This is a genomic window from Thalassovita autumnalis (assembly GCF_001458255.1).
Classification (GTDB): domain Bacteria; phylum Pseudomonadota; class Alphaproteobacteria; order Rhodobacterales; family Rhodobacteraceae; genus Thalassobius; species Thalassobius autumnalis.
Map to the genome: position 1 here is coordinate 168,373 of NZ_CYSB01000026.1, position 57,671 is coordinate 226,043.

Here is a 57,671-nt window from a genome sequence, read left to right on the forward strand (position 1 = left end):
TCAGCCCCATGTCACGCACCAGTCCGCGCAAAAGGTCCAGCAGACGCGCCTGCACCGAAACATCCAGACCCCCCGTGGGTTCATCCATGAAGACCAGCCGTGGACCTGTGACCAGATTGCGGGCGATTTGCAGACGCTGCTGCATGCCGCCGGAAAAAGCGCTGGGGCGGTCATCGATACGGTCGCCGGAAATTTCCACCCGGTCCAGCCAGTCCAGCGCCTGTTCGCGAATGTCGCCATAGTGACATGCGCCAACCGCCATCAGCCGTTCACCAACGTTACCACCGGCGCTGACCCCCATGCGCAGCCCGTCGCGGGCATGCTGATGCACAAAGGCCCAGTCGGTGCGGCCCAGCATCCGGCGCTCAGGCTCGGACATGGTGACCGTATCGCGCGGTCCGTCGGCGCGGGTGTCAAACAGGACCTCACCCTGATCCGGGGGCAGATGACCCGCCAGACAGTTCAGCAGGGTGGATTTGCCCGACCCGGATTCGCCGACGATGCCCAGCACTTCACCGGGGTAGAGGTCGAAGGATACGTCGGTGCAACCAATCCGGCCGCCGTAGAATTTTGCGATGTCACGCACTTGCAGAAGCGGGGTCATAGCGAAGCCTCCTCAAACGGCACACCCTCGGTGCCCACATGCCCGGCCATACGGCGCGACTGGCAGTAATCGGTGTCCGAGCAGACGAACATCCGCCGCCCGCTGTCATCCATGATGACCTCATCCAGATAGCTGTCCTCACTGCCGCAGAGCGCGCAGGGATGATCGGCCTTGGAGGGATCAAAGGGGTGATCTTCAAAGTCTAGGCTGACCACCTGCGTGTAAGGCGGCAGCGCATAGATCCGCTGTTCGCGACCGGCGCCAAACAGCTGCACGGCGGCCATTTCCAGCTTGGGATTGTCGAATTTGGGGATCGGTGAGGGATCCATCACATAGCGCCCCTCCACCTTCACCGGATAGGCATAGGCCGTCGCAATGGCACCGTTGCGCGCGATGTCTTCGTAAAGTTTCACATGCATCAGCCCGTATTCTTCCAGCGCATGCATCTTACGGGTTTCCACCTCACTCGGCTCAAGGAAGCGCAACGGTTCCGGGATCGGCACCTGATAGACCAGGATCTGATCCTCGCGCAGGTCCTGCTCGGGGATGCGGTGGCGGGTCTGGATGACATCCGCCTCCTCGGTGGCCTCGGTGGTGGCAACCTCAGCGGTGTTTTCAAAAAACTTGCGGATGGAGACCGCATTGGTCGTGTCATCGGCGCCCTGATCGATCACTTTCATTGTGTCTTCGGGGCAAAGCACCGCCGCAGAAACCTGCACGCCACCGGTGCCCCAGCCATAGGGCATCGGCATTTCGCGGCTGGCAAATGGCACCTGATAGCCCGGCACCGCCAGCCCTTTCAGGATGGCGCGGCGGATCATGCGCTTGGTTTGTTCATCAAGATAGGCGAAGTTATAGTCGGACATAGCCAACCCTTTCTGCCAAAGGTGTCTCAGCGCGGAGGCCGAGATGACATTTGAAGATCTGTTTGCTTACGCAGTGGCGGGGCTGATTATCATTGCCGTCGCCGCTGTTGTTCTGATTGCCGCCAATGCCGGCGCCCCGAAGGCCAAGAAAACCCGAAGTCGCACAACCTACACCCATGGGATCGATGATGTATCGGTTGACGGGGACGGTTCTGGCGATTGAGGATGGGCGCAACGTCCCAACCTGAAGGCGCAATGGACGATGGCTGATATTCTTGCTCAATCGATCACGGTGCTGCTGTTTGGCGGTCTGGTGTGGATTGCGATCCGCTGGGCGAACCGCCCCGTTAAGCCGGGTAAACCGGGCCACGCCGAAACGGGTCGCGGCATGGAGCGGACCCATCTGGCGCAGACCGCCGCCTTTGACGCCGAAGTGCGCAGCGACAGCCCGCCTGCGGGCGCCGGGTCGCTGGGCGGTGAGGCCTCCAGCGTATCCTCTGGCGGATCCGGGGGTGGGGGCGACTAGGCTCATTCCGCCGCCTCCGGCACGGTGTTTGCCGCGGCGCTTGCCAAGTTCTCCTCGGCCTCAGCCCGCAGTTTGCGCACCAGCTCCAGCTCCGATTGGAAATCGACGTAATGCGGCAGCTTGATATGCTCAAGGAAGCCCGTCGCCTGAATGTTATCCGCATGGTAGAGGACAAATTCTGCGTCCCGCGCCGGCGCGCCCATATTGTCTTCGCCCAGTTCTTCCCAACGCAATGCACGGTCCACCAGCGCCATTGAGATTGACTTGCGCTCAGATTGCCCGAAAACCAGACCGTAACCGCGGGTGAACTGCGGCGGCTCGGTTTTGGATCCGGTGAACTGGTTCACGGTTTCACATTCTGTCAGCTCCAACTCACCAACTTCGATGGCAAAGCCCAGTTCGGGGATCTCCATCTCAACGGCGCAGGTACCGATGCGCAGCTCGCCGACAAAGGCGTGGTTGCGCGCGTAACCGCGCTGGGTCGAATAGGCCATGCCGAGGACAAAACCCTCATCCCCGCGGGTCAGCGATTGCAGACGCAGCGCCCGGTCGGCCGGCAGTTCTAGCGGTTCGCGGGTCAGATCGCGCGGGGTGTCCCCCTGATCGACCTCGGTCTGGATCACGCCCTCTTGTTTCAGGAAGGTGGTGATATGCGGCGTGGCTTCTTGACTGGCCTCACGGGTGGGGGCGACGGGGGCCTCCCCTTCTGCGGCCAATTTGAAGTCCAGCAGGCGGTGGGTGTAGTCAAAGGTCGGGCCCAGCACCTGACCGCCCGGGGCATCCTTAAAGGTGGCGCTGATCCGGCGATCGCAGGCCATCTCAGCCGTTTCCACAGGCAGGGTCGCGCCAAAGCGGGGCAGGGTGGTGCGATAGGCCCGGATGAGGAAGATCGCCTCGATCAAATCTCCGCGGGCCTGTTTGATGGCAAGGGCTGCCAGATCAGGATCATAGAGCGAGCCTTCGGCCATCACCCGGTTCACGGCCAGAGCCAATTGTTCGCGGATCTGGGCGATGGAAAGTTCAGCAACAGAGGTATCACCACGGCGTTCCTCGGCCAGCCAGGCGTGGGCGGCATCAATGGCCTTTTCGCCCCCTTTTACAGCGACATACATCAGGCAGTCCTCACTTTGGTGGAACGGGGCAGGGCGGCCAGCTGGTCACCCGCGCTGAAAAACAGATCAAACCCCAACGGGAACAAAGCGGCATTGGCCTGCAGGGCTGGGATATCCGGCAGGTTCAGCTGGGCACTGTCCTTGATGCCGGGGCCGGTCAGGGTGGCGCCGGTGTTGGTCAGCGTAGGCATCTCTACCACCAGCGTGGCGCTGCGGTCAGGGTATTCCGGCGTGCCAATGCGATAGGCGCTGAGCGGCTGCAGCGCGGCCCAGTCGCCAAAGGCAAAATCGGCATCCTCAGCTGATGCAAAGGGGGCGCTGGTGTGGAAGGTGATCCATTCACGCACCGCGGGGCAGTCCCAATCGCCCGCCAGATACACCGGCGTATTGTGATCCAGCAGCACCAGCGCCAGTGCGCCGGCGGCTTGTGACATGGGGGCGGGCGGCTGGGCCTCGGCCAGGGTTTCAATGCTGCCAGGGCGGGCCATTGCGTTCATGATCGCACGGAAAGCGCGGGCGGATTGCTGCGGCGCTTGGGAAAACCCACCGCCAAGGCTGTGTGTGTGCAGGGTGCTCTCCATCAGTCTTCGCCTCGTGCCATGGTGAAGAAGTCAACTTTGGTTGCGGCGGCTTTTGCTGCGCGGGCGGCCTTGTCAGCCTGTTGCGTGGCGGCCAGCGGTGACAGGATCTCGGCGCGGATCTCATCTTCGGCGTCGGTCTGCATCAGGGCATCAACCAGCGCCGCGATCCGGGCTTTTTCCTTGCTGCGGCCCTGCACATAGGCGTGGCCGACGGCACCGCCTGACAGCTGGACTGAGCAGCGGGTTAGCGTCATCTCTCCCAGGTTAAAGGCATTGCCGGTGGCGCCGATACGGCCCCGGACCATGGTGCTGCCCAATTCAGGTGCGCGCAGCACCTCATGTTCGGGATCGGGGCGTTCCCCCCAAAGCGCGATCAGCTGCGCCTCCGGGGCTTTGGCAAGCAGACCCATCCACGCTTTGCGCTGGGCCTCCTGCGGTGAAAGTTGCGGGATGTTTTGGCTCATCTAGACACCTTGCAGATTTGTCTAATGTTCTATACAACTAGACAAATCATAGGGGCGACTCGCTTGTCCCGACAAGATGCATTTTTGTGAAATCTTGGTGACACCATGGCCAAAACACCGATCTGGAAATCCATCGCAGCCACGCTCAGCAATGAAATTGCGGTGGGCCATTACAGCCCTGGGGACAAACTGCCGACCGAGGCGCAGCTGGCCTCGCGCTTTAGTGTGAACCGCCACACCGTGCGCCGCGCATTGCAGGATATGCAGGAACAGGGGCTGACCCAATCGCGCCGCGGCGCCGGGGTCTTTGTGATGGCAGAGCCCACGGAATACCCCATCGGCCGCCGGGTGCGGTTTCACCAGAATATCGCGGCGGCGGGGCGGTCGGCGGACAAGCGGCTGCTGTCCCTGCAAACCCGCCCCTGCGACAGCGAGGAGGCTGAGGCGCTGGATCTGACCAAAGGCGATCCGGTTCATGTGTATGAAGGGGTCTCCTTGGCTGATACCGTGCCAATTGCGGTGTCGCGCTCAGTCTTTCCCGGGGCCCGGTTTCCGCATCTGATTGAGGGGCTGGAACAGCATGCCTCAGTGACCAAGGCGCTGGCCGCAGCCGGGGTGCGGGACTACACGCGATCGGTCACCCGGATGACCGCCGTTCTGGCGACGGCCACGCAGGCCACGCAGCTGAACATCTCAGAAGGGGCGCCGATCCTGCGTACCATCAGCGTCAATGTCGATCTTGAGGGTCTGCCGGTTGAGTTTGGCTACACATGGTGGGTCGGGGACCGGATGACGCTGGTGCTGGAAGATTAGAGCAACGTTAGAAAACGCGCATTTTTTCTGCCAACTGCGGGCCTGTCACCTCGCCGACACAGAAGCGGCGTAGGGAAGGGGCAAACCCAGCATGAGGCAGGCAGATGCTTAATCAGCTCCCCCCTTTGCGTCTGACCGGCGCGACCGTTCTGCGGGACGGTGAACTGCAAGACCGTTCCGTTGCCATCGAAAACGGACGGTTTACCAAGGGCCCGCATCCTGCGGTGGACCTGTCGGGCTATTACATCTTGCCGGGGATCATTGACCTGCATGGCGACGCCTTTGAACGCCACATCGCCCCGCGCCCTTCGGCGCCGTTTCCGATTGCCACCGGGCTGCGGATGACCGACCGCGATGCGGCGGCAAACGGGGTGACCACCGCTTGGCTGGCACAAAGCTGGTCCTGGGAGGGTGGCATGCGCAGCCCGGGTTTTACCGAGGAGGTGCTGGACACGCTGGTGCGCTACCGCGCCGAATCATTGACCGACCTGCGCCTGCAAATCCGTTATGAAACCCATATGATCGACAGCGGTGATCAGTTGCTGGCGGCGATCCGGCGCTACGGCGTCGACTATGTGGTGTTCAACAACCACCTGGACGAAGCGCTGATCGGCGCTGAAACCAACCCGGCAATGATTGCGCAATGGGCAGCCCGCAATGGCCGCACCGCACGGGAACATCTGCGCATCGTGGAGGAGGCCAATGCCCGATCCACCGAGGTGCCGCGCCACCTGTGCCGGCTGGCTGAGGCATTTGATACTCTCGGCGTGATCTACGGATCGCACGATGATGAAAGCGCTGAACAGCGCGAACACTACGCAATGATCGGCGCGCGGATCTGTGAATTCCCCACCAAACGGCCACCGGCAGCTGCCGCTTCGGCGATGGGGGATCCGGTTTTGCTAGGGGCGCCGAATGTTGTGCGTGGCGGGTCGCAGGCGGGCAATATTTCAGCAACGCAGCTGATCCGCGAAGGGCTGTGTGATGCGCTGGTTTCTGATTACTTTTACCCGGCGCTGTCTCAGGCCGCTTTTGCGCTTGTGGATCAGGGCGTGCTGACCCTGCCAGCCGCCTGGGCGCTGATTTCAGAACGGCCCGCCGACATTCTGCGGCTGGCAGATCGTGGTGTGATTGCCCCCGGCAAGCGGGCCGATCTGGTGGTGGTGCATAAGGAAAGCCGCGCCGTGGAGGCAACCATCAGCGATGGCCGCTTGTCCTTCCTAGCGGGAGAGGCGGCGCAGCGGTTTGTGAAACTGCAGGCTGGTAATGTGCCCCTCGCGGCAGAGTGATCGGTTAAATCTGACCACAGGGATGAACTGTCATTCAGCGGTCACGCAACTGTCAAAGATCGCTGCTAGGGTCACCTCAAGGGACGTATCAAGCGCCCTTTTTCAATAGGTAACTCTTTTCCATTATCCCCAATTTGAGACCCTGTCTTGCGGCCCCTCCCCCAGGGGCCGCATTTTTTTGAGGTCGCGTATCCGGGTGGCCTTACGCTTCGTATTTTTCCAAAAACGCCTCAGCCGGCATCGCGCGGAAATCGGGCAGGGCGTCCTTCAGGCGGGTATGATCCCAGTCCCACCAGGCCAGGGCGATAATGCGCTCAGCCAGCGCTTCGGGAAACCGGCGGCGCAATGGCTTGGCGGTGACGCCTGCGACGATGGTGTAGGGCGCAACATCCTTGGTCACCACTGTGCCTGAGGCGACAATGGCGCCGTGGCCAATGGCGATCTCAGGCTTAATCTGGGCGTTGTGGCCGATCCAGACATCATGCCCGATCCGCACCCGCCGTGCAGCACGAGCAGCAAAAAATGCCTCATCCACGCCAGCCTCATCCCAATAGTCATCAGAGCGATAGAGGAAATGGTGCATGCTGGCAGTGTGCATCGGATGGTCGGTGGCCCCGATCCGCACATAGCTGGCGATATTGGCAAACTTGCCGACATCGGCATTGGCCACATCCGCGTAACGATCACAGTAGGAATAATCGCCAAAATCCGCGTTCTGTACGCGGCTGCCTTTGCCAACCTCGCAGTAGCGGCCAAAACTGGCGTTTTTCAGTTCAACATCGGGATGCAGGAACGGGGCGTCCGCAGTCAGCCGGGGCATGGTTTTTCCTTTCTTAAAACTAAAGGAGGCCCGCCGGGGGGAGGTATCCGGCGAGCCTCACAATAAGGGGGCGGGAGGCTCCCCTTATCCTTTGATTAGCTTGCGGCGCAGAATGCCCGACAGCCAGTCCATCAGCATCACCATCAGGATGATCAGCACGATGTAATAGGACACCTCTTCCCAGTCTTTCTGGGTGATGATCGCCTGTGTCAGCAGCAGGCCAATCCCACCCCCGGTAATAGCGCCGATGATCGTGGCCGAACGGGTGTTGGATTCCAGGAAATAGAGCACCTGACTGAGCAGCACCGGGGTGATCTGCGGCAGCACGCCGAAACGGTAGCGCTGCAGCGGCTTGGCGCCGGTGGACTGGATGCCTTCGATCTGTTTGTCGTCAACGTTTTCCAGCGCTTCCGAGAACATCTTGCCGAAGCTGCCGGTATCCGTGATCAGGATCGCCAGCGCGCCGGTCAGCGGGCCGGGACCAAAGGCGCGGGACAGGACAATCGTCCAGATCAGCGCGTCTACCCCACGGAAGAAGTCAAACATCCGCCGCATCGCAAAGCGGATCGCCAGCAACGGGGCAAAGTTTTTGGCTGCAAGGAAGGCCAGCGGCAGGGAAACCATCGCCGCCCCGAAAGTGCCGAGGAAGGCCATCAGGATCGTTTCAAAGATCGCCCAGGCCACATCGGCGTGACGCCACATCTTGTTGGTCCAGAAGTCATTGGCAATGGCACCCGCTTCGCCGCTGGTGGCGCGGCTCAGCAGTTCCCCCAGACCCATGCCGTGGTAGGGGCTATCCAGGGTGAAGAAGAACACTTCCCAACCGTAGTTGTATTTGAACACCTCAGAGCGGTTGCGGGTTACCGTCAGGCGGCCCGCATCGGTGTAGATCGCCAGCCGGTTCTTTGAGGCATTGATCCATTCGGGCACGTCGCCTTCGGGCAGCTGCGCCTGCACACCACGACGGCCCGGTTCCGTGACCACGAGGCCATAGCCGGGGATGTCATAGCTGACCTGTTTGGGACCAAAGGTCACGATGTGCCCGTCGCCCAGATCGATCACCGTTTCCTCACCCAGCGCCACCCAGGCAGGGGCTTCGCCGTCCGGATAGGCGCCCTTGCGCTCACCCTCGATGGCGATGCTGACGGCGGCGTTGCGGTTGTCACGGGTGACATGGGTTTTGTAGCTGTAGCTGTCCCGGATCAGGGTTTTGCCATTGTCCAGATTGGCCCGCTCCGACAGGCCGGCCATATCGAAGGCCACAAAGATATAGGTAAAATAGGCCAGGATCAGCGCGGGCAGGCCAAAGGCCAACAGACGTTTACGCAGAAACAGCGTATCGATTTGCGGCTTCAGGGTGGTGGGATCAGATGCCATCGTCATTGCACGGCCTCCTTCTGTTTAGGGGCGGTTTGTGCGCCGTGGGTCAGGCGGTGACGCAGGGCAGAGGACAGCTGATCGACCAGCACGATGGTGCCAAACAGCAAGAGGAAAATCGCAGCGGCTTCATCATATTGGCCCTTGCCCCAGGACATGGCGTTTTTCAGGTCATAGCCAATGCCGCCAGCGCCCACGAAGCCCAGAATGGCCGAGGCGCGAATGTTGATCTCAAACCGAAGCAGCGCGTAGCTGAGGTAGTTTGGCGTGACCTGCGGCATGACGCCCAGAACCATGCGCTGGGTCCAATTGGCCCCCACCGAATGCAGCCCTTCGACGGGTTTGAGCGAAGCATTTTCGTTTACCTCGGAAAACAGTTTTCCGAGCGCCCCGGCCGTGTGCAGCGAAATGGCGATCATCGCCGGCACCGGGCCACCGCCCAGCACAAAGATCAGCACCAAAGCCACCACGATTTCCGGGATCGCGCGGGAGATGTCCATCAGACGGCGGAACAGCGGGATCAGGCGCGGCCAGCGGGCCAGGCCCCGTGTCGAGAGCAGCGACAGCACAATGGCGATCATCGCGCCCAGCAGGGTAGAGGCGCCCGCGATGTTGATCGTCTCAATCAGCGACGGCAGGAAGGTCACGAAATGGGCCGGCATCTCGGCCAGTTTCTGGCTGGCTTCGCCCAGAACCTCGGCGGGGAAATCAAACAGGCGGTGCAGCCCGTCAAAGAAACTGCCAGCGTTGCGGTTATCTGCGGTTTTGAAACCGGCAACCATCAGAGCAACAAAAACCGCCAGCATGACGGCGCTATAGACCCGTTTGCGGCGGGTCATCTCCAGATAATTGGAACGGATGTCCTCAATCGGGGAATGGGCGGTGAGATCGGCCATGGGTACCTCATGTAAAAACAGGCCCCGGCACGGAATGCGGGGCCTGTTTTATGAAAGAGCAAAGCTTAGTTGGACTTCAGCTTGCGTGCTTCGATGATGACTTCGTAGGCGTCGTGGCCGATTGGCATCACGCCTTTGGCTTCGCCGGACAGAACGCCGTAGGCACAGTCAGGGTCGATCGACGGCAGCGAGGCCATCAGCGCGGTGAACTTGACCTTTACGTCTTCGGGCAGGTCTTTACGCAGAACGATCGGGCCTTCAGGGATCGGCTTGGACTGCCAGATTTTGACCAGCTCGTTCATGTCAACCAGACCAGCGTCAACCGCGCGGCGCAGGGCGCCCGAGTTGTAGCCATCTTCCCAGTTGCCCAGACCATCGGCCCAGGTCACGCCGCCGTCAAAGTCACCGTTGTAAACGCCAACGATGGTCTGCTCATGGCCGCCCGAGAACTTCACTTCGCCGAAGTAATCACCCGAGGTCATGGTTGAACCGGTGGCTTCAGGAATTTCGATCGAGGGGATCAGGAAGCCCGAGGTCGAGTTCGGATCGCCAAAACCAAAGGTCTTGCCTTTCATGGCTTCCAGGCTGTCGATGCCGCTGTCTTTGCGCGCAAAACCGATCGAGTAGTAGCCGTAGCCGCCGTCAACGTTCACTTTAACCAGGATCGGCTCAACCGCTTCGGGGTCCGACAGGTAGGTTTTGGCGTAGCCCGAGGCGCCCAGCCAGGCCATGTCGATGGTGCCGCCCAGCAGGCCCTGGATCACACCGTTATAGTCGGCCGGGGCGAAGAGTTTGGTGGGCACGCCCAGCACTTCTTCGGTTTTGGCGCGCAGGCATTCGTTGTTGTTCAAACGGTCCTGTGCGTTTTCGCCGCCCAGGAGGCCGATGCGGAATTCGGTGATGCCTTTGTCCTCGGCAAGAACCGGGGTGGTCAGGGCGGTGGTGGCCAGAACGGCCGCGATCAGTTTTTTCATCTTACTCTCTCCGATGTTGATGCCCCGTGGCCTGTGCCGCGGGAGATGAAAACTTGGTCTTAACGATTAAGCAGGGATGGCTTCCGGGGTGTTCAGCGCCTCAATTGAGGTGCTGGTCGCCGCCTCTGAGAAGCTGGCATCGGCGCCGTAGATGTCGCGGGCCACGCCGGTGGTCAGCTGCGCCGGCGTTCCGTCAAACACGACGCGGCCGTGGCGCATGCCGATCACCCGGTCGCAATAGCGGCGTGCAGTGTCGAGGGTGTGCAGGTTGGCGATGACCAGACGGCCATCTTCGTCATGCAGGCGGCGCAGGTCGTCCATCACGATCTGGGCGTTCATCGGGTCCAGCGAGGCGATGGGTTCATCGGCCAGCACGATCTTGGGGTCCTGCATCACGGCGCGGGCGATTGCCACACGCTGTTGCTGACCACCCGAAAGCGCCTCGGCGCGTTTGGCGGCGTGACCGGCGATGCCCAGACGTTCCAGGATGTCCAAGGCCCGGTGAATGTCAGCGGTCGGATAAAGGTTGAACAGGGTCGCAGCGGTGGAGCGTTTGTTTAGCGTGCCATGCAACACGTTGGACACAACATCCATGCGCGGGACCAGATTGAACTGCTGAAAGATCATCGCGCAGTCGGCCTGCCAGCTGCGTTTGTCCGCGCCGGTCAGGCCGGTGATGTCCTTGCCGTCAAACAGGATGCGGCCGCTGCTGGCATCTTCCAGTCGGTTCAGCATCCGCAGCATGGTGGATTTACCGGCACCCGAGGCGCCAATCACCCCGATCATCATTGGCTTGTCGACTGTGATCGATACGTTATCGACCGCCGTGTTGGCGCCAAAGACCTTGGTGAGATTTTCGATTGTCAGCATGTCATGCCCCCGCTTCTTCAGGGCAGTCTGCTAGAGATGCTCAGAGTCGGGGATTTGACAAATCGATTAAAGTTTTGTGACGCGACACCCGAAGATGCGCCAAAATTCTGTTACATAGCTCTGAATTTTCGCTTCATATCAGTGGATTAGCGTGGTGCCGAGTTTTGTGACCTTCGCCGATCCGCCAAATTGGCATGTCTGGCGGTTAGTCCTGCGTACGCACGACGGAGCGAAACAGGTGGCCGGGCAGCACGATAAAGCTTTTCGAATAGCGCGCCACCATGCGACCGGGATTGGTCACCATGCGCCAGAGCCATTCCATCGCGATCTTACGCACCCACAGCGGCGCCCGTGTCTGATCGCCTGACAGGAAGTCCAAACCCGCCCCAACCGAGGCAAAGGACAGCTTGGGCGCGACCTGACGGCCAAAGGCGGCAAAGACTTCCTGTTTGGGCGCCCCCAGCGCGAGGAAGCACATGCGCGCCCCGGCGGTCTGGGCCGCATTTAACACGGCTGCGGCCTCTGGGCCTGTCGGGTTGAACCCCATCGTGGGGGAATTCTGGTAGACGATTTTCAGATCCGGCAGGGCCTCACGCAGGGCAACCGCCGCTTTGCTCAGGCTTTCGCCACGGCTGCCGATCAGTGCAATTGGAATGCCCATTTCGGCGCAGATCCGGGCGATGGGATAAACAAGATCCGATCCCGGCTGCAGTTCTACCGGGCTGCCCGCCAGTTGCGACATCCAGACAATCGGATTGCCATCCGCGACCACGATATCCTGTTCTGCATAGGCATGCTGAAAGGCCTGATCAGTTTCCAGTTTGACCAGATGATCCATGTTCAACGTTGCCAGTGCAAACCCCTGACCGGCCGCGAAATACTGGGTCAGCTTCGCCTGCAGATGTGGCCAGTCGGGCGTGTTCACGGAAATGGAGTATGCGTTGATCCAGAACTTCACGTTTTGGCCTCGGGTGCGGCGTACTTCATGGGCTACGTTGATCGCTTTTCACATGCATTCTGTCGTTGGGGGATTGAAACCTGTTTGCACAGACAACGGTCCCGGGTCTAGGCTCACTTTACAACAAAATGCTGTCAGATTTACAGAATGACTGTGCATTTGTCTCATAACGGGCGTCGGACATAATGACACAACAGGTGCAAGGTAAAGTGGTGGTGATTGGCTGCGGGTTTGTGGCGGATCTGTATATGCGGTCGTTTGAAACCTTTCCCAATGTGACGGTTATTGGTGCTTACGATGTGATAGCGACCCGTGCTGCGACCTTTTGTAGCCACTGGAACGTCCCTGCGTTCAAAACTCTGGACGCCGCGCTGGATGCCCTGCCCGAAGGCGGCATTGTGCTGAACTTGACCAATCCGTCGGCACATTTTGAAATCAATCAGGCGGTGATTGAGGCCGGGCATCATTGCTATTGCGAAAAACCCTTGGCGATGGACATGACGGACGCGCAGGATCTGCACCGGATGGCGGAGGAGCGCGGCGTGATGCTGGCCTCAGCCCCCTGCAGTGTGCTGGGAGAGGCGGCGCAAACCCTGGCCAAGGCGGTGCGCGATCAGGTGGCGGGCGTGCCCCGGCTGATCTACGCGGAACTGGATGATGGGTTTATCCCGCAGGCTCCGGTTGAGGATTGGCGCAGCGAAAGCGGCGCGCCCTGGCCCTATGAGGATGAATTTCGCGTCGGCTGCACGTTAGAACATGCGGGCTATTACCTCAGCTGGTTGATCGCGATGTTTGGATCGGTGCGCACGGTCGTTGCGGCCTCGGCCGAGGTTTTGCCTGACAAACGCGGTGTGCGCGGTGGCGCGCCAGATGTTTCTGTGGCGACGTTGTTTTTTGAAAACGGCCCGGTGGTGCGGCTGACCTGTTCGATCGTGGCGCCACATGATCACCAGATCCGGGTGATCGGTGACACCGGCGTGCTGGCTTTGCGCAAGGCCTGGGACAACGCGGCGCCCGTGCGGTTTTACAAACGGTTCCGGCTGCGTCGTCGTTTGATTGATAGCCCGTTCGGCAAACGGATCCGGTTGGCGGGACCGACCCACCCCAAGGTCGGGCGTCGCGGGGCTGCGGCGATGAATTTCGCACTGGGACCGGCTGAGATGCTGGCAGCACTGGCCGAAAAACGCCCGTGCCGTCTGTCCAATGATTTCGCGCTTCACCTTAATGAGGTCACATTGGCCATTCAAAACGCCGGCGAAGCGACCGGGGCGCAGGCGATGACGACCACATGCACGCCGATGGACCCAATGGATTGGGCGCTTTAAGATTAGCGGGGGCGAGAGGAATTCTGACGTGCGAGATGAGGCGCCGAACGTGGGCAGCAGTGTGAAACATGAAGGCAAGGGGGCTGACGCGCCCGTGTCGCTGCGTCTGCTGATCACCGGCGCCACGGGCTATCTGGGCCGGGAGCTGGTGCGCCAGTGCCTGATCGCGGGCCATCATCTGACGCTGATCGTGCGCGATGCCGCCGCCTGCCCGATTGAGTGGGAAATCGATCAACGTATTGAGATCATCGAAGGCGACCTGGTGGAATTGAAGGCGGTGCCGCAGTCCGATGTGGTGCTGCATCTTGCGGCCTCTCTTGCCGGGGATGCCGCCACCCAGCAGCGCGATACGGTTGAGGCCAGCCGCAGCCTGCTGATCGCCGCGCTGCGGACAGAAACGCCGCCGGGTTTTGTACTGGCCAGTTCGATGGCGGTCTATGGGGCAATGGGTCTGCGGCCCGGCGATGTGGTTGATGAAACCACCCCGCTGGAAGACGCCGCTCATCTACGTGACACCTATTGCCGCGCCAAGCTGGGGCAGGAGTTGCTGTTCAGCTCCGCCGCCTCAGACGCAGGGCTGCCGCTGCAGGTGTTGCGGATTGGCGCCATCTGGGGCCCGGGCCGGCTGTGGAATGCGCATCTGGGAATTGGTCTGGGGCCAGCATTGCTGCGCCTTGAAGCGGCTGGGGACCTGCCTTTGGCGCATCTGCGGCATGCCGCCCAGGCGCTGCGGCTGGCGGCTGAAGCTGCCGGGCGTGGTGAAAGCGCGGTGGTCAATGTTGTGGACAGTGATCTGCCCAGCCGCGCGCAGTATCTGGCCGCGCATCGCAAAACGGGTTGGCCACGTCTCACCCTGCCATTGCCCTGGCGTTGGCTGGAGATTGTGGCGCGTCTTACCGGATCGCGCCTGCGGCCAGGGTTGCTGAAAACCCCAACCCTACGCTATCGAATGTTGCCGCTGCGCTATGACAACGCCACCCTGCGCCGCATGGGCTGGCAGCCAGAGGCCGGGTTTGACGCCCTGATGGAAGAGGCGCTGCAAGCCACCCCTCCGCAGGAGGCGCCGCGTGGCTGAACCGATCAAAATCGCCTATCTGACCGGGGAATACCCGCGAGCCACGGATACGTTTATCCAGCGCGAAGTGGCGGCGCTGCGGGAACAGGGATTTGAGGTCGCCACCTGCTCAATCCGCCGCACCGGCGCCGAACATCTGGTTGGGGAGGAGCAAAAGGCCGAAGCGGCCCGCACCTTTCACGTGCTGGAAGCCGCCGCACGCCCCTTGATCAGCCTGCGCGCTCATCTGCGCGCCCTGACGGCGCCCGCGCGCTATCTGCGCGCCCTGCGCCTGGCGTGGCAAACCTCACCCGGCGGGGTGAAACCGATGCTGTATCAGCTGTTTTACTTTGCCGAAGCCGTAGTGCTGGCCGATCACCTGCGTCGCCAGGGGGTGCAGCATCTGCACAATCACATTGCCAAGGCCAGTTGCACCGTTGCCATGCTCTGCCAGGAACTGAGCGGTATCCCCTATAGTTTCACACTGCACGGGCCGGATATCTTTTTTGAGCCCATACGTTGGCGTCTGGATGAAAAGATCGCCCGGGCCAGCTTCACCGCCTGTATCAGCGATTTCTGCCGCTCGCAGGGGATGAGCTTTGCCGATCGCACCCATTGGGAGCGGATGCATATCGTCCACTGCGGGGTGGAGCCTGAACGCTATGCGGCGGCATCGCCCACACGGCCGGGCAATCATCTGCTGTTCGTGGGGCGGCTGGCGGCGGTCAAGGGCGTGCCCCTACTGTTGCAGGCGGTGAAAGCGGCGCGCCAGATCAGGCCTGATCTGCGGCTGACCCTGATCGGGGACGGGCCGGAACGCACCTGGTTGCAGACCGAAGCCGAGGCGCTGGGCCTGGCGGAGGCGGTTGATTTCCTCGGCTACAGATCACAGAGCGAGGTGGCAGAACATCTGCAGCAAGTCGATGCATTGGTCCTGCCCAGTTTCGCAGAAGGTGTGCCTGTGGTGCTGATGGAGGCGATGGCGGCTGGCCTGCCTGTGATCACCACACAGATTGCCGGCATACCGGAGCTGGTGGAACAGGGCGTCAGCGGTCAGTTGATCGCCCCAGGCGATGCCAAGGCGCTGGAGCAGGCAATCCTGACCTTGCTGAGCGATCCGGCACACGCGGCCGCAATGGGTGCCGCAGGCCATGCCAAGGTGCGGGCCGAGTTTGACATCCAGCAGGAGGCCGCGCGGTTGGGTCAGCTGATCCGATCCTATCTGGCAGGCCACCCGCCCCCCACCAAACGACCGGACGTGGAAGGGGCCGACGGATGAGTGGCCCTATCGCAGATGCCTCTGTCGCCGCTGTTGCCATTGGTCGCAACGAAGGGGAACGGTTGGTCCGCTGTCTGACCTCCCTGAAGGATCAGGTGGATTGGGTGATCTATGTCGATTCCGGTTCGACCGACGGTTCAGTCGCGGCGGCGCGTGACATGGGGGTTGAGGTGGTCGAACTGGACACCAAGGTGCCCTTCACCGCCGCCCGCGCCCGCAACGCCGGCTTTGCCGCATTGGGCGACAACCCGCCCCCTTTTGTGCAGTTTGTTGATGGCGATTGCGGCGTGGCGCCCGGCTGGATCACCGCCGCCCTTGCGGGCTTTGACGGGCGGGAGGATCTGGCGGTGGTGACCGGCTGGCGGTCCGAAATCCACCCGGAGGCCAGCATTTACAACGCCTTGGTCGAATTTGAATGGCACCGCCCTGCCGGTGAGATCCCGGCCTGCGGCGGTGACATGATGGTGCGCAGCGCGGATTTCATCGCGGTGGGCGGCTTTGATCCAACGGTGATCGCCGCCGAGGACGATGAGTTTTGCACTCGGCTGCGCAAGTCGGGCAAACGGCTGTTGCGGATCCCGGTGGCGATGACGCAGCACGATGCGGCCATGACGCGGTTTGGCCAATGGTGGCAACGCGCGGTCCGCTCGGGCCATGGGTTTGCGCAAGTCGGGGATCTGCACCCGGATTACTTCCGCCCGGAACGCCGGCGGGTGACGATCTTTGGCGCCCTGTTGCCAATGCTGGCCGTGATCGGTTTGCTCGTTTGGATGCCGCTCCTCTGGGGGGCGCTGGCGCTTTACGTACTGTCTTATGTCCGCACCGTTCAGGGGCTGCGACGCGAAGGTCTGCCACCGAGGCCATCACTGTATCAGGCGGTTTTCCTCAGCCTGTCAAAATTTCCCAATCTTCTTGGCATGTTGCGCTACTATCTGCGCAAATCGCGTGGCCGCGCCATGCGGATCATTGAGTATAAGTAAGGAGGCCCGATTTGGCCCAGTCCCCCAAACGCATCGGCATTATCGGCGCTGGCTATATTGCCACATGGCACGCGGATGCGCTGAAGGCCTCGCCCCATGCCGTGGTGACAGCGATCTGTGATCTGTCGCTGGCGGCCGCGCAGGATCTGGCGACGGGCTATGGGGCGACGGCCTATGGATCGGTGGAGGAGATGCTGGCCGCGGGCACCGTGGATGCGGTGCATATCCTGACACCACCCGATCTGCATCGACCTATCGCATTGCAGTGTATTGCGGCGGGGCTGGATGTGCTGGTGGAAAAACCGGTGGCCGAAAGTGCCGCTGAGGTGGCGGAGATTGCGGCGGCAGCCAATGCGGCTGGGGTGCAGTTTGCGGCTGGCCACAACTTCCTCGCGGTACCGGCCTATGACCGTCTGAAGCGGATGGTGCAGGACGGGCGCATCGGGCGGCTATCCGCGCTTGAGGTGCAGTGGAACCTGCCGCTGGCACCGCTGAGATCCGGGCCCTATGGGTTGTGGCTGCTGCGTGATGCCAAGAACCTGCTGCTGGAGCTGGGGCCGCATCCGTTTTCGCTGGCCGTGGATCTGCTGGGGCCGCTGACGATCAAACAGCTGGAGGTCAATCAGCCGATCACCTTGCCCGGCGGCGCGGTGCGCCATCAGGGGTGGCGCATTCTGGCGGAGGCGGGCGAAGTGGCGGTGACCCTCAACCTGTCGCTGGTGGAAACCCACGATGATCGCTCAATGACGCTGCGCGGATCTTCCGGTGTGGCGCGGATGGATTATGCCGCTGATACGCTGGTTGTGTCGTCTGACAATGCTGCGGACTTGGTGCTCAACCCGTTCCTGAAACAGATGTCCCTGGCCGGTCAGCACCTGCGTGAGGGCGTGGTGAATGCGGTGCGTCAGCTGGTGTCGCTGAACCAGAAATCACCTTATGGGCTGAGTTTTCGGGGCATGGTGGATGCCGTCTGGGGGGCTGCGTCCGACAGCCGGTTCGGCCCCGATGCGGCGCTGCAGGTGATGCAGGCGATTGACGATTCTCTGGCCAAACTGCCCACCCCGGTTGAGGCAAAACCGGCCAAAGGCACGCCGAACCCCACCGTAATGGTGATCGGCGGCACCGGGTTTATCGGCCGCAACCTGACCCGTCGGCTGGTGGCGCAGGGCTATGACGTGCGGGTGCTGAGCCGTGGCAGCCATGGGCCCTTTGACGATATTGCAGATCACGTGGAAACCGTGGCCGTCAGCCTGCGCGATCTGGCGGGCCTGACCCAGGCGATGCAGGGCATGGATGCGGTCTTTAATCTGGCCAAGTCGATGGACACCACCTGGGAGGCGGCGCTGGAAAATGACGTGGGCACCGCGCTGCGCGTGGCGGAGGCGGCACAGGCCGCGGGCGTCAAACGGCTGATCTACACCGGCACCATTGCGTCCTATGACATGTCAGACCCCGAACAGGTGATCACTGAACACACCGATTTTGGCGACATGTCCGAACGTAACCTCTACGCCCGTTCCAAGGCGGAATGTGAGGCGCGGCTGTTGGACATGCACCGCAATCAGGGGCTGCCGCTGGTCATTGCCCGTCCAGGCATTGTGATCGGCGAAGGTGGCCCGTTGCAGCACTGGGGCATTGGCCGCTGGCATGGCGCCGGGGCGGTTCGGATCTGGGGCAATGGCCGTAACATCCTGCCTTTCGTGCTGGCCGATGATGTGTCAGACGGGCTGATCCAGATGATGGTTAACGATGCCGCTGTCGGGCAGAGTTTTAACCTTATTGGCGAACCGATGCTGTCCGCGCGCGGGTATTTTGATGCCATCCATCAGTCTCTGGGGGCGCGGATCAAGGTGAAGCCTGGCCATCTGCATGTGTTCTGGGCGGCGGATGCGGTGAAATATGCGCTGAAAACCAAGGTGTTGCGTCGTCACGGTGTGGTGCGCCCTTCGCTTAAAGACTGGCAAAGCCGGGCGCATTTCTCACCCTTTGACAATGCGCATCCCAAGGCGGTTTTGGGCTGGCGTCCTGAGGCGGATCAACAGTGGTTCATTGAACGTGGCATTCGCGATGCCAATCTATTTGGTCTGTAAACCCTGATCGGCGTCGGGCCTTAACCACGATCGCGGCACAATTTTGCCTAGGTTCTGGCGTTACCTGTCAGGGAGGACGTGCGCGATTCGCCCGAGGTTCGGGCATGTGATGTTGAAAATCGTGCCAACAACACTCTGACCTGAGGGGGCGGACACCCCAATGGACAGGGGAAGGTAAAGTATGGTTGAGCAGTCGAAACGATTTCGCCGTGGCATGCGGCAGCGCCCAGCGAAGGCGCCAGAAGAGGCCCCGGTTGACCCACCGGTGGAGGCCTCTGTTGAGGTGCCGGCGGAGGTGACTGATGCTGCGCCCGTTCAACGCCGTGGCCTGTTGTCGGGCAGTGGCCGCTCCGCCGAAGAGATTGCCCGCGAAGACCGTGCCCTGCGCTCCGCCTTCCCATTTCTGGATCTGGATGATGTTGAGGCGGACGCATCGGAACTGGCGGAAGAGGTTGCGCCCGTCGCTGTACCTGAACCGCTGATCCTCAACCCTGAATCGGAAGTGACCCCTGAGCCGGAGACAGAGCAGCCTTCAGAACAGCCGCCGGGGGATGACGGTTGGAATGATCTGGGTCCGATGCCGGTGCAGCGTCAGCAAATGATGCGCAATCTGATCATCACTGCCAGCCGCAAAAACCCGGTGCATGCCGCCTTTGACGTGCTGCGCGCCCGTTTGGTGCAGGCGCTGAGTGACAATGGATGGCGCCGGGTGGCGATCACCTCCCCCACGCGGGATTGTGGCAAAACCTTTGTCTCGGTCAATTTGGCGGTCGCGCTGTCACGGTATGAAAACTGCCGCACGGTTCTGATGGATATGGACATGCGCAACCCCAGTGTCGCCAAAACGCTGGGCCTGCGGGATGTCGGCAGCATGGGCGCTTACCTGCGCGGTGAGATTGAGACCCGCGATCAGTTTTTTAAGTTCGATCAGAACGATATGTCGCTGGGCGACAATCTGGCCATCGCGATGAATGATCGTGTGGAACCCTTCGCCAGCGAGTTGATGCAGCAGCCCGCCACCCGCGATCGTCTGACCCGGATGGAGGCGGAACTGCACCCTGATGTGGTGCTGTTTGATCTGCCGCCAGCGCTGGCCAATGACGATGTGATCACCTTCAAATCCAATTTCGATGGGGTTCTGATCGTAATTGACGGCACCCGCACCAGTGGCGCCGAAGTGCGCGAAGTGATGCGCCGTCTGGGTGAGGATGTGCCGCTTTTGGGGGTGGTGCTGAACAAAGCCGAAGACGCTACAGGTGACGAATACGGCTACTGAGCCGACCCGCCCGCACTCTACATCTTAAATCGTAGACAGGTAATCCAGGATCCGCGCCTTGAAGGTCAGCGGCGCCGCACCCGTGGCCAAGGTTGCTGGCGTTGCCCGCCAGAACCAGCTGCTGCGGCGTGGCTTTTTCAGCTGCGGGATGATGACCACCGGCCGGATATCCAGTTCATTTTCCACATGGCGGCTGGTGCGCAGAACCGGGCTCATCAGTTCCAGCAGGAAGGCCATGCCAAGCGCAACCAGCAGTGAGGCAACGCCGCCCGCCATGGCAATCTTACGTTTGCCTGAGGAAACCGCGTAATCTGGCACAAGGGCTGTTTCAAGCACTTCAAACCGTTCGAACTGATCCTGGCTTTCCAATTGGCGCGCCATGGCCGCTTCGGTCCGGCGGGTGGTGACGGTTTGGTATTCCGCCTGCAACTGTTCCAGCTGCCGCGACATCAGGGAAAACACCCGCTCCACCTCTGGCGCTTTGGCAAGCGCCATCTCAACCACGGCCAACCGTTCGTTCACCAGCGCCACCTGCTGCCGCAGGATATCGGCTTGGCGCGCGCGTTCCTCGGCGCGCAGCCGTTCTGAGCTGGTTTCAATCTGGATCAGTTGGTTTTCCAGCTCCAACTGATTGGTGCGCAGCCGCGCCAGCTGTTCGCGCTGATCGGCAATGGCGCTGGGCAGCGACGGGGCGTTTTGTTCCTTGTAGCGGGCAAACTCAATTTCCAGCGCTTCAATGGCGGCGCTGATCCGGGCCTCTTCGGTTTCAAAGAAGGCCAGGGTTTGGGTTGTCTGGCTTTCGCTGCGTTTCTTGCCCTCAACCAGCACCTGCGCCAGCAGCTCATTGGCCACCTCGGCCGTCTGCACCGCATTGTCCAGCCGCACCGTGATCACCAACCCCGAGGGCTGGACATCTGGCCGCCAGGCCTGGGTGGGATCGATCAGTTCGACAATCTCAACGGATTCGCGCAAAGAGGCGACCTTTTCGCCCTCGGTCAGGCTGCTTTCGCGGCTGAACAGGTCAAACTTGTCGACCACCGCGGCGACGCTGTCGCGCGACATCAGCTTCTGTTCGATCAGTTTCAGCCGGTTGCGGTTGTTGCTGGTGGCAATCGCGGTTGAGCCGGGCAGCGCAGCGGCCACTTGCGGCGCCTCAATCTGGATGACCGCACTGGCCTCATAGGTGGCGGGGCGGTTCAGCGCGTAGAGCACAGACAGGATCGAGCCACAAAGCGCCACGACACAGATGAAGAACGCGCGGCGGCGGATCACCCGGTAGAGGCTGGAGAGAGAGATCAAAGGGCTCATGTTACGTCCTGTTGTGCGATACCGTCGCGAAACCTGCGGGCCAAACACGCCCGCCATGACTGTGTCACAATTTAGCAGCCCCGCCGTATTTCTACCAAGATTTTAAGGCAAATATGGCGGAAACAATCTAATTCCAGATCGTAAATCAGCGCCACATTTGTGCCTTATTTGGTCGGAAATCCGCTGTAAGGCTGGCCTGACACCACGGACCAGACGGTTTCCTGCATCAATGCCGCGGTTTCCGCCGCGATTGTTTGCATATCGCTGCCATCGGCGCGGGTCAGTTGATGCGGCAATCCAACGGGCGAGTGCTGGTAGAGCACGGCAAAATGGGTCAGCGCCACCAGATAGGCCCCCAGATCGTTGATATGGATCGGGTCCAGCTCACCCGATTCGCTGCGTTGGAACAGGCTTTGGCGATCTGTGACATCGGTGACACCACCCACCGCTTCAACCCGGCGGGTAAAGGCGGCCATGACCTGACCAGCCGGGATCAGGTAGATCGGCTGGTGGTCAGGGTCCTGTGCAACCGCTGGCCACAGGATCTGATCCTGCCAATAGCGCGTCAGATCGCGGTCCAACCGGGCCACCCAGCCTTCGGGATCAGTGACCTCATGCCAGGTTTCATAGAGGTAAACACGGGCCTCGGGATTGCCTGCGCGGGCAGCTTCGGCCCAGCGGGCCAGGTAGTCCGCAGTTTCAAAATAGGCGATGGCATCGCGGATTTCGACCATCTCGGTCAGGACAACGGCGTCGTAACTGCCAGTAGCCAGTGCCGCCTTGGCGTCGCGGTAGTTGGGGTGATCGTTTTCGCTGTCAAAACCATTGATCGGCTCGGACGGATCCCAATGGGCGCGCAGCGGGGTGCCCCAGCCCAGTTGCGAATGATGCTGGGCAGCTTTGCCATCCGCGCCAAAATGGGCCGTGACCAGCTGCTGCAGCATCACCGGCATATCGCGGCCTACCAGCGAATGGCCTAGGTGAAACAGCTGCATCGGCTCATCCGGGGCGGGCAACGGAACGCTATATAGGTTGTCGATTTCCTGCGGGCTCAGGCTGGCGGGCGCGCGCAGAAGTGTTGTGCCTGTAACGGCGGCGAGACCGGCCAGCGCCACGCCCGTGGCCATACGCCAGCGCCGTTTGATCCAGGGGAATATGGCGCGGTTCGGCATCTTAGCGAGCCTCTATCATGCAGCAGGAGATGACATAACGATCCACCTCCGCAAAGCCGCCTGTGGCCACAAACCCGGCCTGGAAAGACCCAACATCCTGCATGAACATCGCTTCAAACCGGTTACCCTCAACTTTCACACTCAACGTGTGGAAGTCGCAGATTTCGCCAGTCAGCGGGTATTGCGCCTTGTAGACAGCTTCCTTGATTGAAAACAGTGCTTTGATCCGTCGGGCCCGGCGCCAGCGCGGCACTTTTTTCAGATCCTGTACTTCTTGTTGTGTCAGGATGATCGGCCAGGCTTCTTTCTGCAGCGGGGCGTCGCCTTCGATGTCCAAGCCGATTGAACGCCAGGTTTTGATATGGCAGGCCGCCGCCAGGCACAGGCTGTCACAATGGCTGATCGACCCAACGATACCAGCGGGCCAAACAGGGCTGCGATCACGGGATCTGGGGATGGCGCTGCGGCGAAATCCGATCTCACTCAGCGCTTCGCGTCCCGCGGCACGACCAGCGGAAAATTCGCGCAGGCGCTTGGGCACGGCGCGGGCCACCGCCTCTTTTTCGGAGTCCATCAACAGATAGTTGTCAGACCGCGGGTCTGTGACGCCAATGCCGACCTGAGGTCCGAACAGTTCCTGAAGTGCGAGGCGGACCCTATCTTCTTTCATGGCTTTGCATCAGTGCCTGTTTCTGACCATCCGTCGGGCCCGCATTTCCTTGCGACGGGACATCGCGGTTGCGCGGGCGCCGGTTGTTGTTTCCTGTTCGCTCGATGGTGCGGCACCCGCAGGGGCGATGTCCATCGATTCTCTCACTTTATCACATAGAGCAGACAAAACAGGGAATTGGAATATGTCTGTGATCCCAAGGGTTTTCGCCCCCAGCTTTTCGCGGATTTCCCGATGTGCCTGAACCGCCAGCAGGGAATGACCGCCAAGATCAAAGAAGTTGTCGCGCGCCCCGATGTTTGAAACACCCAAGATGGCAGACCAGATCGCGGCCACTTCTTGCTGCACGGTATCGACTAGCCGGCTGGGGGCAGCCACGGCCCCGGCGCCGGTGGTCTGCGGTGCTGGCAGTGCCTTGCGGTCGATCTTCTTGTTGGGGGTCAGCGGGAATTCTTGCAGCGCAACAAAGGCCGAAGGCACCATGTAGTCCGGCAAAGCCGCGGCCACAGTGCGGCGCAGCGCCGCCTCATTCAGGGGGCTGTCTGTTGTGACATAGCCGACTAAACGCGCGCTGCCGGGGGTGTCTTCGCGGGCGATCACCACGGCCTGTTTGATGCTGGGGTGGGCCGTCATTGCTGCTTCGATCTCCCCCAGTTCAATCCGGTAACCGCGCAGTTTCACCTGATGGTCCGCGCGGCCCAGGAAATCAAGCCGCCCGTCACAACGCCAACGCACCAGATCGCCGGTGCGATAGATGCGGTTTTGCTCCAGGAAGGGATCGCTGAGGAACCTTTCCGCGGTCAGGTCATCGCGCTGCCAGTAGCCACGGGTGACGCCAGCGCCGCCGATATACAACTCGCCCGGAACGCCCAGCGGCACGGGCTGCATCGCGTCATCCAGAACGTAGACCTGCGTGTTGGCAATCGGTGTGCCGATGTTGACCGTCACCTCATCCGTCCGCGCCGTTTCAGTGGTGGACCAGATGGTGGTTTCGGTGGGGCCATACATGTTTTCGATGCTGGCCTGGGTGATCTGGGCATAGTCCGTCACCAGATCGCCGGGCAGGGCCTCGCCCCCGATCATCAGGTGTTTCACCCGCGAGAGCGCCACCCGCGCCTCATCATTCATGGCGATCATCCGCGCCATCGACGGGGTGCATTGCAGATGGGTGACCTCATGCCGCACGATCTGCGCCGCGATGGAGAAGTCATCCGCCGCCACATCGGATCCCATATTGGCGCCTTTCAGCACCTCGGCCAGATGGGTCAGCCCGTTCAGCACGGTTCGTTTTTCGATGCCATAATCGATCAGGCAGGCAATTTCATCCACGCCGATGCGTTTCAGATCCTCGACCCGGTCCAGACAATCCTCAACCGTGCCGAAAAGGCCGGAATCCTCAAAATACCGCAGGAAGGCAAAATCAAGGATCGCCTCCAGCTCTTCGCCCTCCAGCGTGCCTAGGTCCAGTTCAAAGGCGTTGTTCACCCCTTCGGGACGTTTGAAGGCAGGGAAGGCCCAGGCGAATTGTTTGATGAGCCCAGCGGCGGAACGCAGGTAGTCCTTCATCGGGTCGCGGGCAATCTCGCGCGCTTTTTCCCGATCCTCAGCCACAAAAGTGTGCAGCATCAGGGTCACGGTAAACTCCGCCGGATCATGGCCAGCCTCGCGCAACGCTTTGTGGTAAAGCTTGATCTTGTCACCGACCTCCTCAATCGACTGGCCCAGAAGGTGAGTCAGCACATTGGCGCCAATACGGCCCGCCTCTTTCCAGGTGTCCGGATTGCCTGCGGTGGTCACCCAGACCTGCAGCTTCTTCGACACTGGTCGCGGCTGTGTCACCACCCCGTGCATCGATCCATCTGCCATCGGAAACTCAACCTCTTCACCGCGCCACAGGGCGCGCAGCTGTTCGATGGTTTCCAGCATGGCCGGTTTGTTGTTCGGCGGGGTGTTTTCGGGGCGCAGCACAAAGTCATGCGGCTGCCAGCCCGAGGCGATGCCCAAACCGGTGCGTCCGTTGGTCAGGTTGTCGATCACCGCCCATTCCTCGGCCACGCGGGCGGGGTGGTGCAATGGCGCGACGCAGCTGCCTGCGCGCACGGCCAGATTTTTGGTCAGCGCTGCCACCGCCGCGCCCGTGACCGACGGGTTCGGGTAGGGGCCACCAAAGGCGTGGAAGTGGCGTTCCGGCGTCCAGACCGCGCAGAACCCATTGGCATCGGCAAACTTGGCGCCTTCGAACAGCAGTTCATATTTGTCGCGGCCCACACCGTCATCGTTGCCCCAGTAGAACAGCGAAAACTCCATGCCCTTGCCGGTCTGATTGATCCGGCCGGAAGAGACCAGCGCGCGGTTTTCATCCGAGGACAGCACCAGTTTGAAGCCACGGGCAAGGGTGTAGAACAGCTCCAACACCGAAATATCAAAGCTGAGCGAGGTCACCGCCAGCCAGACCGATCCTGCGGCATGGTCGATGCGTTCATCCATACCGGTGAAGAAGTTCGACACGTTGCGATGTTCGACCATCACCCCCTTGGGCCGCCCGGTGGAGCCGGAGGTGTAGATCATATAGGCCATGTCATGGCCTGCGGCCGCGACCTCCAGATTGTCCGTCGGGGCCGACAGGATGCGCGGATCGCTGTCCAATGCCAGCACTTCGGCCTGATGATCCGGTAGGTCGCTCAACATGCCCTGTTGGGTGGCGATCACCTGACAGGCGCTGTCTTCGACATAAAGCGCGATGCGATCGGCGGGGAAAGCCGGATCCAGCGGCACATAGGCGCCACCAGCTTTCAGGATCCCTAAGGCCCCAATCAGCAGGTGCGGCGTGCGTTGCGTGTTAAGGCCCACCAGTGTGCCGGGCCTCACCCCTATATCGCGCAGCACATAGGCCACCTGATTGGCGCGGGCGTTCAGCTCAACATAGCTGAAGCTTTCGCCTTCCACGACCAGCGCCGTCGCATGAGGCGTTTCGGCAACCTGCCGTTCAAACATCTGATGCACACACAGGTCAGCATCAAAATCAACGGCGGTGTTGTTCCAGTCCCGGGTCAGCAGCTGATGTTCAGCCTCGCTCATCAGGTTCAGGTCTTCGATCCGCCCGTCCTGGGCCAAAACATGTGCGATCCGGGCAGCAATGACCTGCAACAGCGCGTCGCTGACCCGTGCCGCATCGGCCTTCAGTACCGGGGCAGGCGTCAGGCAGAGCGTGATTGCCGCGTCGGGATGTGGGGCCTGATCGCTGATCGCCAGCTGCGGCATGGCTGGGTGTTGCGCTCCGGGTAGGCGGGCAGGCAGATCCGCAGCGACAGGGCCCAATTGGCCCGCCGTCTTGAGGGCTTGGACCACCTCAGCGCGGGTGTCTGCGATGGTGCCTGATGTCGTCACCCGCAGGGGGGACCAGTTCAAAAGATAGGCGCCTGCGATGCCTTTGCTGGGCTGGGCAAAGGCCAGATCAACATGATCGCCTTCGGCCAGATGTGCGGCCATCACGGCAAGGGCAACCGTTGCCTCCTCCGCCGTGCAGGACAGCGCCAGCTCGCGCAGCCCCTGTTCACCGGTTGGGGCGCAGGGCAGGTCAGCGGGCAATAGGGTTTCAAACAGCGGGCGTAGCTTGGCTTCGGCCCGAATGGCGGGGTGCAATGCGGCATCGACCTGCGTGGTGAATCCGGCATTGGGGCTGTCCAGCACATCGCCGACCTGCGTTAGGGCGCTGGGGTCGACCACTGCACCGTTGAGGCTGCGCAACCCCGTCAGCTGCAATGCGCCCTCAGCACAGGCCACGGTTATCCCATCAGGATTAATGGCCAGAACCGCGCCTGGTGTGCCGCTGCCGGTGTCTACCTTGGCCTGACCAACCAGCAGGATCTGACCGTTTGCCACAATCTTGGCGCAGCTGATGGGATTCCAATAGGCCCCATGATCCAGCGCCCGCACCAGTGCCTGCTGGCTGGCGGCGGGGCGGGTGAAATCCAGCCGGGCCGCTGCGGCGGGGCGGTGGGTCAGCCCGTAATAGCTGCGCTGGTTCAGATCCTGTGGCTGGCGATCGGGCAGATCGGCCTCCAGCGCATCGATCAGGGCGGGGAAACTGTCAATCGCGGCCTCATAGCAGCGGGTGTTGAGGCTCAGCGCGGTGTCTTCTGGACCGATGTCGAACATCCGCTGCAGCAGAATGTCACCTTCGTCGACCGCTTCGGTCATCAGGTGCCAGGTGATGCCATGACGGGTTTCGCCGTTGGCCAGCGCCCACACCGGCGCGTTGAGCCCTGCATAGGCCGGCAGTGGCCCGTCGTGGAAATTGACCGCACCTTTGGCAGCCATCGCCAGCACCGCAGCCGGGATCATGTCGAGGTTGGCGATGGACAGCAGCCAGTCAAATCCCGGTTGCAGATCGGCGGCCAGATCGGCGCCGGGGGCCAGGACCTGCAGCCCCTGCTGCTTGGCCCAGGCGGCGACCTCAGGATTGCGGGTGACAACGGCCCGGATCAGGTGCCCACGCCCGTGCAGCAGGTCGCCGCATTGCACCAAAAGGGATTCATTGCCGATCAGAACGGTAGAAAACGGGTTCATCTATACCTCCGGGCGGGTTCTGGCACGGGGGGCGTGGCCCCCTGCGGAACGTCTGGCAATTGGGGGATCTGCGGCGCGCTTAAGGGGCGAAACAGCGCGGCAGCATCGTGGCGGATGAGATCGCGCAGGAACATGGGCGGATCCACCGAACGGCGGCCCCGCAGAACGCACCGCAGCCGGTGAAAGCCCCCACCGATCAGATGCAGAACGCTGGCACAGAGGGCATGCAGCCTGCCGTGGTTTTTCACGTGATAATACCAACGTGACTGGAACCAATAACGCGGTGTCCGTGCCCAATCGCCCATCCCGGTTGAGACAGATCCGATGTGCATCACCCGGCTTTCGCGCACAAAATCAATACTATACCCTGCTCGCTGCCCACGTAGGCACAGATCAGTTTCCTCAAAATACAGGAAGTACGCCTCATCAAAGAGGCCGATATCCCGCAGCATTGGCACCCGCATCATCAGGCTGGCCCCGGCCACCCAATCCACCGGCTGGCTGTGCTTGGGCGGCGGCATTGGCACCTGATGGTTTCTCAACAGCCGGGACACCGGTCCAAACCGCATCGCGCCTTCCAACTCCCCCGCCAAGGAAGGAAAGCGGAAGGTTGTCATATGTTCCACGCCGTCTTCGCCATAGATCAGGCTGCCAGCAAATCCGGTCTGCGGATGTGCCAACATATGATCCAACAAGCTCTGGATGGCGTCCGGTTCGGGGAAGGCGTCTGAGTTCAGCACATAGATGAAATCAGGTGCTGATTCTGGATCGGCCAGCCCGGCCAGAATGCCGAAGTTGTTGCCCGCCCCGAAGCCGCCGTTGCGCCCCGCAGCCAGAACCGTGACATCCGCCCATCCCTCCGCCGTGACATGTGCGTTCATCTGTTCAAAGGATCCGTCCTGCGAATCATTGTCGACCACGATGATCGCGCCATCGATGCCCTGCATCGCCTTGCGCGCTGCGGCAACGGCACGCAAAGTCATTTCGGCGGTGCGATAGTTCAGCACGATGGTCAGCACCCGGGCCGATGGGAAAGAGGCGGCAGCGTTCATTTATTCGGCGGCCTTCTTGGTTAATTGGGTGGCGGCGCCGCGGTTGGGCGTACGTTTGCTGTCCTCAATCCGGGTGAGTGCATCGCGCAGCCGCGCCACCAGCACCCGGACATTGGGTTCCAGAACCATCGAATCGTGATCGCCGGGCACTTCGAACACCTCAAGCTGGCGGGCCCATTGCCCCCAATCATTGTCATGAAGCACATAGGCCCGTTCGCTGTTCACCAGACGGTCAGGCGACACCTGCCAGCGGCCCTGCAACGGCGGGCGGTAGAGCTGCAGCGGCCCGTCCCATGGTTCCAGATCATAGCTGGCAACCGCCTCCAGGAAGGCAGCCTCAATCGCGGCGTCATGGAACTGCGCCTCTGGCTCTCCCGGCACGTGTTGTGCCGCCTCAGGTTTACGCCGTTTTTCCCATTCCCACAGCAGCCGGTTCTTGGCCCAGTTCACCACATAGCGCGGGCCTTTGGTTTTCAGCTCCAGCCATTGGATCGCCAGCCGGTCGCTACGGCTGAGCGGCCGGCGCTGCGGCAGGGGTGTGTCCAGCATCACCAGCAGGTCAACCTCTTCACCTGCGGTTTTCAGCTGCTGCGCGATTTCATAGGCGGTGATGCCGCCGCCAGAAAACCCGCCCAGCATATAAGGGCCATTCGGCTGCACCTTGCGCATTTCAGCGATGTAGTCCCGCGCAGCCTCAGGGATTGACTGATGCGGGCGCGCCTCACCAAACAGGCCCCGCGCCTGAAGCCCGTAAAATGGTCTGTCGGTGCCCAGCAAAGCTGCCAGATGGCGCAGGTTCAACACGTTTCCAAACATGCCCGCGACCAAGAAGAACGGGGTGCCCGCGCCGCCTTCGCCCTGATGCATCGGCACCACATGGGTGAACCGCCGCTCAGGCACCAACGGCGCTTCGGTGTCGGCCTTCTGTTCTGACGGGCTGCCCTGATCCGGGATCTGGGCCGCGATTTTGCGGATGGTCGGGGCCTCAAACAGCAGTGAGATTGGGAAATCGCTGCCATAGGCCTTTTTGATCTGGGCAAACAGGCGCACAGCAATCAGGGAATGGCCGCCAAGATCAAAGAAACTGTCATCGATCCCCACCTGATCAACCCCCAGCAGATCCTGGAAGAACCCGGCGAGGCGTTTTTCCACCTCGGATTCTGGCGCAGCATAGTCTTGGTCCAACTCCGGCCGCTGGAAGCTTTGTGCGCTTGATGGCGTATCCTGTGTCTGACCCGCTTGCGCCACCAGTGCGGGCAGATCCAGTGAGGAAATCACCAGCTGTGTCTGCGGCAAACGTAGCGCCCGCAGGAAGGCCGCAGCGCCTTCGGCCGGGCGAATGCCCTGGCTGATGTTGTGTTGTAGCCGTTCCTCGGCCGCGGACAGTGGACGGTCCTCTACCGCGGCGGCGGGTTTGGCCGTGCTGAGGCTCAGGCCGCCGGTCAGTTTGCGCACTGAGAAGCCTTCAATCTCCATCAGGACGGTGCCGTCGGCGGCGGTCAGGGTGATGTCGAAACTGGCGGTCGCATGTTGGGTGCTGTTTTCTTCGGCGCTGCGCACCCAAGAGGTGATCTGCGCTTCCAGTGGGGCATAGACCCGCACCCGGTGATAGCTGACCGGCGCCCAGAGGTGGTGCCCCTGGTATCCGGCGATCAATTCCATCGCCCAGCCGGTTGCGATGTCCAACAGACCGGGGTGCAGGCGGTAGCTCTGCAGATCCGTGACGTAATCCGCAGGCAGGGCCAGATCTGCGATGCCCTCACCGGCGCCAAACGCCGTGCTGTGCAGCACCTTCCAGCGGGGGCCGAAGGACAGGTGTTTTTCCTGTGGGGCCACCAGCGGCCCGTCGCCCCGGCGTGCCTGCCCACAGCGGCGGCGCAGGTGGTCCAAATCCAACGGCGCGGGGCGGGTGAGTGCGCGCAGCGAAATTGCGGCCTCGGCATTGGGGCCAAATCCCGATGCCGCTGATCCAGTGGTTCCCCCGGTGGCGCTTTCGACCATGACGTCATAGCCCAGATCACTGCGCGGCAGGCTGAGCCGCATGTCGGTGGCGCTATCCTCCTGCACGGCAAGCGGTGCCAGGAACAAAAGATCCCGCACCTCATAGGGGCCAGTTTCGCCCTGGGCCTTCAAAGCTTCGTCGATCAGTTCCAGATAGCCGGTGCCGGGCAGCAGAATGTCCCCCGCTTTGGTGCGGTGTTCATCCATCACCCAATCCTTGACCGACAGGCTGCGCTGGAACTGGCGGTTGCCTTTGGCGTCATCCCGCATGTCACCCAGCAATACCTGGCCTGAGGGGCGCCCCGGCAGCGCGGCGGTTGGCTGGCGGCGGGCCTCCATCGCTTCGGCGGCCATGCCGACCTCAGCCCAGACCCCCCAGTTGAGGGCCAAAACCCGGGTCTTGCCCCCGCTGCGGGACTGCGCCCATGCGTTCAGGAAGGCGTTGCCCGCGACATAATCCACCTGACCCGCAGGCGCGGTCACGGTGGAGCTGGAGGCAAAGACCGCCAGCCAGTCCAGACTGCCATCCGGGAACAGTTGATCCAGCACCTCGGTGCCGTGGATTTTTGGTGTGAATACCGCTTCTATATCGCTCAGTGATTTGCCGAGGATCGGCGCGTCTTTGATGACGCCCGCCGCGTGAATGACGCCGTGAATGTCACCAAAGGCATCCCGGGCCATGCGCTGGGCGATCCGCATGTCTTCGACGTTGGAGACATCGGCGGCCAGCACCAGAACCTTGCCGCCTTTCTCCTCCAGCTGTTGCACCGCGCGAATGCGACGGCTGGTGGCATCGGTGGCCGGATGGCTGTGCAGGTGGTCGGCCCAGCTGTCACGGTCGGGCAGGGCATGGCGCGACAGCAGGACCACATTGGCGTGACAGCGCTCGATCAGCGTGCCGGCCAGGGTCAGACCAATGCCGCCAAAGCCACCGGTGATCATATAGGTGCCACCGTCCCGCAGCATGTCCGCATTGGGTTGGGGCGATTCGTCGGGGGTGAAGGGCACATGCGCGTAATCCAGCGCGTAGCGTTTGCCACGGCGCAGGGCGGCAATGGTGTTGCAGGGTATTGCCAGCACCTCCTCCAGCAGCGGGATCAGCAGGGGCGATTCGCTCCGTGCCTTGCCCAGTGCCTTGCCGCGTGATTTCAGCCCTGGTTTTCCCTGCGCGGCCTGCAGATCCAGCACGGCGCAGGTCACGCCTGGGAATTCGCGCGGGATCACCTGCACGGGCCCCAGAACCGTGGCCTTTTCAGGATAGCGCAGGCGTTCATCGCGCTGTTGCATCGCGTCTGAGGTCACCACCGTCATGTGCAGATCGCTCAACCCCTGTTCGCTCATCGCCTGGCTCAGGTACAACAGCGCGTAGAAGCCATATTCCATATTGCGATGAAAGAAGGAGGATCCGGGCCGACAGCGCTCATCCTCGGTCAGCAGCCACAGGTGCACAATGCGGTCGGGCATTCTGTCCTGCGCGGACAGATCCTGCATCAGGCGGTCATAACCGACCCGGCCATGTTCCGGCGCCAGCAGGTAGCCGTCAGACACTTTGGCAAACCCATCGCCGGGGCGTACGGTTATGACCTGTTGCCCGGCCTGTCGCAGCTTGGCCGTCAGCGCGGCGCCATGGCCGTGGGCATCTTCAAAGATCAGCCAGTTCTGTGGCGGTAGTTCGCTCAGATCACCGGCCACATCCAGACTGCAATCGGCGTAGCGCGGGCTCCAGCGCGGGGCATAGGCCCAATCCGCCATATCCTCCTGCCGCATCAACCAGCGTTGCGCAGCATCGGGCTGCGCGCTGGCGTGATCGCTGGCGGGTTCGATGAAATAGTCCTGGTGCTGGAACGCATAGGTCGGCAGCACAACGCGATTGCGCCGTCCCTCGCCCCAGAACTGATCCCAGTCAAAATCAACACCCACGGCCCAGATCCGGCCCAGCATGGCTGCGAAATAGCTGTCATCGGCGATGTCATCTTCGGGATGGCGCAGGCTGGAAATCACCTGATTGGCGCTGACATCAGGATGTTGCGTCGCAAGCGAGCTGAGCGCCTTGCCTGGCCCGACCTCAAGAAAAACACGGGCGCTGGGCGCGGCCAGGGTGCTGATGCAATCGGCAAACAGAACCGTATTGCGCAGATGGGCGACCCAGTATTCGGGATCCTGCGCCTCCTCCGCGGTGATCATCGCCCCGGTTCGGTTGGAGGCAAAGGGGATCTGCGGCGGCTGCAGCGGGATCGTCTGCAGGAAGCTGCGGAAGCGAGCGAGGATCGGGTCCAACATTCGGCTGTGCGCAGCGATATCGATGGCAATGCGCTGGCAATCGATGTCGCGCTCCGCAAGCTCTGCTTGCAGGCGCTCCAGCGCGGCGTCCGGCCCGGTGGCCACCGACAGGCCCGGCGCATTGACGCTGGCCAGATCCAGATCGCGGCCCAGCAGGGGACGCAGCTGATCGGCGGGCAGAGCAACAGACAGCATGCCGCCCGCAGGCACCGTGTCAAACAGCTGCCCGCGCAGGTGCACCAGATCGATACAATCGGTGAAGGACAGGACGCCCGCCAAACAAGCGGCGGTGTTTTCCCCCATCGAATGGCCCACCAGTGCTGCGGGTTTCACCCCCCAGCTGATCCAGAGCTGGGCCAGCGCATATTCGGTGATCATGATCAGCGGTAATTGCACAGAGGGCTGTTTCAGCGCCTCATCCGCTGCGGCCTCAGCACCCAGCTCCGGCAGCCAGAGCGCGCGCAGGTCATAATCAATCTTGCCCTCAAGATGCGCCAGACCCCGGTCCATCCAATCGGCGAAGACCGGTTCCACCTCATAGAGGTCGCGCGCCATGCCAGCATATTGCGCGCCGCCGCCGGGGAACATGAAAACCACCTCTGGTGTCTCAAGGGCGGTATGGGTGAAGACCCGGCGCGGATTGCCTTGCTCCAGCAGATCCGCCGCCTCAGCATGGGTTTCCGCCACAACAACTCGGCGCTGTTCAAAGGCGCGTCGGCCATTCTTCAGCGTCCAGGCGATATCTGCCAGCGGTTGATCGGCGCGCTGTCGCAGATGTTCTGTCAGCCGGGCAGTGTTGCCCTCCAGCGCACCTTTGGTGCGGCCCGACAGCGTGAGGATCTGAAACGGGAAATCACCTGGTTCTGAGGCGGCGCGTTCAGGTGCCTCCTCCAGAACCGCATGGGCGTTGGTGCCGCCCACCCCTAGGGAGTTTACACCTGCCCGGCGCGGCCCATCGCGGCGCTGCCAGTCCCGCAGGCTGTCATTGACGCGGAAAGGGGAGGTTTCAAAATCAATTGCTGGGTTCGGCGCCTCATAGCCCAATGTCGGCGGCATCTGTTTGTGATGCAACGCAAGGCTGGTCTTGATCAGGCTTGCCACACCGGCAGCGGTGTCGAGATGGCCGATGTTTGTTTTCACCGACCCGATGCGGCAGAACCCCTGTGCATCGGTTGTTTCCTGAAAGGCCTGCGTCAGCGCGGCCACTTCGATCGGGTCGCCCAGATAGGTGCCGGTGCCGTGGCATTCGACGTAGTCGATGCTGCCGGCTGTGACCTCGGACAGGGCGTGAGCATCGGCGATCGCTGCCGCCTGACCATCGACAGAAGGGGCCAGATACCCTGCCTTTGCAGATCCATCATTGTTGACCGCGGTGCCCTTGATCACCCCCCAGATGTGATCGCCATCGGCCAGGGCATCCTCCAGCCGACGTAGCACCACCACCCCGGCGCCTGAGCCGAAAACAGTGCCCTGTGCACGGTGATCAAAGGCGTGGCAGTGACCGTCGGGTGACAGAATTTCCCCCTCTTTGAACAGATAACCCCGGTCCTGCGGCAACTCAATCGTGACCCCGCCAGCCAGCGCCATGTCACATTCGCCGTTCAGCAGCGACTGACAGGCGTAATGGGTGGCCACCAGCGAGGTGGAACAGGCGGTCTGCACATTGATCGAGGGGCCTTTGAGGTCCAGCACATGGCTGAGCCGCGTGGTCATGAAATCCTTGTCATTGCCGGTATGGCGCAGCAGGAACATGCCGGTGCCATCGACCAGATCGCGGTTTGAGCAGATGTTGAAATAGAAATAGCTGCCCATGCCACAGCCACCAAAGACGCCAATCGGACCATCGAAACCCTCAGGCATATGGCCGGCGTTTTCCAAGGCCTCCCATGAGGTTTCCAAAAACTGGCGATGCTGCGGATCCAGAATCGCTGCCTCTTTGGGGGAAAATCCGAAAAATTCGGCATCGAAGGCTTTGTAACCGTCCAGCGGGGCCGCGGCGGCAACGTAATCGGGGCGGTCGATCAGATGGGCCGCCTCACCGCTGGCAATCAGCTCATCACGGGTCAGGGGGCGGATCGATTCAATGCCGTTTTTCAGATTGTCCCAATAGGCCTCAATCGACAGCGCACCGGGCAGGCGCGCAGCCATGCCAACGATGGCAATCTCTGCGGCCCTGTCTTCCTCTTCCTGAGTGGGGGAGGGCTGAGAAGGCATTGTTTCCGACATCAAAACAAACTCATTTAAACAGATGGCTTCTGAATAACATACGGGGAAAATGTGGACTCTTTGAGGCGCAGGGGTGTGATTTCGGAGCGAAGTTACCGATTCTCTACCCAAAAGACGTGAAATTTTCGGGGGTTTAGCCGCTGATGGTCTGAATTGTTTCCCAATGTAGCACCAATAGCATTGCCGAGACGCCCAGCCCCAATCCGGTATAGGCAATGTCATGCAACGGGTCCCAAGCACCCTGACGGCGGGCCAGCCAGACCACCGCCGGGTAGGTCAAAAGCGCCGCCAACCCGATGCCCAGAATGGCGCCGATCAGCCCCCAGTAAGACAGGCCAAGCGCCAGCATCAGCAACAGTACCACCGCCCGCACCAGCGACAGGTAGAAGAAATCGCGGCTGTCCCCGCTGGCAAGCGCCGCCCGGTCATAGGTCAGCGTCACCACCATCGGGATCTGCATGCAGGCCAATAGCGTCACCACCGCACCGGCGGCGGCGTAACGCGGATCATATAGCAGATCGACCATCCAGGGCCCCAGCGCCGCAACGATCAGCAGCAAGCTGACCAATAGCCCGGTGGCCGCCATCCTCATTCGGCGCAACGTCAGGAAGTTTTCCCGTGATGCTGCGGGCGGGCTATCGCGATAGATCGGCACCAGCACCTTCTGGATGACCATCCCCCCCATCAACAACGGGAAGGAGGCGAGGAAATATCCGATGTTGTAAACGCCAAAGGCCTCAAGGCTCAGGTATTTGCCGATCAGCAATTTATCCCCTTGAGCGACAAAGAAGCCGCAGATCGTCGAAAGAAAGACCCACTTGCCAAAAAGGATCAGCTCATGCGCCGCCTCTTTTTCCCAGCGCAGGTGGTTTCTCGGGCCGGGCAGGAACCGGTTCAGCAGGACCAAATGGGTCAATGCGGCAGCCAGACCGCTGATCACCAGCGCCCAGACAGATTGCAGCGCCCAGGCGGCGGTGATCGCGATGATCAGGCCGGTCACCTGCACGGCCAGCTCAATCAGCGTGACGCGCCCTGCCTGCATATGCCGGTTTGCGCTTTCCAGTTTTGTTGGGTTGAAGCCGGCGATCAGCAGACTTAGCGCGGCGACCGGCAAGAGCTGCATCAGCATCGGTTCTTCGTAGATCAGCGCCACCGGGTAGGCCAGGGCGCAGGCGGCCAGCCACAGGCAGAAGCCGCGGATGATCTGGATCGTCCAGGCGGTGTTCAGGAATTCTGCTTCATCGCCACGGGGGCTGCGCATGATGGCTGGGCTGGTGCCGACATCGGAAAACATCGACAGGCCCACCATGATGACCGAAATCAGCGCCATGATGCCAAACGCCTCAGGGAAGAGGATGCGGGTCAGCACCAGATTGGACAGCAGCCGCAGGAACTGGAACCCGGCGTACCCCCCTGCATTGATTGCAGAACTGCGGAACGCGCGGGTCATCAAGCCAGACCCGAAGGCAAGGGTTCGCATGCGATCAATCATCTGCCACGGCTCCAGCGGGTGGGGTTGCGGCCCAGTTTCCCGGCCAAGCGCACGGCAACATAAACGGCAAAGCTAAACGGTTGGTGAAGCGCGTTGCGCAGCACATCCCTCGCCCGGTAGGGCAGTTTGTCATCATTTTGCAGCAGCTCCGGAAACTGCGCTGCAATCTCAGCCACGCCCGCATCCTGACGGCGGCGGACCCTGACCAGATTGCCGAACCCGGTGACCAGTGGCCAGTCATAGGGTGCGGTGACCTTGACCCGCTCGGTGGCGGTGAAGTTCAGCCGCACAAAGGTGTCATCGGCGATCACATCGGGAAAGGCTTTCCAGCGTGCCCGCCCGGCCCGGTTCACCGCATATAGCCCGCAACCCGGCACGCCGTCGCGCAGGAATGGCACCGTGCGGTAAAACCGCGCAAAGGCCCGGGTCAGGGCGCTGGGGCTTTCCGGGATCACCACCGTGCCGCTGGCATAGCGCGGCGCCGCATCTGATAAGGCGCTTGCAAGCTCGGTCAGCATCTGCGGTGCGATGATCACATCGGCATCCAGATAGGCCCGCATATCGCCGCTGGCTGCGGCGTCACCTGCGTTCAAGGCACCGATTTTTCCACCTTCGCTCAGCTCAATAACCCGCAGGGCATAAGGCATCGCGGCTCCGTCTTCTGCCATTGTGCGGGCCACTGCGGCCGTATCATCCGTGCAGCCATTGGCGACCACAATCACCTCCGCCCCATTCGGCGGAACCGTGGCGGCGGCGATGGCCGCCAGACAGGCCGGCAGCGTCTTGGCTTCGTTATGGGCAGGGATGATAACAGAGATCATCAGCGGTTTTGCGTCCTACAAGGTAGGGTTTTATCCCTTTGGTTTATCCTGCAACGGCTTGTCATCGTTGGTAAACTAGCAAATCATTCCAACGTACTTATATATTGATTTTGTTCTAGCCGGGCAGCCGGTTTAAAAACAATGACCTGCTGGAGGAAAAATGGCCAAAGGACCAGATGCGTGACTGAAATTCCAAAGCTTGGCTATTTACTGCCCGAGTTTCCGGGGCAGGCACATAGTTTGTACTGGCGTGAGATCCTCAAGCTGGAAGCGATGGGTATTGAGGCGGTGCTGTTTTCCGACCGGCCAACCGATACGGCAGCGCATGCCTGGGCCAAAGGGGCGCGGCAGCGCACCGAATATCTGGCGCAGGGCACCATGTCCTCGCTGATGTCCTTGCCCAAATTGCCATGGCGCCAGTTGAAACAGGGCAGTGGCAATGTCGAACGTATGCGCGCCGTGTCACATGCGGCACCCGCCGCCAAACAGCTGGCCAAATCCTGTGAAGCGCAAGGGGTGACCCATGTGCATGTGGCCTCCTGCGGGCCGGTGGCGATGATCGCAGCCCTGGCCAACCACCTCTATGAATTGGATTATTCGATCAGCCTTCACGGCCCCTTGTCCGAGGGCGGCATTGGTCAGAAGTTCAAATGGCAGTCAGCGAAATTCGCCATCGTCGGCTCGCAGCGGCTGTTGGATGAAATCACCCCGGTTCTGGGTGAATCGCTGCCAGAACGTGTCTTGGTCCAGCCGCAGGGGGTAGATACCGACCACCTGCGTCGCGATGCGCCCTACCGGCCGCCGGAACCCGGCAAAACCCTGCGTCTGGTGTCCCGGGCGCGGCTGCATGCCTCCAACGCGCATGAGGATCTGTTTCAGGCGGTGACGCTGTTGCAGGGGCGCGGCATTGACGTGCATCTGGAAATTATTGGTGAGGATGATGAAGGCGGCACCGGCTATCGTACCGTGCTGGAGGAACAGATCACCGAGTTGGGCCTGATCGGCACCGTGCGGTTGATGGGATCTGTGTCTGAGGACACGCTGCGCGACCGGCTGTGTGATGCCCATGTCTTTGTGATGGCAAACCATTCCGAAGCCCTCGGCGCCTCTGCCATGGAAGCGATGAGTTGCGAATGCCCGGTGGTGGGCATTGAAGGCGGCAGTGTGGATGAGTTGATCACCAACGGCCGGGACGGTGTTCTGGTCGAAAAGGGCAACCCGGTGGCACTGGCCGCCGCGCTGGAATATCTGGCCACCGATCCGGTCCGGGCCGCCGCGTTGGGACAGGCCGGGCGCAAGCGGATCCTTCAAAGCTTTGATGCCGCCCGCGGGGCGGAGGCGCTGGTTCGTGAGGTCGGGTTGACCCCACCCCCGATGGAGCCAATGCCAGACGAACCGCTGTTAGATTTCTAAACCTTCAGGCGGTGCGGCTGCGCCGCCCCATTGTGGCTATTGTCGCGGCGACACGCGGTACAACTGACCTGGTGCCGCCGAAAACTCCAGCTGTTCAATGCCGCGCATCGTTACTTCGCCCTCGGGGCCATCTGCGATCAGGAAATCCCCGACCGGGCTGCTGGCCCAGCTGAACTGATAGTCTGTCGCAGCACCGCGCAGTACTGCCGTATCAACACCCGCCCCGCCATGCAGGGCATCAGCGCCGCCGCGGCTGATCAGCCAGTCATCGCCATCTGCCCCCACCAGCACGTCCCTTAGTGCGGTGCCCTCCAGCAAATTATCTGCGTCGCCACCAGCACGGGCGATCCCCCGGCGGAAGGCCTGCGGATCCCGGCTTTCCCAATCGGTCGACAGGCTGGTGTTGGCGCGTTGGATCACCGCCCAGCGGGGATTGTTGTCAGACAGATGCCGCAACCCGCCCCAGCTGCCCCATTTGCTGGCTGCAGCCACATCAACAAAGGCATTGAACAGCGTGCCGCCGGCATCCTGCCACCCCTGCAGCACATCCGCATAAAGCGCCGCCATCTCCTGACTGTAATTCAGCTTGATGAAAAACGCGGTCAGCGCCTCATCATTGACCCAGCCCTCATGGCCCACGATATGCGTGCCGCCCTCATACATGATCAGGTCCATGCCATAGGATCTGGCCACCCCGGCATGATAGGGGAAAACCTCCTGCGTCAGCCGCTTCACCTCACCGGATTGCAGCCACTTGTAGCTGCGTTTCAGCGCCTCGCTTTCGCTGATCTTCAACCAGTCCAGCACCTTGGCCGCCTGCGGATCGGCGCCCAGCTCATAGCCGAAATAGCCGGTCACCGCATAGGCATCAAAACGATCGCCGGGGCGGATGTTGCCACGCGCTTCGCGCATGAACAGCGGGGCCTCCAGCGCCGCCTCCTCCAACCCGGGCCAGCCGGTGTGGACCGCGATCACCCGGGTCAGCCGGGTCTCAGCCTCCGCGCCGAAAACCTCAGCCCAGATATCTGCCACCTCAGCCGCGCGGACGCCGGCCCATTGCATCCAACCATCCGTGTTGCCACTGGCGCCGCGCCAACGCGCAGCGGCCTGTTCGGTGGCGTATTTCGCCTGGGTGAAAATATGGTTCCAGACCTCATTGGAATATTCCACATAGGCCTTCAGTCCGGGGTCCAGATCCCGCTGCACCATTTCGGCAAAGCGGCGCACGTAACCGTCATCGGCCATATGCGGCATGTTGAGCCACGGATCGGCCCCCACCTGATTGGCCAGCTGCAGCATCACCTCAATCGGGACACCGCGCCAGGCATAGGTGTAATCCGTTGGCAGCGGGCGTTGATCCCACTGTGAGATCGGCGAATGGTTGGTTGCCATCCAATCCATGAATCGCAACACCCGCATATCCTCAATCTGGCGCAGCCAGTCGGGATTAAACACCGCGCCCATTTCCCAGAAAGGCAGGTGGCGTTCGTGGATCACCTGAATGTCGCGGATCGGATCCTTGGGATCGGTGTCTCGTAGCGTCACCGCCACCAGACCTTCGCCGGGGGTGAAGTTGAACCAGATCTCACCGGTGCGGGCGCGGATATCCTGGGCCCGTCCCAGCAGGGTGATATTGCCCTTGCCCCTGTAGGTCAGTCGGTAGCGGCCAGCCGTATCGCGGGCATCACTGGGCAGATCTGCCAGAATAAAGGTCTCCAGCTGCTCAACCCCTTTGGGGATCCGCAGCGGCCAGCCCTCATCGCTCAGGTGGCCCTCCGCGCGCAGGGTGTCAAAACTCATCCCGCCCCACTGATCCGGCAAATGTCCGACCCAGGGACGGGCGGATTTCATCACGTCGATAAACGGCATCTGTGTGGACCAGTCTGAGATCCCGTTGAGGCCCATCGCCAGCGCAGGCACCGCAGGTGGGGCGCTGTCCCGCGCCTGATCTCTGCGTTGCGTCGACGGCGGGCGCAGCGTTTTGGCGCGGCTGTCCCAAAGCGCCTCAGCAATCTGGCCATAGTTCTGGCGCACCAGCGGGTGAATACTGTCGGGCAGCAGCATCTGCGCCGGCAGATCATCCTGAAACAGGGCGCTGTAGCTGATAAATGCGGCCAGAAAATAGACCGTCGCCGTGCCATGCGGCGCATCATCGCTGAACAGATCGGTGGCGGTCAAACCCTCAAGGGCGGGCAGCGCCAGGATCTCAGGCAGGGTGGAGGCGACAGGCAACAGGGTGACCTGCAGGTTTGGCCGGGCCCGTTGCAACGCTGTGACATAGTCTTCATACCAGTCGTGATAACCGGTTTGATTGTCCGCAAGGTATTGGTTCAGTTCGGATTTTGAAGGTGGGAAGGACCGACTGTAGCCCACCATATCCGCCCAGCCTTCATAGATGAAAAACCGCGGCTGCTCTGCCGCGGCGGGCACTCCTTCGCGCACCCAGTCAAACACCTTGAGCGTTGCGGTGACCGGGCTGTCGCGGTTTGGATTGTTGCTGTCATAAAGGGCTGAGGGCGGCTGATACTGGATGAAATTCGCTGGGTTCAGCACCACCGTGTTCACACCCGCATCGGCAAAGCTGCCCAGCCGTTCGGACCAGACCCCGCGCACCCCACCGATCTGCCAGTTGGGTTCCGGCGGCAGCTGCCCGGCAAAGTTCCGCAGAAACCCCCAGGTGCCATCGGCCTGCAACCTGCCGCCGCGCGCCTCGGCGATTTTGTTCAGCCAATAAGGGGTCGAGGTCTGCGGCAAGCCCTCCAGATGGTGCATCAGGGAATTGCCAAAGAAATACGCCTTCAGCGTCGCCTCCGCCCGCGCCTGTTGCGCGTTTGATGGTGTTGGCAGCATCAGCGCCAAGATGAAGGCCAGGATCAGGGATAGCGCTGTTCGGGCGGGTGAGAACATGTTCGATCCTGTTGCTCAGTGTCCTGTTGCACGGCGGGTCTGTGGCGACCCTGTTCTTTGTAGTCGAGTTTCGCGCGGCTTGGCCAGTCTCTCCACCCGCGCCACCTCAGGCGTTACATCACCGAGGTCAGGCCGGATTTACGCCGTTTGGGGGCGGCACTTGGCGTGTTGAACGCCTGTGCTGTGTTCTGGCGCAATTCCTCTGCATGGCGCAGCAGGGCACCGGTCAGCAGCCATGTCAGCGGCGTCAGCGTGGCATTTGGCAACAGGTCAATCAGGTTGATCGCCAGCAGCAGTGCCATGCCGCCGACGGCCGCCGACATATTTACCGCGTTTTGCCCCCTTTGCAGCGCCCACAGCATCACGATTGGCGCGGCCAGCAGCAGCATTTCCGCAGCAAAGCCCACCCAGCCGAAGAAGCCCAGCGTGATCACCCAGCGGCCGTCTGACACCAGCAACTCCTGCCCGGTAAACGGATCCAGGATCTGGTTGCGCCCCCAGCTGCCCCAGCCAAGGATCGGACGTTCCATCGCGCGTTCCAACAGGCTGGATTCATTGTTCAGGCGGAATTGCAGCGAACTGGCGCGTTCCTCGCTGATCCGGCTTGCCAGTTGCAGCAGCGCCTCTTCGGGCAGCCAACCGGCGCCTTTGATGATCGGATAGGCAATGGCCACACTCGCAAAGGCCAGCGCCACCCGCAGCTGCGTGCCAAGCGGCAGCAGCAGGGTCAGTGGCAAAAGTAGCATCGCATAAAGAAGCGGGCCCACCGATTTGCACAGCACCAGAATCACCATCAGGTACATCATCACCATGAAGGCCTTCGCCCGCTCCGGCCCGTCTTCGGTGCGGGTCAGCGTTGCGGCGGCGATCACGGCGCTCATCGCAAAGAAGGCGACCCACAGACCGTGGTACAGGAACACAATGGGGCGGAAGCCACCAAAGCGCATCATCTGGTCAAAGTTGTGCTGGAAATAGCCATAGATCCAGATGTTTAGCTGTGGGGACAGCCGCACCTCAATCAGCATGGGCAGCGAATAGATCAGCCCAAACAGCGCAAAGGCCAGCAGCACATCCCGCAGATCGCGGGTGCTGCGCAACAGCGCGTAAGACAGCAACATCGGCAGCACAAGGCTGAAGCGGTTGATGACGAGGGACAAGGCGTCTTTCACCCCAAGCCCCGGCAGGCCAAAGGCCCCAAAGGAAATCCCGTCAGTGTTGGCCAAGACGGTCAGCACCGGGGACAGGATGAATACCGCCAGCGTTGCGGTTACCCAACGGGTGCGCGGCAGGCTCAGCTGATCACGGCAGTGGACCAGGCAAGCAAGCAGCAGCGACAGCGCCGGCAGGTTTTCCTTATCCAAGGGCGGCAGCAACGGCAGGTCAAACTGCGTCGGCGGCGGGGGCAGGAACAGATAGGACAGAAACAGGTTGGCCAGCAACGCACGTCCGGGCGGAAGCCATCGGAACAACCCGATCGCCACCAGGGGCCAAAGCCCCAGCATCAGATATGCAATTGCGTTGGGCACCATGTGCCGGATCTGTCCTTTGGTTCTGCGAAGGGCGCGGGCTCTTCTGATACTGACGGTCAGGCTTAACGGAAGCTTAGGGCAGAATAATGGCGGTGACAGGCGACAGTGGCAAATAAGAGGGTGGTGAGCGTCGCGCGACAGCACAAAGGCCGCGGGGGTAACGCGGCCGTTTATAATTCAGATCGGTTGGCGGTGGCGCTTAGCGCCCGGTGGCGGCCATCACCACGTTGACCGTGGCCAGCAGCACCTTGAAGTCGGTGCCCAGCGACAGATCGCGATAGTAGCTCGCATCATAGCTGGCACGTTCGCGGAAGCTGCACTCATTACGCTCCGAGGTTTGCCAGTAGCCGGTGATCCCGGGACGCATGCGGTAATATTCATCGCCGGGGTACAGCTCTTTCTGGTTGGTCATCATCGGGCGCGGGCCCACAAGTGACATCTCCCCCTTTAGAACGTTCAGCAGCTGCGGCAGCTCATCCAGTGAGGTGCGGCGGATGAAATGGCCAAAGCGGGTGATGCGGGGATCATTGGTCAGTTTTTGATCACGGTCCCATTCGGCACGTGCCGTCGGGGATGAGGCCAGGTAAGCCTCAAGCGCAGCATCGGCATTGGGGATCATGCTGCGCAGTTTCAGCATGGAAAACTCTTTGCCGTTCAGGCCGACCCGGCGTTGACGGTAAAAGGCGGATTTACCGTCCAGCATGATGATCAGGGCCAGTACAGCAACGGTGAACAGGGCAGGCGGCGCCATCAGAACAACCAGCACAACGTACAGCACACGTTTGCCCATCAGGCGGTAGGCAGTTGCCGTTGGGCGCCATTTGCTGACGCGTGCGGACAGATCGCTTGCGTCTTTGGCGGCATCCATGGCTGCATCCAACGTCGTGGATGTGGCTGAGACGTGCATGTTCATTCCAAACCCTCCCCGGGGTCAGTGAGCGTGTGCCAAAACGGCCTGCCTGAAGACATCAGGCACAGCCCATCAGCACCTTTCGAACGCCTGCGCGCCCGAAAAGACAAAACCAAAACTGTTCATGTGACGCCGGGCAGCTGGCAGATCACCGCCCGGAGCAAGCTCGCAGAAGATCGGGCTGATGCCCCCACATCGTAGTTCGCTCAAATACGTTTAAGTTTTAAGCGGAACTTTCTGTGAGTTTTCCCCACAGACGCGCCGATCTTTCGACACATTTATGGCAATTTGGTCCTTTTTCGTCAACGCGAGCACCACATTTGCAACTCACAGGTGACGCTAGGCCCAAAGTACTAGTGGCCCGCTTTTACAGGGAAAAATTGGTTAATTTGGCAGAGGTCAGCCCTCGAGGTGACCGTGATTGGCTCGGGCGTTGGCGGATTGCGCGGGGGCGCCGGAAACGATCAAAAGGTGGATATTTTGACGGGGCGAAGGAGTGATTGTTGAGTTTTAGCGAACAATCGACCGTTGCCGGTTTCAGAGTCTAGTTTCCATAGACAATTTAGCCGCATTAGGTGCTGGGACGTTTAGCCCCTGCAGATCACATGTGGTCGGTTTTTTTGACATCTGTCGTCAAGATTTCATGCTGTGCGGATTGGGACAGGTTGATCGTCAAATAAGATCCTGCTGAGGGACGGCAAGACCTTGGTACTGGTTGAGCCTGCTCAAACAGTGCAAATCCTGCAACTAAGGGGTGAGTATTTTGTGAAACAGTTTCTGCCAGCGACCGTGATTGTCTGCAAGGTCAGAACAAACTTCGGCCTGAAGTGATTCGATTTTTAGCAAATTCGGACAAGTAAGGGGTGCAAATGCATCCTTTTGAGTCGAAAGATTCGCCTTTCGCGATCTGATCGATGTGCAAAGGGCGGGGCCAAAACCCCGCCCTAGGTTTTAGAACAAAGGTATTAGAAACAGGCGTCCAACAGGGCGCGTGTGTTGTCTTCGGTCATCTCAACCGGGTTGCCGCCGGTCGAGGGATCGGCCAGCGCACCTTTGATGATTGCCTCTTTGTCGGGATCGGTCACACCCAGCTCGGTCAGGTTGGCCGGAATGCCAAGGCTGTTGTTCAGCTCCCCCACAAAGGCGTAGAACCCGTCAAAGCCGCCCTCGATACCGAGATAGGCCGCGGCCCGTTCGATGCGTTCTTCGATGGCATCGCGGTTGTACTGCAGCACCGGCTGCATCACGACGGCGTTGGTGGTGCCGTGGTGGGTGTTGTACATCGCGCCAATCGGGTGGCTGAGGGCATGGATCGCGCCCAGACCTTTCTGGAAGGCCACGGCGCCCATCGCAGCAGCAGCCATCATCTGACCACGGGCCTCGATATCGGTGCCGTCCTTATAGGCGCGCGGCAGGTATTCTTTGACCAGACGCAGGCCTTCCAGCGCGATGCCCTGCGACATCGGATGGAAATGCGGGCTGCAGAAGGCTTCCAGACAGTGGGCAAATGCATCCATGCCGGTGCCGGCAGTGATCATCGGCGGCATGCCCACGGTCAGCTCAGGATCAGCAATCACAACGGTCGGCAGAACCTTGGGGTGGAAGATGATCTTCTTCTCATGGGTTTCCGAGTTGGTCAGAACCGAAGCGCGGCCCACCTCAGATCCGGTGCCGGCGGTGGTCGGCACAGCAATGATCGGCGCGATCGCATCGCTGTCGGCGCGGGTCCACCAGTCACCCACATCCTCAAAATCCCAGACCGGACGGGTCTGACCAGCCATAAAGGCCACCATCTTGCCCAGATCCAGACCCGAGCCACCGCCAAAGGCGATCACACCATCGTGGCCACCAGCGCGGTAAACTTCCAGACCGGCGTCAAGGTTCACCTCGGTCGGGTTCGGATCCACCTCGGAGAAGATGCCGCGGCCCAGACCAGCGGCTTCCATGATGTCCAGCGCCTGCGCGGTGATCGGCAGCGGCGCAAGGCCCTTGTCGGTGACCAAGAGGGGTTTCTTGATGCCAGCCGCCGCACAGGCGTCCGGCAGTTCGTTGATACGGCCCGCACCAAAGCGGATGGCGTTGGGGTAGGACCAGTTAGCGGTAAGTGTCATGTTCTTGTTCCTCTCAAACAGCCGGGCTTAGCCGGTCACCTTTTTCAGGTGGTAGGATTTGGGACGGGTCAGGTTGTGGTAGCCGATAACCGACAGGCCACCACCGCGACCGGTGTCTTTGCAGCCGGTCCAGCACAGGCCCGGATCCAGATAATCGGCGCGATTCATGAACACGGTGCCGGTTTCGATCTGATCGCCGATGGCCTGCGCGCGTTCAACGTCTTGGGTCCACAGCGAGGCGGTGAGGCCAAAGTCGCTGTCGTTCATCAGCGCGATGGCTTCAGCGTCGTCTTTCACCTTCATGATGCCAACAACAGGACCGAAGCTTTCGTCGCGCATCACCCGCATGTCGTGGGTCACATCCACAAGGATCTGCGGTGCCAGATAGGCGCCGCCATCTTCGGGGAACAGCGCCGGATCGATCAGCGGCTTAGCGCCTGCTTCAACGGCCTCGGCGATCTGGGCGCGGACCTCATCGGCGAAACGCACATTGGCCATCGGGCCGATGGTGGTCTCTTCCTCCAGCGGGTTGCCCAGCTTGTAGCCCTCAACGATTTTCACTGCCTTGGCGACGAAATCGTCAAACAGGCTCTCAACCACATAGATCCGTTCGATCCCGCAGCAGCACTGGCCCGAGTTGAACATCGCGCCATCAATCAGCGTATCAACCGCCGCATCCAGATCGGCGTCTTCCATGACATAGCCCGGATCCTTGCCGCCCAGTTCCAGACCCACACCGGTGAAGGTGCCAGCTGCGGCGCGCTCAATCGCACGACCACCGCCAACAGAACCGGTGAAGTTCACAAAGCCAAAGCTTTTGGCGGCGATCAGCTCGGACGTGGTGTCATGGCTGAGGAACACGTTCTGGAACACATCTTCCGGCACGCCCGCTTCGGTGAAGGCCGCGACCATGCGCTCACCCACCAGCAGGGTTTGCGTTGCGTGTTTCAGTACCACCGTGTTGCCCGCGATCAGTGCCGGGGCAACGGTGTTGATGGCGGTCATATAGGGGTAGTTCCACGGCGCCACGACCAGCACCACACCATGCGGCACGCGTTTGATGTAGCGCTTGAAAGTGGCGTCTTCGCCGACTTCGATATCGGCCAGACTGTCGGCCGCGATCTGGCCCATGTAGCTGGCGCGCTCATTAAAGCCGCCGAACTCACCGCCATAACGGACCGGACGACCCATCTGTTTGGCGATCTCGGGCACGATCTCATCGTTCATCTCGCCCACTTTGGCGACACCAGCCATGACCAGATCGATCCGCTCTTGCAGCGGACGGGCCGCCCAGGCGGCCTGCGCGGCCTTGGCGCGGGCAACCACCTCTTTGGCGGCCTCCGTGCTCAGCACTTCACGTTCCGCCAGCACCGATCCGTCGATCGGCGAAATGCATGTCAGTTTCTGTCCCATGCCACAGACTCCAGTAAGAGAGGGGCGAAAACCCCTCAGTTTCATCGTTTCAAAAATACTCTCCCGCCGAAGGCGTCCCGCAGGGGCCTCTGGGCGGTATGGGCGGGGGTGTTACGCCCGCTCAAATCCACGCGCCAGTTCCCAGTCGGTGACGGCGTTGTCAAACTCTTCCTGCTCCACCTCAGCGGCGCGGGTGTAGTGGTTCACCACCCAGTCACCCATCGCAGCACGCAGCATGGTCGAATTGCGCAGGGTTTCGGTCGCCTCACGCAGGGTGTGCGGCACATCGGTGACGCCTTCCATCTCATAGACGTCGCCCTGCAGCGGTTCGGCCAGTTCCAGACCTTCCTCAACACCGGCCAGACCGGCGGCGATCAGCGCGGCCATCGCCAGATAGGGGTTCAGGTCGGAACCACCAATGCGGCATTCGATCCGCACGGCCTTGGTGCCTTCGCCACACAGGCGGAAGGCGGCGGTGCGGTTGTCGACGGACCAGACGGCTTTGGTCGGGGCAAAGCTGCCTTTTTGGAAGCGTTTGTAGCTGTTCACATAAGGCGCCAGGAAATAGGTCAGGTCGCTGGCGTATTTGATCTGGCCCGCCACATAGGACCGCATCAGGTCCGACATGCCGTGCGGCTTGTCCGCATCGAAAAAGACGTTCTGCCCGTCTTTCCACATCGACTGGTGTACATGGCTGGAGGAGCCCACGCGGTCCGGGCGCCATTTCGGGATGAAGCTGGCGGCATGGCCCTGCTGCCAGGCGATTTCCTTGGTGGCGTGTTTGGCGATCGTGTGGTGATCGGCGGTCAGCATTGCCTCAGCGTATTTGATGTTCAGCTCTTCCTGACCAGCCTCGGCTTCGCCCTTGGTGTTTTCCACCGGGATGCCCGCCGCATAGAGGTGATTGCGCAGCGGGCGCATCACATGCTCTTCTTTGGTGGTCTGGAAGATGTGGTAATCTTCGTTATAGCCCGAGATCGGGGCCATATCGCGGTAGCCCGAGGCGGCGATTTCTTTCAGCGACTTTTCAAACAGGAAGAACTCCAGCTCGGTCGCGGTGACCGGACTCAGGCCCATCGCCTCGGCGCGGGCCACCTGTTTTTTCAGGATGGCGCGGGGCGAATGTTCGACGTCTTTGTGATGGTGGTGATCCAGCACATCACAGAGCACCAGCGCAGTGCCTTCCAGCCAGGGCACCGGACGGATGGTGCCAAGGTCGGGCTTCATGATGTAATCGCCATAGCCTTCCTGCCACGAGGTCGAGGCATAGCCATCCGGCGTGCCCATTTCCAGATCGGTGGCCAGCAGGTAGTTACAGCAATGGGTTTCCTCATAGGCGCTGTCGACAAAATGGTGGCCGACGAAGCGTTTGCCCATCAGGCGGCCCTGCATATCGACAATACAGGCCAGTACCGTGTCGATGCTGCCGTCTGCCACGGCTGTTTTCAGCTCTTCAAAAGTCATCATGCCGGGCATTCCTCATCCCTTGGTCGGTCTTGCGATCTGGTGGTGTGTCTCTTGGGCGATGAGCCCCGGCAAACCCCGGGGCCACATCTGATGTCTTGGACACGCCCCGATCAGAACCGGGGCGCTTTTGGTCAGCTTAGCCGTAACGGTAGGGACGGCCAGCTTTCTGCATGTCAGCGTTGTACTTCTTGATGATTTCAACAACGCGGGCTTTGGTCGGGCTTTCGGCCGCAACTTCGTCCCAGAATTTGAAGGCCGCTTCTTCGACCTGTGCCCATTCGGCGTCAGGGATCGAGGTGAGCTCCATTTTCGGGCCGTTGACGCGCAGGTCGGCTTCGCCACCCCAGTACCACCACTGACGATAGTAGTGCGACTGGTCACAGCAAACGCGGAACAGGGTCTGCAGATCTTCCGGCAGGCCTTCCCAGCTGCCCTGGTTGGCAAAGAACGAACCGGCCCAGGCGCCCGAGATGTTGTTGGTCAGGAAGTAGTTGGTCACATCGGCCCAGCCAACGGTGTAGTCTTCGGTGATGCCCGACCATGCGATGCCGTCCAGTTCACCGGTCTGAACCGCAACTTCGATGTCTTCCCACGGCAGGGTCACAGGAACCACGCCGAACTGGCTCAGGAAGCGGCCAGCGGTCGGGAAGGTGAAGACGCGCTTGCCTTTAAGGTCGGCGAGCGAGCGGATCGGATCTTTGGTGGCGAAGTGGCAAGGATCCCATGCGCCGGCCGAGATGTGCTTTACGCCAACTTTGGAATATTCTTCGTCCCAGATTTCATTCAGGCCGTATTTGTTGAACAGCACCGGCACGTCCAGCGAATAGCGCGAGGCGAAGGGGAAGTAGCCGCCAAATACGGTCACTTCGGTGGGCGACGCCATCGAGTCATCGTCGGACTGAACTGCGTCGATGGTGCCGCGCTGCATGGCCTGGAACAGCTCACCGGTGGGGACCAGCTGGTCGGCATAGAACAGTTCGATCTGCATGCGGTCGCCTGCGATCTGGTTGAACATGTCGATCGCGGGTTTCACCACGTGCTCGGCCAGGGCCGGGCCGGCATAGGTCTGCATCCGCCATTTGATGGTGCCGGAAGCCAGCGCCGGGGTGGCCAGCGCCGCCGGGGCCGCTGCGGCACCGGCAAGGAACTTACGTCTGGTAGTCATGTCATACTCTCCTAGTGGTTCAGTTTGTTGTGGGTTTTCCCCAGTTTGTTGAACGCTCCATTAACTGGAGTTCTGTCATTTTCCGTAAACGTATTCCGGCAGCCACAATGCGATCTGTGGGAAGGCCATAATCAACGTAAGTGCGCAGACCATGATCATCACAAATGGCAGGATCGAGCCGTAGATGTCTTTCAGTGAGATTTCCGGCGGCGCCATCGCGCGCATCAGGAACAGGTTGTAGCCGAAGGGCGGCGTCATATAGGCGATCTGTGTGGTCACTGTGTAGAGGACGCCGTACCAGATCAGATCAAATCCCAGCACCTTGACCAGCGGCACATAAAGCGGCGCCACGATCACCAACATCGCCGTGTCATCCAGGAAGGTGCCCATGATGATGAAGCTCAGCTGCATCAGGATCAGGATCACCCATGGGTCCAGGCCCAACTGCTCGGTGAACAGGTCCTTGATCGCGTTTACCGCGCCCAGGCCATCAAACACCGCGCCAAAGCCAAGGGCGGCCAGAATGATCCACATGAACATGCAGGAAATCGCCAGCGTCTGACGCGCCGAGGTTTCAAACACCTCACGGGTCATGCGGCCTTTGACCACCGCCGCCAGGAAGGCGGTCATCGCGCCGATTGCCGAACTTTCCACCAGTGAGGTCCAGCCGTTCACAAAGGGCACCATCATCGCGGCAAAAATCACCAAGGGCAGCAGACCTGCGCCCAAGAGGCGGATCTTTTCGGCGCGCGGCACGTTACGCTCTTCTTCGCTCAGCGTCGGGCCAAGCGCCGGGTTCAGTTTACAGCGGACGTAGATGTAGATGATGAACATGGTCGCCATCAGCAGACCCGGCACCACGCCGGCCAACCACAGCTGCCCCACCGGCTGGCGCGCGATCATCGCGTAAAGCACCAGCACAACGGAGGGCGGCACAAGGATACCAAGGCTGGATCCGGCCTGGATCACCCCGGTGACCATACGTTTGTCATAGCCCCGCCGCAGCAGTTCCGGCAGCGCGATGGTGGCACCAATGGCCATGCCCGCCACGCTGAGGCCGTTCATCGCCGACACAAGAACCATCAACCCGATGGTGCCAATGGCCAGACCGCCCGAAACCGGACCCATCCAGACGTGGAACATCTTATAAAGGTCGTCAGCGATTTTGGATTCCGACAGGACGTAGCCCATGAAGATGAACATCGGCAGGGTCAGCAGCGGATACCATTTCATCAGTTTCATTGCGGCCGAAAACGGGATGGCTGACCCACCATCACCCCACAGCAGCATCGCTGCCAGCGCTGCCACGCCGCCAATCGCGCCAAAGACACGCTGGCCGGTAAACAGCATCACCATCATGGTGGCGAACATGAAGATTGCGATCATTTCGTAGGACATGCGATCAGATCTCCTGTCCGCGAATGCGGGCGATGTCTTTGAAGAATTCAGATAGGGCCTGCAGCAGCATCAACAGGATGCCCAGCATCATGATGAACTTGATCGGCCAGAGGATCGGGCGCCAGGCTGTGGGGCTGCGTTCCAGATAGCCCAGAACCTCACTCGCTGCCGTTGGGCCGCCAGTGACGAAGGCCACAACCAATTCCCACATGAAGGCAAAAGGCGTGCCTTTGAAATGGCCCAGCGAATAGGCGAAAGAATCAACCGCACCGTAGAGCAGAACCCCAAGGTAGAAGGCCAGAACCACCACGGTGATGGCGTCAAACTGGGCTTTCTTGCGGTCAGACCAGGTGTGATAGAACAGGTCCATCCGCACGTTTGATCCCATCTGGATCGAATAGGGCCCACCAAGGATGTAGTAAGAGACCATGGCAAACTGCGCCATTTCCAGCGTCCAGAGCGACGGCAGGAAGAAGGTCTTGGAGATTGAGGACCACATCAGGATCCCCACCATGACAAAGATGCCGTACATCACGATCCGGCCCAGCCGGTAGTTGATGGCATCCACCCAGCGGACGTAGCCGCGAATTAGCCCTGGCATGACGCGCCTCCTTCAGTTGGCAGACCACGACTTTGCAGACCGCAGGCCGCGATGGCCTCACTGATCCATGCGGTCATCATCTTGGCCATGGCGGCCTGTTCCTCGGGGGTGCGGATCAGATCATTGCGGATCTCGATCATCACGTTTTGCATATCCCGCGTCAGCGCATGTGTTTTCAGCGTATGGGTCACGCCGTTTTCCGGCCCATAGGGATCATTGCGGCGCACCACCATATCGGTGTGTTTGGCAGCGCAGGCCAGCATCGCATCGGCAAAACGGCTGTCACTGTCATGCAGCACACCGATCTCAACCTCACGCGGCTTGCCGTTATAGGTGGCGGTGAAACTGTGCATGGTCACCATCAGCTGCGGGTCCTGCTGGTCCAGCAGCACCTCCATCGCGGCGTTGAAGGGATCATGGAACCGGCTGACACGTTCGGCGCGCTCAGCCTCGGTCAGGTTCTGGTTGCCGGGGATGTCAAACACCTCACTGCGGGCGGGCATGGCATCCGGCGCTTCGGGTGGGCGGTTGCAGTCAAACAACAGACGCGAGGCGGCACCGGCGATCAGCGACGCGCCCAGATCTTCGGCCAGCTGTTCCGCGATCGGCAGGGCACCGGGATCCCAGGCGACATGGCTTTGGCGCACGGCCTCATCCAGGCCTAGCCCGTCAAATTCTGCCGGCATGGCGTTGGAGGCATGTTCACACACAACCAAAATAGCCGCGGCCTCAGCAGGCAGCGTGACCTTCACGGCCTCATTGTCAAAGATCGGATTGCGATCCGCCATATCCAGAAGTGTCCCCCACGCGCGACGCCCACGTCATAGCGCGGGCTGTTTCTGAAATAAATTCTTCAGATTGAGTTGACCTGTCAATGAAAATTCTGAAAAATTTTCTTCAAACGAGTGTCGGTTGTTTATATCGTAATCAAAATTCTGCGTGATCCAGGAGGGAAACCTGTGACTGATCAACCCGAAACCATTGCCGAGCGTCTGCAAAACGCCTTTGACAGCCTGACCCGGGCGGAACGTCAATTGGCGGATTCGCTGTTGCAGAACTACCCGGTCTCGGGGCTTGCTTCGATCACGCAGGTGGCCAAAGCGGCAGAGGTTTCCACGCCAACCGTGGTCAGAATGGTGCAAAAACTGGGGTTTTCGGGCTTTCCCGACTTCCAGAACGCCCTGCGGCGCGAATTGGAAGCGCAAATCTCGGACCCGATCACCAAACATGACACTTGGGTCGAAAGCGCCCCGGACGCCCATATCCTGAACCGCTTCACCGATGCGGTGATGGGCAACATCCGGCAGACGCTGACACAGATCGATCCCGAACAGTTTGACCGCGCCTGCGCAATGCTGGCTGAAACAAATCATTCAGTTCTGGTGGTTGGCGGCCGGATCACCCGCGCGCTGGCCGACTATTTCTTCATGCACATGCAGGTGGCGCGCCCCGGGGTGACCCATATTCAATCGATGTCAAACGCCTGGGTGCATTACCTGTTGGACATCAAACCGGGTGATGTCGTGGTGATCTTTGACGTGCGCCGCTATGAGAACTCGACGCTGCGACTGGCAAAAATGGCAAAGGAAAAAGGCGCGCGAATCGTTTTGTTCACCGACCAGTGGCGCAGCCCGGTGCATGAGTTTGCCGATTGCACCTTCTGTGGCCGCATCGCCGTGCCTTCGGCCTGGGACAGTAACACCGCGCTAATGCTGATCCTGGAAGCGATGATTGCCGAGGTGCAGGAACACACCTGGGATCTGACCCGCCAGCGCATGGAAGAGCTGGAAGGTATGTTTGATCGCACCCGGTTTTTCCGCAAGTTCACCTAGCGCTGCAGCGCCCGCTGGAAGGCATCGCGGGACCGCATGGTTTTGGCGTAGTCGACCAGCCTTTGATCCGGTGCCGGGAACCGCGCGACATGGGCCCAGTTCAGGCAGTGGGTTAACACGATGTCAGAAATTGTCATTTTGTCACCCATCACAAACGGCCCTTCCAGCCGGTCGGCCAGCCGCGCCGCGTTGCGCAGGTATTCCTGTTTTAGGCTGTCCTTGACCGCGGGCACCCGCATCTCCTCGGGCAGGATGAAACTGTGGCGCGCCGCCATCCACAACACCGCATCCAATTCATCTAGGATCTGGTGCAGCAGGGCATCCTGTTTGGCCCGTTCAATCGTGCCAGCCGGGTAGGTCAGCAAGCCATGTTTGTCCGCCAGAAAGGTCAGGATCGCGCTGGAATCGGTCAGGTAGTCCTCCCCCACCTTCAGCGCCGGGATTTTGCCCAGTGGGTTGGCGGTTTTGACCTCAGGGGAATGGGGTTTGGCATCCAGCACCTCAAAATCGAGGCCCATTTCCTCCAGCGCCCAAATCACCCGAAACCCACGGCTTTTGACGCCACCGATCACCTGATACATCGCTTGTCCTCCCGAAACTCGCCCGGAACTTTCCGGTAAATTCTGCGTGGAAAGAGACCGTGATTGCTGCGTCAAAGCCAGCGTGACCCTACGTCGCGTGACTGACCTCAGCGTCGGGCCAGCATCGCCAGACGAATCAATGCGCGTTCCACCAGCGCCATTGCAGGGGCGTTTTGCCCGGCAGACCGCAGTTGCAGATCGGTGTCCATCAACATGGTCAGCGCTGCCTCCAGCTTCATCGGACCCCAGGCGCGGGCCTGTTTCTGGGTCCGTTCCTTCTGTTTGAAGGAACCGGGGATGAAGATGCGGCCCCCGTCATTGGCGACGATGTTGAACAAGGTGCGGAAATGACGGGTGGTGCCGATACAAAGGGACACCGCGTTGACGCCCTGCGCTTTCAGCTTTTCCAGAATGGGGCCGATCTGATCGGATCTGCCCTCCGCCACGACGTTCAAAATATCATCCAGCGCGGCCTCAATCGTGGCCGGGGCACAAGCGGCCACGTCTTCGGATTGCACCGGGGTGGGGTCGCCCATCTTATAAAGCGCCAGCTTCTCCATCGTTTGGCGGAAATCGCCGGGTGACAGATCTTTGCCCAGATCCATCAGGTCGGTCATCGCGGATGTGTCGACGTCCTGGATGCCGGATCGCTTCAGCTCCACCTCAATATCTTCGCGGCTGGGCGGATCGTCATATAGACCGACGGCATAGGCGTTTGGATGCGCCTCAAACAGTTTGCGCAGTTTGGACGTGGGTTTTAGCGCACCGCCGGTGACAATCACCTGCGCATCGCCTTCGGCCCAGTCGACCATGGCATTGGTGATGGCGGTGGCTGCGGTGTCATTGGCGTCTTCGACAAAGACCACCCGCGGGCCGGGAAAGAAGCTGACCGCCTTGATCGCATCAAGGAGCTGCGCTGGATCTTTGCGCAGGCTGGCGGCGGGAATGCGGGTCAGGCGCATTTCCTCCTCACCATTTGGGCCGATAAGGGCGGCGATCACCTCTTGCCGTTTCAACGCGGCCCGCATGGCATCTGCCGAATAAATCAACAGCCCGGCGCGGTGGCTTTCGGGCTGGCGGAAGTATTTGTTGGCGTCGCGCGGGGCTAGTTTCATGGCGTCAGAGGCCCAGATCGGCCGTGTTCAGCAGCAGCTGCGCCACGATCTGATCCGCCAGAATCACACTCAGGCGCGCCCGGGCATCACGTTCTGAGGAAATGGTGGCAGCGGTGGTGCCGGTGGTGGAATAGCCGGTGAACTGCCGCGCTGACCCGGTGAACAGCGTGGCCTCGGTATCAGCATCCTTCAGCTGATACTTCACCTCACCGATCAGATTGAACCGGGCGGTGGTGTTGCTTTCCAGAACCGCCATCCGCTGTTGGCTGACCTCCAGCTGATAATCCAGCAGGTAGCGCGCGGTCGTGGCGCGGCCCAGACGGCTTTCGAGTTGCTGAACCAGTAATTGTTCATCGCGGGTTGTCGGGTCAGTGGCAAAAACCGCCCCCTGCAACTGCGCCCCAGCGCCCCCCGGCGCATAGACCGGGGTGAAACCGCAGCCCGTCAGGGCTACGGCTGAGATCAAAGCAAGGAAGTTTCTGCGTTTAGACAACCACATTCACGATACGCCCCGGCACCACAATCAGCTTCTTCGGTTGGCCCCCATCGAGGGCTTTGACCACAGCTTCGTGTGCCAGCACGAGGTTTTCAACCTCTTCCTTGGGCATGTCTTTGGCCACGCTGATTTCCGCCCGGCGTTTGCCGTTGATCTGGATCGGCAAGGTGACGGTGTCATCCACCAGCATTTTTTCGTCCGCCACCGGCCATTCAGCGGAGGCGATCAGCCCTTCGCCCGCAAGAATCTGCCAGCATTCTTCGGACAGGTGCGGGGTCATCGGTGACATCAGCTGTGCCAGTACCTTGGCCGCCTGACGTTTCGCTGCTGCACCTGCCTTGGATTTCGACAGGGTGTTGGTGAAACCATAAAGCTTGGCGATGGAGGCGTTGAAGCCGAAGCTGTCCACGCCGCCGGTCACCTCATGGATGGCCTTGTGCATGGCGCGCAGCAGGGCTTCATCCTCCTTGCCGTTGTCCGCCGCGTCGGAGGCGGCGATTTCGCTGCAGATCCGGTAAACACGGCTCAGGTGCTTATGCGCGGCCTCAGCGCCCGAGGCGGTCCATTCCACATCACGTTCGGGCGGGCTGTCGGACAGCACAAACCAACGGGCGGTATCAGCACCGTATTGTTTGATGATCTCCACCGGGTCGACAACGTTGTTTTTCGACTTCGACATCTTGGCCGAGGGCACGATGGTCACCTCCGTGCCGTCTTTCAGGAAGCCTTTGCCGTCCCGCAGTTCCACCTCTTCGGGGTAGTGATAGACCGGACGGCCATCCGCACCTTCGGTTTTGTAGATCGCGTGGGTCACCATGCCTTGGGTGAACAGCGCGTTGAACGGCTCTTTCGACTTCTCCGGCAGGTGGCCGCAGATGTTCATCGCGCGGGCAAAGAAGCGCGAGTAGAGCAGGTGCAGAATCGCATGTTCAATGCCGCCGATATACTGGTCGACATTCATCCAGTAGTTGGCATCCACCAGATCGGT

General features: G+C 61.0%; 45 protein-coding genes (2 of these 45 only partly in view). 12 read left to right on the top strand and 33 right to left on the bottom strand.

Annotated features, from left to right (window positions below; genetic code table 11):
* Together phnK and TL5118_RS08920 are read right to left on the bottom strand one after the other, a co-directional pair.
* Positions 1-604, bottom strand: the 5' portion of a protein-coding gene (phnK, locus tag TL5118_RS08915; RefSeq protein WP_058242569.1) for a phosphonate C-P lyase system protein PhnK. It extends 167 nt beyond the left edge of the window; 604 of the gene's 771 nt are visible here — the first part of the coding sequence; its start codon is at positions 602-604; its stop codon lies beyond the left edge, outside the window.
* The gene (locus tag TL5118_RS08920) at positions 601-1,470 is read right to left on the bottom strand and encodes an alpha-D-ribose 1-methylphosphonate 5-phosphate C-P-lyase PhnJ (RefSeq protein WP_058242570.1); all 870 of its coding nucleotides are present in this window, start codon (positions 1,468-1,470) and stop codon (positions 601-603) included. Before TL5118_RS08920 ends, phnK begins: the two co-directional genes overlap by 4 nt.
* A 43-nt stretch (positions 1,471-1,513) precedes the next feature.
* Here TL5118_RS08920 and TL5118_RS08925 point away from each other — a divergent pair, with 43 nt between their 5' ends.
* A complete protein-coding gene (locus tag TL5118_RS08925) occupies positions 1,514-1,693 on the top strand; it encodes a hypothetical protein (protein WP_058242571.1) in 180 nt (59 codons plus the stop codon).
* A gap of 39 nt (positions 1,694-1,732) precedes the next feature.
* On the top strand, positions 1,733-1,996 hold the full coding sequence (locus tag TL5118_RS08930; RefSeq protein ID WP_058242572.1) for a hypothetical protein: 264 nt from the start codon (positions 1,733-1,735) through the stop codon (positions 1,994-1,996).
* Positions 1,997-1,998: 2 nt separating this feature from the next.
* On the opposite strand, the gene TL5118_RS08935 is transcribed toward TL5118_RS08930, so the two are convergent.
* From TL5118_RS08935 to phnG, 3 genes are read right to left on the bottom strand one after another with little or no spacing between them, the layout of a single operon-like run.
* Positions 1,999-3,108, bottom strand: coding sequence for a carbon-phosphorus lyase complex subunit (locus TL5118_RS08935; RefSeq protein ID WP_058242573.1), 1,110 nt, complete (start codon positions 3,106-3,108; stop codon positions 1,999-2,001).
* Positions 3,108-3,689: a phosphonate C-P lyase system protein PhnH gene (phnH, locus tag TL5118_RS08940; RefSeq protein WP_058242574.1), complete on the bottom strand. Its 582-nt coding sequence runs from the start codon at positions 3,687-3,689 to the stop codon at positions 3,108-3,110. The genes TL5118_RS08935 and phnH overlap by 1 nt, the downstream gene beginning before the upstream one ends.
* Positions 3,689-4,153: a phosphonate C-P lyase system protein PhnG gene (gene phnG, locus TL5118_RS08945; RefSeq protein WP_058242575.1), complete on the bottom strand. Its 465-nt coding sequence runs from the start codon at positions 4,151-4,153 to the stop codon at positions 3,689-3,691. Before phnG ends, phnH begins: the two co-directional genes overlap by 1 nt.
* A gap of 105 nt (positions 4,154-4,258) precedes the next feature.
* Here phnG and phnF point away from each other — a divergent pair, with 105 nt between their 5' ends.
* Together phnF and TL5118_RS08955 are read left to right on the top strand one after the other, a co-directional pair.
* Entirely contained in the window at positions 4,259-4,966 is a 708-nt protein-coding gene (phnF, locus tag TL5118_RS08950; RefSeq protein ID WP_058242576.1) for a phosphonate metabolism transcriptional regulator PhnF, read from the top strand.
* A 104-nt stretch (positions 4,967-5,070) separates the two neighbouring features.
* Complete coding sequence (locus TL5118_RS08955) at positions 5,071-6,255, top strand: alpha-D-ribose 1-methylphosphonate 5-triphosphate diphosphatase (RefSeq protein ID WP_058242577.1); 1,185 nt, start codon at positions 5,071-5,073, stop codon at positions 6,253-6,255.
* A gap of 202 nt (positions 6,256-6,457) precedes the next feature.
* On the opposite strand, the gene TL5118_RS08960 is transcribed toward TL5118_RS08955, so the two are convergent.
* The 6 genes from TL5118_RS08960 to TL5118_RS08985 form a co-directional block, all read right to left on the bottom strand.
* Positions 6,458-7,075: an LbetaH domain-containing protein gene (locus tag TL5118_RS08960; protein ID WP_058242578.1), complete on the bottom strand. Its 618-nt coding sequence runs from the start codon at positions 7,073-7,075 to the stop codon at positions 6,458-6,460.
* An 84-nt stretch (positions 7,076-7,159) separates the two neighbouring features.
* Entirely contained in the window at positions 7,160-8,458 is a 1,299-nt protein-coding gene (gene phnE / locus TL5118_RS08965) for a phosphonate ABC transporter, permease protein PhnE (RefSeq protein ID WP_058242579.1), read from the bottom strand.
* Entirely contained in the window at positions 8,455-9,348 is an 894-nt protein-coding gene (phnE, locus tag TL5118_RS08970) for a phosphonate ABC transporter, permease protein PhnE (protein WP_058242580.1), read from the bottom strand. Before phnE (TL5118_RS08970) ends, phnE (TL5118_RS08965) begins: the two co-directional genes overlap by 4 nt.
* Positions 9,349-9,413: 65 nt before the next feature.
* Positions 9,414-10,322 carry a phosphonate ABC transporter substrate-binding protein gene (gene phnD / locus TL5118_RS08975; protein WP_058242581.1) on the bottom strand — a complete coding sequence of 303 codons (909 nt, stop codon included), beginning with the start codon at positions 10,320-10,322 and terminating at the stop codon, positions 9,414-9,416.
* A 66-nt stretch (positions 10,323-10,388) separates the two neighbouring features.
* Positions 10,389-11,192 (bottom strand): phosphonate ABC transporter ATP-binding protein, encoded by an 804-nt coding sequence (phnC, locus tag TL5118_RS08980; RefSeq protein ID WP_058242582.1) that lies wholly within the window; start codon positions 11,190-11,192, stop codon positions 10,389-10,391.
* 205 nt (positions 11,193-11,397) lie between these two features.
* Complete coding sequence (locus tag TL5118_RS08985) at positions 11,398-12,150, bottom strand: WecB/TagA/CpsF family glycosyltransferase (protein WP_058242583.1); 753 nt, start codon at positions 12,148-12,150, stop codon at positions 11,398-11,400.
* A gap of 185 nt (positions 12,151-12,335) precedes the next feature.
* On the opposite strand from TL5118_RS08985, the gene TL5118_RS08990 reads away from it, so the two are divergent.
* From TL5118_RS08990 to TL5118_RS09015, 6 genes are all read left to right on the top strand, one after another.
* Positions 12,336-13,475 carry a Gfo/Idh/MocA family protein gene (locus tag TL5118_RS08990; protein ID WP_058242584.1) on the top strand — a complete coding sequence of 380 codons (1,140 nt, stop codon included), beginning with the start codon at positions 12,336-12,338 and terminating at the stop codon, positions 13,473-13,475.
* A gap of 28 nt (positions 13,476-13,503) precedes the next feature.
* Positions 13,504-14,550: an NAD-dependent epimerase/dehydratase family protein gene (locus tag TL5118_RS08995; protein ID WP_058242585.1), complete on the top strand. Its 1,047-nt coding sequence runs from the start codon at positions 13,504-13,506 to the stop codon at positions 14,548-14,550.
* Positions 14,543-15,808, top strand: a complete 1,266-nt coding sequence (locus tag TL5118_RS09000; RefSeq protein WP_058242586.1) for a glycosyltransferase family 4 protein — start codon at positions 14,543-14,545, stop codon at positions 15,806-15,808. The genes TL5118_RS08995 and TL5118_RS09000 overlap by 8 nt, the downstream gene beginning before the upstream one ends.
* Positions 15,805-16,788: a glycosyltransferase family 2 protein gene (locus TL5118_RS09005; protein WP_058242587.1), complete on the top strand. Its 984-nt coding sequence runs from the start codon at positions 15,805-15,807 to the stop codon at positions 16,786-16,788. The genes TL5118_RS09000 and TL5118_RS09005 overlap by 4 nt, the downstream gene beginning before the upstream one ends.
* An 11-nt stretch (positions 16,789-16,799) precedes the next feature.
* The gene (locus TL5118_RS09010) at positions 16,800-18,878 is read left to right on the top strand and encodes an NAD-dependent epimerase/dehydratase family protein (RefSeq protein WP_058242588.1); all 2,079 of its coding nucleotides are present in this window, start codon (positions 16,800-16,802) and stop codon (positions 18,876-18,878) included.
* A gap of 181 nt (positions 18,879-19,059) precedes the next feature.
* The gene (locus TL5118_RS09015) at positions 19,060-20,154 is read left to right on the top strand and encodes a CpsD/CapB family tyrosine-protein kinase (RefSeq protein WP_058242589.1); all 1,095 of its coding nucleotides are present in this window, start codon (positions 19,060-19,062) and stop codon (positions 20,152-20,154) included.
* A gap of 24 nt (positions 20,155-20,178) precedes the next feature.
* Here TL5118_RS09015 and TL5118_RS09020 read toward each other — a convergent pair whose 3' ends face one another.
* The 8 genes from TL5118_RS09020 to TL5118_RS09055 all read right to left on the bottom strand — a co-directional run bounded on the left by TL5118_RS09020 (position 20,179) and on the right by TL5118_RS09055 (position 37,745).
* Entirely contained in the window at positions 20,179-21,462 is a 1,284-nt protein-coding gene (locus tag TL5118_RS09020; RefSeq protein WP_058242590.1) for a GumC family protein, read from the bottom strand.
* Positions 21,463-21,626: 164 nt separating this feature from the next.
* Positions 21,627-22,634 carry a hypothetical protein gene (locus TL5118_RS09025; protein ID WP_106404200.1) on the bottom strand — a complete coding sequence of 336 codons (1,008 nt, stop codon included), beginning with the start codon at positions 22,632-22,634 and terminating at the stop codon, positions 21,627-21,629.
* A 1-nt stretch (position 22,635) separates the two neighbouring features.
* Positions 22,636-23,304 (bottom strand): 4'-phosphopantetheinyl transferase family protein, encoded by a 669-nt coding sequence (locus TL5118_RS09030; protein WP_058242591.1) that lies wholly within the window; start codon positions 23,302-23,304, stop codon positions 22,636-22,638.
* Between the two features lie 9 nt (positions 23,305-23,313).
* On the bottom strand, positions 23,314-27,873 hold the full coding sequence (locus TL5118_RS09035) for a MupA/Atu3671 family FMN-dependent luciferase-like monooxygenase (RefSeq protein ID WP_058242592.1): 4,560 nt from the start codon (positions 27,871-27,873) through the stop codon (positions 23,314-23,316).
* Positions 27,870-28,925: a glycosyltransferase gene (locus TL5118_RS09040; protein WP_058242593.1), complete on the bottom strand. Its 1,056-nt coding sequence runs from the start codon at positions 28,923-28,925 to the stop codon at positions 27,870-27,872. The genes TL5118_RS09035 and TL5118_RS09040 overlap by 4 nt, the downstream gene beginning before the upstream one ends.
* On the bottom strand, positions 28,926-35,432 hold the full coding sequence (locus TL5118_RS09045) for a type I polyketide synthase (protein ID WP_058242594.1): 6,507 nt from the start codon (positions 35,430-35,432) through the stop codon (positions 28,926-28,928).
* Positions 35,433-35,565: 133 nt separating this feature from the next.
* Positions 35,566-36,924: an oligosaccharide flippase family protein gene (locus tag TL5118_RS09050; RefSeq protein WP_058242595.1), complete on the bottom strand. Its 1,359-nt coding sequence runs from the start codon at positions 36,922-36,924 to the stop codon at positions 35,566-35,568.
* Positions 36,921-37,745, bottom strand: a complete 825-nt coding sequence (locus tag TL5118_RS09055) for a glycosyltransferase family 2 protein (RefSeq protein WP_058242596.1) — start codon at positions 37,743-37,745, stop codon at positions 36,921-36,923. The genes TL5118_RS09050 and TL5118_RS09055 overlap by 4 nt, the downstream gene beginning before the upstream one ends.
* Positions 37,746-37,925: 180 nt before the next feature.
* On the opposite strand from TL5118_RS09055, the gene epsE reads away from it, so the two are divergent.
* Positions 37,926-39,158 (top strand): exopolysaccharide biosynthesis GT4 family glycosyltransferase EpsE, encoded by a 1,233-nt coding sequence (gene epsE / locus TL5118_RS09060; RefSeq protein WP_165590035.1) that lies wholly within the window; start codon positions 37,926-37,928, stop codon positions 39,156-39,158.
* A 36-nt stretch (positions 39,159-39,194) separates the two neighbouring features.
* Here the strand turns inward: epsE and TL5118_RS09065 are convergent, their stop codons facing one another.
* The 10 genes from TL5118_RS09065 to TL5118_RS09110 all read right to left on the bottom strand — a co-directional run bounded on the left by TL5118_RS09065 (position 39,195) and on the right by TL5118_RS09110 (position 53,447).
* Entirely contained in the window at positions 39,195-42,065 is a 2,871-nt protein-coding gene (locus TL5118_RS09065; RefSeq protein ID WP_058242598.1) for a calcium-binding protein, read from the bottom strand.
* Positions 42,066-42,178: 113 nt separating this feature from the next.
* Positions 42,179-43,594, bottom strand: coding sequence for a hypothetical protein (locus TL5118_RS09070; RefSeq protein WP_242601758.1), 1,416 nt, complete (start codon positions 43,592-43,594; stop codon positions 42,179-42,181).
* A gap of 199 nt (positions 43,595-43,793) precedes the next feature.
* The gene (locus tag TL5118_RS09075) at positions 43,794-44,507 is read right to left on the bottom strand and encodes a sugar transferase (RefSeq protein ID WP_242601759.1); all 714 of its coding nucleotides are present in this window, start codon (positions 44,505-44,507) and stop codon (positions 43,794-43,796) included.
* Between the two features lie 962 nt (positions 44,508-45,469).
* Entirely contained in the window at positions 45,470-46,615 is a 1,146-nt protein-coding gene (locus TL5118_RS09080) for an iron-containing alcohol dehydrogenase (protein WP_058242599.1), read from the bottom strand.
* Between the two features lie 27 nt (positions 46,616-46,642).
* Complete coding sequence (locus tag TL5118_RS09085; protein WP_058242600.1) at positions 46,643-48,028, bottom strand: aldehyde dehydrogenase family protein; 1,386 nt, start codon at positions 48,026-48,028, stop codon at positions 46,643-46,645.
* Between the two features lie 111 nt (positions 48,029-48,139).
* Complete coding sequence (locus TL5118_RS09090) at positions 48,140-49,504, bottom strand: glutamine synthetase family protein (protein ID WP_058242601.1); 1,365 nt, start codon at positions 49,502-49,504, stop codon at positions 48,140-48,142.
* Positions 49,505-49,631: 127 nt separating this feature from the next.
* Positions 49,632-50,660 carry a TRAP transporter substrate-binding protein gene (locus TL5118_RS09095; protein ID WP_058242602.1) on the bottom strand — a complete coding sequence of 343 codons (1,029 nt, stop codon included), beginning with the start codon at positions 50,658-50,660 and terminating at the stop codon, positions 49,632-49,634.
* Positions 50,661-50,735: 75 nt separating this feature from the next.
* Positions 50,736-52,058: a TRAP transporter large permease gene (locus TL5118_RS09100; protein WP_058242603.1), complete on the bottom strand. Its 1,323-nt coding sequence runs from the start codon at positions 52,056-52,058 to the stop codon at positions 50,736-50,738.
* Positions 52,059-52,062: 4 nt separating this feature from the next.
* Entirely contained in the window at positions 52,063-52,659 is a 597-nt protein-coding gene (locus TL5118_RS09105) for a TRAP transporter small permease subunit (protein WP_058242604.1), read from the bottom strand.
* Positions 52,647-53,447: an N-formylglutamate amidohydrolase gene (locus TL5118_RS09110; protein ID WP_058242605.1), complete on the bottom strand. Its 801-nt coding sequence runs from the start codon at positions 53,445-53,447 to the stop codon at positions 52,647-52,649. The genes TL5118_RS09105 and TL5118_RS09110 overlap by 13 nt, the downstream gene beginning before the upstream one ends.
* Before the next feature lie 171 nt (positions 53,448-53,618).
* Here TL5118_RS09110 and TL5118_RS09115 point away from each other — a divergent pair, with 171 nt between their 5' ends.
* Positions 53,619-54,491, top strand: coding sequence for a MurR/RpiR family transcriptional regulator (locus tag TL5118_RS09115; RefSeq protein ID WP_058242606.1), 873 nt, complete (start codon positions 53,619-53,621; stop codon positions 54,489-54,491).
* Here TL5118_RS09115 and TL5118_RS09120 read toward each other — a convergent pair.
* From TL5118_RS09120 to leuS, 4 genes are all read right to left on the bottom strand, one after another.
* Positions 54,488-55,072 (bottom strand): glutathione S-transferase family protein, encoded by a 585-nt coding sequence (locus TL5118_RS09120; protein WP_058242607.1) that lies wholly within the window; start codon positions 55,070-55,072, stop codon positions 54,488-54,490. The two genes, TL5118_RS09115 and TL5118_RS09120, sit on opposite strands and share 4 nt — an antisense overlap.
* Positions 55,073-55,179: 107 nt before the next feature.
* Positions 55,180-56,187 (bottom strand): DNA polymerase III subunit delta, encoded by a 1,008-nt coding sequence (gene holA, locus TL5118_RS09125; protein WP_058242608.1) that lies wholly within the window; start codon positions 56,185-56,187, stop codon positions 55,180-55,182.
* A gap of 4 nt (positions 56,188-56,191) precedes the next feature.
* Entirely contained in the window at positions 56,192-56,686 is a 495-nt protein-coding gene (lptE, locus tag TL5118_RS09130; protein ID WP_082626184.1) for an LPS assembly lipoprotein LptE, read from the bottom strand.
* Positions 56,673-57,671: the final stretch of a leucine--tRNA ligase gene (gene leuS / locus TL5118_RS09135; protein WP_058242610.1), read on the bottom strand. The gene runs 1,548 nt beyond the window's last position; 999 of the gene's 2,547 nt are visible here — the last part of the coding sequence; its start codon lies off the right edge, out of view; its stop codon occupies positions 56,673-56,675. Before leuS ends, lptE begins: the two co-directional genes overlap by 14 nt.

Excerpts from the sequence above, each read along its gene's own strand:
- TL5118_RS08960 (WP_058242578.1), bottom strand. The coding sequence starts at position 7,075 with ATGCCCCGGCTGACTGCGGACGCCCCGTTCCTGCATCCCGATGTTGAA.
- phnE (WP_058242579.1), bottom strand. The coding sequence starts at position 8,458 with ATGACGATGGCATCTGATCCCACCACCCTGAAGCCGCAAATCGATACG.
- TL5118_RS08930 (WP_058242572.1), top strand. The coding sequence starts at position 1,733 with ATGGCTGATATTCTTGCTCAATCGATCACGGTGCTGCTGTTTGGCGGT.
- holA (WP_058242608.1), bottom strand. The coding sequence starts at position 56,187 with ATGAAACTAGCCCCGCGCGACGCCAACAAATACTTCCGCCAGCCCGAA.
- TL5118_RS09055 (WP_058242596.1), bottom strand. The coding sequence starts at position 37,745 with ATGATCTCTGTTATCATCCCTGCCCATAACGAAGCCAAGACGCTGCCG.
- TL5118_RS09100 (WP_058242603.1), bottom strand. The coding sequence starts at position 52,058 with ATGTCCTACGAAATGATCGCAATCTTCATGTTCGCCACCATGATGGTG.
- phnC (WP_058242582.1), bottom strand. The coding sequence starts at position 11,192 with ATGCTGACAATCGAAAATCTCACCAAGGTCTTTGGCGCCAACACGGCG.
- TL5118_RS09045 (WP_058242594.1), bottom strand. The coding sequence starts at position 35,432 with ATGTCGGAAACAATGCCTTCTCAGCCCTCCCCCACTCAGGAAGAGGAA.
- TL5118_RS09065 (WP_058242598.1), bottom strand. The coding sequence starts at position 42,065 with ATGTTCTCACCCGCCCGAACAGCGCTATCCCTGATCCTGGCCTTCATC.
- TL5118_RS09025 (WP_106404200.1), bottom strand. The coding sequence starts at position 22,634 with ATGCCGAACCGCGCCATATTCCCCTGGATCAAACGGCGCTGGCGTATG.
- TL5118_RS09005 (WP_058242587.1), top strand. The coding sequence starts at position 15,805 with ATGAGTGGCCCTATCGCAGATGCCTCTGTCGCCGCTGTTGCCATTGGT.
- TL5118_RS09035 (WP_058242592.1), bottom strand. The coding sequence starts at position 27,873 with ATGAACCCGTTTTCTACCGTTCTGATCGGCAATGAATCCCTTTTGGTG.
- TL5118_RS09085 (WP_058242600.1), bottom strand. The coding sequence starts at position 48,028 with ATGGGACAGAAACTGACATGCATTTCGCCGATCGACGGATCGGTGCTG.
- TL5118_RS08935 (WP_058242573.1), bottom strand. The coding sequence starts at position 3,108 with ATGTATGTCGCTGTAAAAGGGGGCGAAAAGGCCATTGATGCCGCCCAC.
- phnG (WP_058242575.1), bottom strand. The coding sequence starts at position 4,153 with ATGAGCCAAAACATCCCGCAACTTTCACCGCAGGAGGCCCAGCGCAAA.
- TL5118_RS09040 (WP_058242593.1), bottom strand. The coding sequence starts at position 28,925 with ATGAACGCTGCCGCCTCTTTCCCATCGGCCCGGGTGCTGACCATCGTG.
- TL5118_RS09030 (WP_058242591.1), bottom strand. The coding sequence starts at position 23,304 with ATGAAAGAAGATAGGGTCCGCCTCGCACTTCAGGAACTGTTCGGACCT.
- TL5118_RS09080 (WP_058242599.1), bottom strand. The coding sequence starts at position 46,615 with ATGACACTTACCGCTAACTGGTCCTACCCCAACGCCATCCGCTTTGGT.
- TL5118_RS09020 (WP_058242590.1), bottom strand. The coding sequence starts at position 21,462 with ATGAGCCCTTTGATCTCTCTCTCCAGCCTCTACCGGGTGATCCGCCGC.
- TL5118_RS09015 (WP_058242589.1), top strand. The coding sequence starts at position 19,060 with ATGGTTGAGCAGTCGAAACGATTTCGCCGTGGCATGCGGCAGCGCCCA.
- TL5118_RS08920 (WP_058242570.1), bottom strand. The coding sequence starts at position 1,470 with ATGTCCGACTATAACTTCGCCTATCTTGATGAACAAACCAAGCGCATG.
- TL5118_RS09050 (WP_058242595.1), bottom strand. The coding sequence starts at position 36,924 with ATGATTGATCGCATGCGAACCCTTGCCTTCGGGTCTGGCTTGATGACC.
- TL5118_RS08955 (WP_058242577.1), top strand. The coding sequence starts at position 5,071 with ATGCTTAATCAGCTCCCCCCTTTGCGTCTGACCGGCGCGACCGTTCTG.
- TL5118_RS09110 (WP_058242605.1), bottom strand. The coding sequence starts at position 53,447 with ATGGCGGATCGCAATCCGATCTTTGACAATGAGGCCGTGAAGGTCACG.
- lptE (WP_082626184.1), bottom strand. The coding sequence starts at position 56,686 with ATGTGGTTGTCTAAACGCAGAAACTTCCTTGCTTTGATCTCAGCCGTA.
- phnH (WP_058242574.1), bottom strand. The coding sequence starts at position 3,689 with ATGGAGAGCACCCTGCACACACACAGCCTTGGCGGTGGGTTTTCCCAA.
- phnE (WP_058242580.1), bottom strand. The coding sequence starts at position 9,348 with ATGGCCGATCTCACCGCCCATTCCCCGATTGAGGACATCCGTTCCAAT.
- TL5118_RS09095 (WP_058242602.1), bottom strand. The coding sequence starts at position 50,660 with ATGACTACCAGACGTAAGTTCCTTGCCGGTGCCGCAGCGGCCCCGGCG.
- TL5118_RS08925 (WP_058242571.1), top strand. The coding sequence starts at position 1,514 with ATGACATTTGAAGATCTGTTTGCTTACGCAGTGGCGGGGCTGATTATC.
- TL5118_RS09070 (WP_242601758.1), bottom strand. The coding sequence starts at position 43,594 with ATGGTGCCCAACGCAATTGCATATCTGATGCTGGGGCTTTGGCCCCTG.
- phnD (WP_058242581.1), bottom strand. The coding sequence starts at position 10,322 with ATGAAAAAACTGATCGCGGCCGTTCTGGCCACCACCGCCCTGACCACC.
- phnF (WP_058242576.1), top strand. The coding sequence starts at position 4,259 with ATGGCCAAAACACCGATCTGGAAATCCATCGCAGCCACGCTCAGCAAT.
- TL5118_RS09075 (WP_242601759.1), bottom strand. The coding sequence starts at position 44,507 with ATGAACATGCACGTCTCAGCCACATCCACGACGTTGGATGCAGCCATG.
- TL5118_RS08990 (WP_058242584.1), top strand. The coding sequence starts at position 12,336 with ATGACACAACAGGTGCAAGGTAAAGTGGTGGTGATTGGCTGCGGGTTT.
- TL5118_RS09105 (WP_058242604.1), bottom strand. The coding sequence starts at position 52,659 with ATGCCAGGGCTAATTCGCGGCTACGTCCGCTGGGTGGATGCCATCAAC.
- TL5118_RS09090 (WP_058242601.1), bottom strand. The coding sequence starts at position 49,504 with ATGCCCGGCATGATGACTTTTGAAGAGCTGAAAACAGCCGTGGCAGAC.
- TL5118_RS09120 (WP_058242607.1), bottom strand. The coding sequence starts at position 55,072 with ATGTATCAGGTGATCGGTGGCGTCAAAAGCCGTGGGTTTCGGGTGATT.